40 protein-coding genes and 4 pseudogenes (2 of these 44 only partly in view) are annotated in these 57671 nt (G+C 68.1%); 34 read left to right on the forward strand and 10 right to left on the reverse strand.

Features of this window, described 5'->3' with window-relative positions; genetic code table 11:
• The 25 genes and pseudogenes from ABZ865_RS09530 to ABZ865_RS09650 all read left to right on the forward strand — a co-directional run.
• Nucleotides 1–471, forward strand: the final stretch of a protein-coding gene (locus ABZ865_RS09530; protein ID WP_361226393.1) for a hypothetical protein. It extends 636 nt beyond the left edge of the window; only the last 471 of its 1107 coding nucleotides appear in the window; its start codon lies beyond the left edge, outside the window; the stop codon is at nucleotides 469–471.
• A 38-nt stretch (nucleotides 472–509) separates the two neighbouring features.
• Nucleotides 510–968: a hypothetical protein gene (locus ABZ865_RS09535; RefSeq protein WP_361226396.1), complete on the forward strand. Its 459-nt coding sequence runs from the start codon at nucleotides 510–512 to the stop codon at nucleotides 966–968.
• Nucleotides 965–2154: pseudogene (locus ABZ865_RS09540) on the forward strand (hypothetical protein). The gene ABZ865_RS09535 and the pseudogene ABZ865_RS09540 overlap by 4 nt, the downstream one beginning before the upstream one ends.
• Nucleotides 2155–3115: 961 nt before the next feature.
• A complete protein-coding gene (locus tag ABZ865_RS09545) occupies nucleotides 3116–3613 on the forward strand; it encodes a hypothetical protein (protein WP_208611265.1) in 498 nt (165 codons plus the stop codon).
• A 99-nt stretch (nucleotides 3614–3712) separates the two neighbouring features.
• The gene (locus tag ABZ865_RS09550; protein WP_361226399.1) at nucleotides 3713–4138 is read left to right on the forward strand and encodes a hypothetical protein; all 426 of its coding nucleotides are present in this window, start codon (nucleotides 3713–3715) and stop codon (nucleotides 4136–4138) included.
• The gene (locus tag ABZ865_RS09555; protein WP_361226402.1) at nucleotides 4135–4923 is read left to right on the forward strand and encodes a hypothetical protein; all 789 of its coding nucleotides are present in this window, start codon (nucleotides 4135–4137) and stop codon (nucleotides 4921–4923) included. The genes ABZ865_RS09550 and ABZ865_RS09555 overlap by 4 nt, the downstream gene beginning before the upstream one ends.
• Nucleotides 4920–5771, forward strand: coding sequence for a relaxase/mobilization nuclease (locus ABZ865_RS09560; RefSeq protein ID WP_361226405.1), 852 nt, complete (start codon nucleotides 4920–4922; stop codon nucleotides 5769–5771). The genes ABZ865_RS09555 and ABZ865_RS09560 overlap by 4 nt, the downstream gene beginning before the upstream one ends.
• A gap of 742 nt (nucleotides 5772–6513) precedes the next feature.
• On the forward strand, nucleotides 6514–7269 hold the full coding sequence (locus ABZ865_RS09565) for a hypothetical protein (RefSeq protein WP_361226408.1): 756 nt from the start codon (nucleotides 6514–6516) through the stop codon (nucleotides 7267–7269).
• Nucleotides 7266–7469, forward strand: coding sequence for a hypothetical protein (locus tag ABZ865_RS09570; protein WP_360965078.1), 204 nt, complete (start codon nucleotides 7266–7268; stop codon nucleotides 7467–7469). The genes ABZ865_RS09565 and ABZ865_RS09570 overlap by 4 nt, the downstream gene beginning before the upstream one ends.
• Before the next feature lie 275 nt (nucleotides 7470–7744).
• Nucleotides 7745–8128: a hypothetical protein gene (locus ABZ865_RS09575; RefSeq protein ID WP_361226411.1), complete on the forward strand. Its 384-nt coding sequence runs from the start codon at nucleotides 7745–7747 to the stop codon at nucleotides 8126–8128.
• Nucleotides 8125–8928 (forward strand): DUF317 domain-containing protein, encoded by an 804-nt coding sequence (locus ABZ865_RS09580; protein ID WP_361226414.1) that lies wholly within the window; start codon nucleotides 8125–8127, stop codon nucleotides 8926–8928. Before ABZ865_RS09575 ends, ABZ865_RS09580 begins: the two co-directional genes overlap by 4 nt.
• A 29-nt stretch (nucleotides 8929–8957) precedes the next feature.
• Nucleotides 8958–9314 carry a hypothetical protein gene (locus ABZ865_RS09585; RefSeq protein WP_361226416.1) on the forward strand — a complete coding sequence of 119 codons (357 nt, stop codon included), beginning with the start codon at nucleotides 8958–8960 and terminating at the stop codon, nucleotides 9312–9314.
• Complete coding sequence (locus ABZ865_RS09590; RefSeq protein WP_361226419.1) at nucleotides 9305–10126, forward strand: DUF317 domain-containing protein; 822 nt, start codon at nucleotides 9305–9307, stop codon at nucleotides 10124–10126. Before ABZ865_RS09585 ends, ABZ865_RS09590 begins: the two co-directional genes overlap by 10 nt.
• Nucleotides 10127–10200: 74 nt before the next feature.
• On the forward strand, nucleotides 10201–10740 hold the full coding sequence (locus tag ABZ865_RS09595; RefSeq protein ID WP_361226421.1) for a hypothetical protein: 540 nt from the start codon (nucleotides 10201–10203) through the stop codon (nucleotides 10738–10740).
• Nucleotides 10737–10886 (forward strand): annotated as a pseudogene (locus ABZ865_RS09600) (DUF317 domain-containing protein); the annotation flags it as partial. The gene ABZ865_RS09595 and the pseudogene ABZ865_RS09600, both read left to right, overlap by 4 nt.
• A gap of 133 nt (nucleotides 10887–11019) precedes the next feature.
• The gene (locus ABZ865_RS09605; RefSeq protein WP_361226424.1) at nucleotides 11020–12813 is read left to right on the forward strand and encodes a TraM recognition domain-containing protein; all 1794 of its coding nucleotides are present in this window, start codon (nucleotides 11020–11022) and stop codon (nucleotides 12811–12813) included.
• Nucleotides 12810–13267 (forward strand): annotated as a pseudogene (locus ABZ865_RS09610) (XF1762 family protein). The gene ABZ865_RS09605 and the pseudogene ABZ865_RS09610 overlap by 4 nt, the downstream one beginning before the upstream one ends.
• Before the next feature lie 179 nt (nucleotides 13268–13446).
• Nucleotides 13447–14043: a hypothetical protein gene (locus ABZ865_RS09615; RefSeq protein WP_361226427.1), complete on the forward strand. Its 597-nt coding sequence runs from the start codon at nucleotides 13447–13449 to the stop codon at nucleotides 14041–14043.
• Nucleotides 14044–14308: 265 nt separating this feature from the next.
• The gene (locus ABZ865_RS09620) at nucleotides 14309–14710 is read left to right on the forward strand and encodes a hypothetical protein (protein ID WP_361226430.1); all 402 of its coding nucleotides are present in this window, start codon (nucleotides 14309–14311) and stop codon (nucleotides 14708–14710) included.
• A gap of 95 nt (nucleotides 14711–14805) precedes the next feature.
• Nucleotides 14806–15546, forward strand: a complete 741-nt coding sequence (locus tag ABZ865_RS09625; protein ID WP_361226433.1) for a tryptophan synthase subunit alpha — start codon at nucleotides 14806–14808, stop codon at nucleotides 15544–15546.
• Nucleotides 15539–16006 (forward strand): hypothetical protein, encoded by a 468-nt coding sequence (locus tag ABZ865_RS09630; protein ID WP_361226436.1) that lies wholly within the window; start codon nucleotides 15539–15541, stop codon nucleotides 16004–16006. The genes ABZ865_RS09625 and ABZ865_RS09630 overlap by 8 nt, the downstream gene beginning before the upstream one ends.
• Nucleotides 16007–16103: 97 nt before the next feature.
• Nucleotides 16104–16967 (forward strand): hypothetical protein, encoded by an 864-nt coding sequence (locus ABZ865_RS09635; RefSeq protein WP_203349165.1) that lies wholly within the window; start codon nucleotides 16104–16106, stop codon nucleotides 16965–16967.
• Nucleotides 16964–18240, forward strand: a pseudogene (locus ABZ865_RS09640) (DNA cytosine methyltransferase). The gene ABZ865_RS09635 and the pseudogene ABZ865_RS09640 overlap by 4 nt, the downstream one beginning before the upstream one ends.
• Complete coding sequence (locus ABZ865_RS09645; RefSeq protein ID WP_361226439.1) at nucleotides 18240–19358, forward strand: DnaB-like helicase N-terminal domain-containing protein; 1119 nt, start codon at nucleotides 18240–18242, stop codon at nucleotides 19356–19358. Before ABZ865_RS09640 ends, ABZ865_RS09645 begins: the two are co-directional and overlap by 1 nt.
• A 65-nt stretch (nucleotides 19359–19423) precedes the next feature.
• Complete coding sequence (locus tag ABZ865_RS09650; protein WP_361226442.1) at nucleotides 19424–20791, forward strand: DUF317 domain-containing protein; 1368 nt, start codon at nucleotides 19424–19426, stop codon at nucleotides 20789–20791.
• Nucleotides 20792–21152: 361 nt separating this feature from the next.
• Here the strand turns inward: ABZ865_RS09650 and ABZ865_RS09655 are convergent, their stop codons facing one another.
• Genes ABZ865_RS09655 through ABZ865_RS09665 form a run of 3 tightly spaced genes read right to left on the reverse strand, consistent with a single transcriptional unit; the run spans nucleotide 21153 to nucleotide 27060 of the window.
• Nucleotides 21153–24230, reverse strand: coding sequence for an HsdR family type I site-specific deoxyribonuclease (locus ABZ865_RS09655; protein WP_361226444.1), 3078 nt, complete (start codon nucleotides 24228–24230; stop codon nucleotides 21153–21155).
• Between the two features lie 3 nt (nucleotides 24231–24233).
• Entirely contained in the window at nucleotides 24234–25517 is a 1284-nt protein-coding gene (locus ABZ865_RS09660; protein WP_361226447.1) for a restriction endonuclease subunit S, read from the reverse strand.
• Nucleotides 25510–27060: an N-6 DNA methylase gene (locus tag ABZ865_RS09665; protein ID WP_361226451.1), complete on the reverse strand. Its 1551-nt coding sequence runs from the start codon at nucleotides 27058–27060 to the stop codon at nucleotides 25510–25512. The genes ABZ865_RS09660 and ABZ865_RS09665 overlap by 8 nt, the downstream gene beginning before the upstream one ends.
• 554 nt (nucleotides 27061–27614) lie before the next feature.
• Here ABZ865_RS09665 and ABZ865_RS09670 point away from each other — a divergent pair.
• The 4 genes from ABZ865_RS09670 to ABZ865_RS09685 all read left to right on the forward strand — a co-directional run bounded on the left by ABZ865_RS09670 (nucleotide 27615) and on the right by ABZ865_RS09685 (nucleotide 36509).
• Entirely contained in the window at nucleotides 27615–28850 is a 1236-nt protein-coding gene (locus tag ABZ865_RS09670) for a helix-turn-helix transcriptional regulator (protein WP_361226454.1), read from the forward strand.
• 92 nt (nucleotides 28851–28942) lie between these two features.
• Nucleotides 28943–30187 (forward strand): hypothetical protein, encoded by a 1245-nt coding sequence (locus ABZ865_RS09675; protein ID WP_361226457.1) that lies wholly within the window; start codon nucleotides 28943–28945, stop codon nucleotides 30185–30187.
• The gene (locus ABZ865_RS09680) at nucleotides 30184–33507 is read left to right on the forward strand and encodes a hypothetical protein (protein ID WP_361226459.1); all 3324 of its coding nucleotides are present in this window, start codon (nucleotides 30184–30186) and stop codon (nucleotides 33505–33507) included. The genes ABZ865_RS09675 and ABZ865_RS09680 overlap by 4 nt, the downstream gene beginning before the upstream one ends.
• 503 nt (nucleotides 33508–34010) lie before the next feature.
• Entirely contained in the window at nucleotides 34011–36509 is a 2499-nt protein-coding gene (locus ABZ865_RS09685) for an RNaseH domain-containing protein (protein ID WP_361227289.1), read from the forward strand.
• 343 nt (nucleotides 36510–36852) lie between these two features.
• On the opposite strand, the gene ABZ865_RS09690 is transcribed toward ABZ865_RS09685, so the two are convergent.
• A complete protein-coding gene (locus ABZ865_RS09690; protein WP_361226461.1) occupies nucleotides 36853–37743 on the reverse strand; it encodes a DUF5655 domain-containing protein in 891 nt (296 codons plus the stop codon).
• Nucleotides 37744–37945: 202 nt separating this feature from the next.
• On the opposite strand from ABZ865_RS09690, the gene ABZ865_RS09695 reads away from it, so the two are divergent.
• Nucleotides 37946–38200 (forward strand): helix-turn-helix domain-containing protein, encoded by a 255-nt coding sequence (locus ABZ865_RS09695; protein WP_037664724.1) that lies wholly within the window; start codon nucleotides 37946–37948, stop codon nucleotides 38198–38200.
• A 122-nt stretch (nucleotides 38201–38322) separates the two neighbouring features.
• On the opposite strand, the gene ABZ865_RS09700 is transcribed toward ABZ865_RS09695, so the two are convergent.
• Both ABZ865_RS09700 and ABZ865_RS09705 read right to left on the reverse strand, forming a co-directional pair.
• Nucleotides 38323–40083: an ATP-dependent helicase gene (locus ABZ865_RS09700; RefSeq protein WP_361226463.1), complete on the reverse strand. Its 1761-nt coding sequence runs from the start codon at nucleotides 40081–40083 to the stop codon at nucleotides 38323–38325.
• 5 nt (nucleotides 40084–40088) lie between these two features.
• Entirely contained in the window at nucleotides 40089–42068 is a 1980-nt protein-coding gene (locus tag ABZ865_RS09705) for an AAA family ATPase (RefSeq protein ID WP_361226465.1), read from the reverse strand.
• 309 nt (nucleotides 42069–42377) lie between these two features.
• Here ABZ865_RS09705 and ABZ865_RS09710 point away from each other — a divergent pair, with 309 nt between their 5' ends.
• Nucleotides 42378–47783 (forward strand): DUF3883 domain-containing protein, encoded by a 5406-nt coding sequence (locus ABZ865_RS09710; protein WP_361226468.1) that lies wholly within the window; start codon nucleotides 42378–42380, stop codon nucleotides 47781–47783.
• 403 nt (nucleotides 47784–48186) lie between these two features.
• On the opposite strand, the gene ABZ865_RS09715 is transcribed toward ABZ865_RS09710, so the two are convergent.
• Nucleotides 48187–49656: a hypothetical protein gene (locus ABZ865_RS09715; protein WP_361226471.1), complete on the reverse strand. Its 1470-nt coding sequence runs from the start codon at nucleotides 49654–49656 to the stop codon at nucleotides 48187–48189.
• The gene (locus ABZ865_RS09720) at nucleotides 49653–49970 is read right to left on the reverse strand and encodes a hypothetical protein (protein ID WP_361226473.1); all 318 of its coding nucleotides are present in this window, start codon (nucleotides 49968–49970) and stop codon (nucleotides 49653–49655) included. The genes ABZ865_RS09715 and ABZ865_RS09720 overlap by 4 nt, the downstream gene beginning before the upstream one ends.
• A 333-nt stretch (nucleotides 49971–50303) precedes the next feature.
• On the opposite strand from ABZ865_RS09720, the gene ABZ865_RS09725 reads away from it, so the two are divergent.
• Nucleotides 50304–50699, forward strand: a complete 396-nt coding sequence (locus ABZ865_RS09725; protein ID WP_361226475.1) for a hypothetical protein — start codon at nucleotides 50304–50306, stop codon at nucleotides 50697–50699.
• A gap of 964 nt (nucleotides 50700–51663) precedes the next feature.
• On the opposite strand, the gene ABZ865_RS09730 is transcribed toward ABZ865_RS09725, so the two are convergent.
• Nucleotides 51664–52698: an IS110 family transposase gene (locus tag ABZ865_RS09730; protein WP_361226477.1), complete on the reverse strand. Its 1035-nt coding sequence runs from the start codon at nucleotides 52696–52698 to the stop codon at nucleotides 51664–51666.
• Between the two features lie 824 nt (nucleotides 52699–53522).
• On the opposite strand from ABZ865_RS09730, the gene ABZ865_RS09735 reads away from it, so the two are divergent.
• Nucleotides 53523–54533, forward strand: coding sequence for a hypothetical protein (locus ABZ865_RS09735; RefSeq protein WP_361226480.1), 1011 nt, complete (start codon nucleotides 53523–53525; stop codon nucleotides 54531–54533).
• Between the two features lie 358 nt (nucleotides 54534–54891).
• Here ABZ865_RS09735 and ABZ865_RS09740 read toward each other — a convergent pair whose 3' ends face one another.
• Nucleotides 54892–56313: an MFS transporter gene (locus ABZ865_RS09740; protein WP_361226483.1), complete on the reverse strand. Its 1422-nt coding sequence runs from the start codon at nucleotides 56311–56313 to the stop codon at nucleotides 54892–54894.
• A 228-nt stretch (nucleotides 56314–56541) separates the two neighbouring features.
• Here ABZ865_RS09740 and ABZ865_RS09745 point away from each other — a divergent pair, with 228 nt between their 5' ends.
• A protein-coding gene (locus ABZ865_RS09745; RefSeq protein WP_361226486.1) for an aminotransferase class I/II-fold pyridoxal phosphate-dependent enzyme crosses the window boundary here: on the forward strand, nucleotides 56542–57671 show its 5' portion. 16 nt of this gene lie beyond the right edge of the window; 1130 of the gene's 1146 nt are visible here — the first part of the coding sequence; the start codon lies at nucleotides 56542–56544; the stop codon falls past the right edge of the window.

Here is a 57671-nt window from a genome sequence, read left to right on the forward strand (position 1 = left end):
GCCGTGCTCGGGGACATTCGCTGCGAGCACGACACCTGGCAGGCCATGAACGCCTCCGGCCGCTACAGCGACGCCACCCCGCTGAGCGCCGCCGCTCTCGGCGCCGCGACGGAGTTGTTCCTCGACCACGCCTGGCGCCGTTTCCTGACCGTCGTCGACCACCCCCCGGCGCTGCTCGACCGGTGCCGACCCGCGAGCAGCCCGTGGCCCGACGACGCCGCGGCCCTCTCCCGTCTGGCCGACGCCGTGATCGATGCCGAGACCCTGGTCGACGAGATCGTCCACGGCGGTTTCGTGCCGGAGCAGGAGTGCCGAGCACGCGCGTGGCCGGCCATCGAGACCTGGCTCACTGACGGCGAAACGTTCTTGCGGCAGGCCCGCATCAGCGCACCCCACCGCCGCCCGGCCCTGCCCGTCGCCGCGCCGGCCCGCCCCTTCACCACGGCCCGGCCCGCGCACCGCGGCCCCTGACCCCTTCCGCCCCACGCCCCGAGGAGAACACTGCCCCCTTGCACCCCGGCACCCACTTCGCCTTCGGCGACCACGAGGAACACGGCTTCGTCGCCTCCTTCACCGCGTCTATGCCCGCGCACCTCGCCCACTGGTACCTGGAGCGCGAGCAGTTCGAGCCCGTTCCCGGAGAACCCGGCCTGTACCGGCTCAGCGAGCCCGAGCGCGACGGAGTCCGCCGCACCCGCCAAGCCGTCCACGACCTGCGCCGCCAGGGCTACACCGTGCAGGCCGACATCCGGCTTGACCCGTCCCTCTCGGCCGGACCGGCACACCCCGCCCGGCCCCACGGACTCGAGGAGCGCCGCAGCCGTCTCGCCCAGGCCGCTGCCGGCCGGACGACGCAGCGCACTACACCGCCCACCACCTCCCCGCCAGCGGCCCGGTCGATCCCGCCGAAGCCCACCTACGCTCCGACCGTCCACCTGACGGCCGCGACCGGCGGGCGGTCCCGATGACTCCCGCGAGCAGTCCGGCCCCCGACGGCCCCTTGCCGACCGCTCCCGAACTGGCCAACGCGGCACGCGACTTCCGTTTGCGGCTGGCGGTCATCGACCGCAAGACCGAGGCCGCGCTCGATAGGACACGCGACCGCTACGGTCGTACCGTTAACGCGGGCGCCGCGGCTGCCGCACGAGCCCACCGCGACAAGGCCGCGGTGGAGGCGTACGCCGCCCACCTTGCCCCGCACGCCGAGGCTCTCCTCGATGCCGCCCGCCTGGTGCTCGATGAGCTTCCACCCGCTCGGCACCTGGCCGGGTGGCGGGCCGTCCTGGACGGCCTGGCCGTTTCGGCCGCCGAGATCCCCCGGGCGCTCGACCGGCCAGCCGCCCCCGGTCCCCCGGCCGCGCGCGCTCAGCACGCGGCCCTGTGGCCGCACCTGGCCGCCTGGGCGGACCACGGCTCCATCGCCAGCAACCTCGCCGACCAGCAGGGCGGCCAGCACCACAAAGCTCCGCTGACCGACGAGGAACAGCAAATGTGGACCAAGAAGGCCCAGGCCGCGCAAAGGCGCGGCGAGCTGGAGCTGACCGAGTCGTGGTACGCCGCCGACGGGCAGCCGATCACCCTCGCCTATTTGGTCGAGGATGACGACTCGACGGTGGTCGCGCTGCGCGGCGACCCGGACGCACCGGGCTGGCAGGTTGTCGGGCACTACACCCACGAGTACGGGGCGGGCAAGGTGCTGCCCGCTCCGGTTCCGCCCGGCGTGCTGCGCGCGGACGTCTCCCGGTTCAACCGCTCGACACCGGTCCCGGAGGTGTCCCTGCAGGACCTCATCCGCGATGTCGTCGAAGGCCACAGTGCCGGTGACGCCTCCAATGCGCTTCTCAGCGCTGTCCAGCGCGGCTATGACGCGGCCCGATGGTCCGCCTGCAGGAACTCCTGGAGACCAGCGGCCAGTTCGCCAGCGCCCTGGAGACCGTGCAGTGCCGCCAGATCGCCGCCCGCCTGGCAGCGCTGAGCCGGCAGATCGAGTTCCTCACCCGCGAAGTCGGAGAGGCGGCCGAGGACCTCGGCGCGACCGTCGCCGTCCTACCCCCGCACCGCATCCCCGTGCTGCGCACCCGTCCGCGCCCCGCCGTGGACACCACACCGCCCACGCCGCCACCCCGCGCCAGCACCACCGCCCGACACCGCTAAGCCCCATGTCCCCCTGGTCTTGACGAACACGAGCCCATGGAGCAGTACGCGATCAACCTTGCCCTCGCAAAATACGAGCACGATCGTGAGCTGTCTTGAGCGCCCACGGCCTAGGGGCGGCCATGCCAGCCGCCCCGGAGCAGCGGCTACTGCTGACGCTTACTCACGTGTGACACGGCGGTCATGCCGGCGCCGTAGGTGAAGGCAAGGACGGCCCCGCCAGAAGCGACGGCGGTGAGGGCAGGCTGCCCCAGAACAGCGGAGCCGATCCCCGCAACCAGCCCAGCGATGACGGATACCAAAGCAACGACGACAACGTGATACACGCGGTGGTCACAGGTAGAAGTGGTGGCAGACAAGTAGGGCCCTCCCAAACTCCGTCGGAGCGCCGTCACCTGAATCAGGGCAGGGTGCATCCTGCGCTGGATTCACGTCACAGCGTCGCCGCCCAGCGGGCGTCGCGATAGGGAAGCGCCGGCCAGGCGCGCCTATCGCTCCTCGGATGGAGCGCCGTAGCGGTTGGCCATCATCACCGATGCACCATGCCTTTCAAGGATCTCGTCGACCACGTCCATAGTAGCCAACCCCACTGACACACAGACAAGTTGGTGACCGCTTCGGGGGAGCCCAAGCGCCGATCTGCAGCGACTCCCACTTACCTGGTCTTCACGCGCGAAGCCTCGTTGCAGGCACACCTCTCCTGGTGGCCGTGCTCCTGGCCAAGCGTCCCGCCCGCCGCACCGCCCTCGCCGGACACCTCGCAAAGCAGCCGCTCGCCGCCCCGGCGCTCCCTGGCACCGGCGCGGCCTTCGCTCTCACCGTCCTTCTCGCCGCGCGCCGACGTCTGGGCCCCGCGGGCAGTCGCGGTGCGGCTGGCGCCGGTGCCTGCTCCGTGGCCGGCATAAGACGCCCTGATCAGGGCGCAACCCCCACCTTGCAACCCCTTTGAGGAGATCGAATTATGGCTGTTCGTACGCACTGGACCGTGGAGCACGCCTGCTCCCACCGCGTGGATCATGACCTGTCCAATCGCCCTGCCGACAAGCGGGCAGGCTTCGCCCGCTGGCTCGCGTCGAAGGACTGCACCGACTGCTGGAAGGCGGCGCGCGACGCCGACACCGGGTCCAAGGAGGAGTGGCTCGCGGCCAAGCGGGCCGAGGAGCAGGAGGCAGCCCTCGCGTGGGCGAAGCAGTTCGACATGCCGCAGTTGGAGGGCCCGGCCAAGGCCCTGGACTGGGGCGAACGCTCCCGCCACCAGCTGATGACATCCGCGCACACCGCGCTCGTCATCGAGGGCACGTGGGACGAGGCGGACTGGGCGGAGCTGGAGGAGAAGGCCCGCGCCATCACCCGTGCCGGATGGTGGATCGACCAGCGCGACGCCGAAGGCACTGACCTGCTCGAACTCCTCGACGCAGCCAGTGAGGCGGACCGCGGGACGGAGAACCCGTTCCACTGACGGCTGGGCAACATAGCCGGATAACGCCGGTTAGCCAAACCGGCGTTCCTCCGGACTATTGATGCTCCCACCCCGCCAGCATCTGCGTGGAAGGAACTCATGTCCCAGCTTCCGCCCACCTCGGCGTTCGCACCGACGCCCGACCCGCTCACCCCCGATCGAGACATCACCCACGCCCACTTCCAGGCCGGTGACACTGTCGTCGTCCTGAAGGGGATGGCCGGCGGAGAACTGTGGGGCGATGCGATGCGCGTCGTGGCCACGTCCTGGCACACCCCGACCGACGAGGACGGCTGGCGGCTGCGTGATGCGACCGGCGGCGCCCAGTCCTACGTCACCGCCCACCCCCGCTACCTCGTGCACCTCTCGCGCCGCTGCCCGGACTGCCTGATCTACCTGCGCGCCATGGAGGATGCCCTCTTTACGCGGTTCGCCGACCGCGACGAGCTGATCGACTGCGGCTGGTACACCACCACCGCCCTGGGCCAGCTCGTGCACATCGCGGACATCCGGAGTGGCCGATGACTTCCCCCACGCACCGTCCCGGCCGTTCCGCCGCGCTCGACAGAGCCAGGGCCCGAGCCACCGCATCTCCGGTCGATTCTTCTTGGCCGCTTCACCTGGCCGAAGACCTCCGCGACATCGAGGCCGACTGGAGAACTTCGGCCGAGGTGTGCGCGGATGCTGCCTGGGCGGCACGGTCGGCCGGCCACAGCGTCCTGGCCCTGCTGTCCCCGCAGGACGTCACCGCAATGGGCCTTGACCCGATCACCGCCCGCACCTTGGCTCATCTGTACCTGAGCGCCCTGCGGTTCGACTTCCACTGCCCCACCCTCCAACGCCTCGTCGAACAACTCGCGGAAACCGCGCGTCAGCGGCTGGACTGCTACACCCGGGCCTTGTACGCCTTCGCGCTGCTGGGCCAGTCCCGCCCGGAGGGCCTGGCGGTCATGGACGAGGTCCTCGCGGAGGCCGGGCAGCACACCAAGACCCTGCACGTCCTGCTGCACGGGCTGTGGCTCGGCCAGGACCTGGACCAGGGCGCGGAGCGTCTCCTGGCCCTCAGCTCCCGACCGGCCCTCGCCACCGGCAGCGACCCGATCGTCCTCTTCCGCGTGGCGAGTGCCCTGCGCCGGCTGGGCCGGTACGACGAAGGGCTGGGTGCCATCGACCGGGCGATCGACTGTCTCCCGCCGGGCGACACCTCGGTCCACGCCGACCTGGTCCGCGAGCGCTCCCTGCTCTGCGCAGCCCGCGACCTTCATCAGCACCGGCCGACCGCCCGCACGTCGAGCGGGGTGCCGTCATGATCCCCCGCCTGCACGCGCGGACCCACTCGCCGCGCGACCCGCTCGCCGAGGCACTCGGGCGGCCCCTTTCCCCGAACGAGGGCCTGACGGAGTACACCATCGTCGCCCACTGGCCGGGCCTGGACTACTACACCCCCAACGACGAGCAGAGAACCTGGACATCCGTTCAGTGGGCCGAGCACCTCGAAGATCCCTACCTGGAGCATCCGTTCACTGCCACTGCGGACGACGACCGGCGGGCGATCCTCCATCTCGACATCCGCCTCCACCCGGACGACCGGGAGCTGACCGGTCCCGAGTGGGCCGAAACCGCTCACCGGTTCGCGCGAGCCGCCGGTATCGAGATACCCGGCGCCGCGGAGCACGGCTGGCGGTGGATCGCCGTCCAGGCACAGCCCGGACGCCTGGACCTGATCGCCAACCTGATCCACCTCGACGGTACGTGGCGCACCCCGCCCGCAGACATCCTGCGGCGCCTTGCGGACGAGGCACGCCGCATCGAACAGGATCTCAACTTGATCCCCGCCCGCAACGGACCCGCGGCACGCCCCGCTGTCCGTACGGCGCCCACCGCATCCGCGCAGCTCGCGAGCGTCCTTACGCAGCTCGCCGACGAGCAGGCCGGCCCGCTGGCCACGGTCCGCGGACTGATCGAGCACACCGCTCACCGCATCGCCCGCCAGCCCGGAGCCGCCGGCACCGAAGCGGCTCACGGTCTGGAGCTGATCGCCCGCCGGCTCCACGCGATCCAGCAGGACCTGGACACCACCGCGGACCACCTGGTCCGCCGGTCCCGGATCGCCGCTGCACCGCCCGTAGCCCGGCACACCGCTCACAGATCTCCGTAGGAGCAACGCCTTCTTGCCCCATACCGACCGCTTCCTGGACATCCGCCGTGACTCGCACTCCAGCGAACTCCTCGCACGCGGCGGTGACTTGGAGGGGCACACAGCATTCTCCAGCGCACGGGATTCATCGCGGTCGTCCGCCTCCACGAGACCTACCACCGCGCACCCGCCGGCCTCACCGAGGACGACGAGTCCCGTCTCGCCACCGATGCCGTAGCGCGCCTGCGGGCTGCCGGGTACCACGTCGACTGCGACGAACCGTTCGACGCCGACGCCCGCCCCGCGCGCTATCCCACGCTCGGTACCTCGGTCTCCCACCTCGCCGAACGCCTGCGCGAAGCCACCGACACCGCCGAGGCAGCCGACATCCTCACCGAACTCACCGCGCCCCACGACGGCATCCTCGCCGGGTTCGAGGAAACCCTCGGCGCCCTGGCGGAGTTCTTCGACGGACTCGGCAACGCGACCGATCCGCACACCGCCCGGCGCCTGCGCTACCTCGTCGATGAATACGTCCGCGTCATCCACTCCGACCTCGCGTACACCCGCGAACGGCTCGCCGACCGGCACGCCCCTCACCCCGGCCGCCGCGCCTGCGCCGAGCAAGTTCCCGACCACGAGCCCGAACGCTCCGCCGTGTGCGCCTGCCCACCCCCGCCGCGTGCACTGCCGGCCCCGGCACCGCCGCCCGTCGGTGCCACCCGCCTGCGCCGCTGAGCCCCTGCAACTGCCCAAGGACACCATGCACGACCACGACACCTCCGAGCACCTCGCCTCGTACGCCGACGTCCTCGCCGGTGAACTCCCCGATACCTGGACCAGCACGCACCTGACAGCCGACGCCAAAGACGACCTCGCCGAAATCGCCGACCGGATCTGGGACCTGGACCTGGTCGCCGCCTCCCTCGCCGAGCACCCGCTGACGCAGGCAGCCGTCCTGAGCCGCCCCGACGGCGCCCAGCTCGTCCTCCTGGACCGGCCCGACGGACGCGACGGCTTCCTTCTCGCCGCCGTCGCCCCGCGCGCCCTGCCCGACGAGGCGTACCGGGCTGTCCCTGAGCCCAACGGCGTCGCCCTGGCAGACGACCCGTTCCTGAGTGCCGAGCAGGTCGCTGGCGATCTGCTCGCCCGCTACGACCGTGCGCTCGCACAGGTCCGGCACAACGCCCTGGGTGGCATCCAGCCCTCCCAGCCGGACCGGATCGTCCTGACCTGGCAGCCGGACGGCAGCGTCGCCACCGCCCCCGCCGACGACCGGGCCGGCACGATCCTCGTCGCCCACGGCTTTATCCAGAACCCGCAGAGCGGCATCTACCGCCTGGGTGGTGACGACACCCAGGTCCAGGCCCGCGCCCTGCGCGAGATCGGCCCGCGCCTCGACGCGCTCGGCATCGGTACCGCCCTCCAGCACCCCCCTGGACGGACCGCGCCTACCTCGGCCCCGGCATCCATGCCGCCGACCCCGTCCGGCACCCGTACGTCCGCCAGGACTCGATGAACCAGGCGGAGGCCGACCTGGGCATCCCCTCCCTGCTCCTGACCGGTCATGACGTCAAGTGCACGCCCGGCGTCTTCGACGAAGCCACCTACCGGCGGGCCATGCACGGCCTCCGCACCAGAGCGGCCCGTCCCGCAGCGCAGCAACCGGCACCGGACGGCTCCCCGTCGCACTCCGCACCGGCCCGCCGTACCCCGTAAGACGCCCGAGCGGCCCCGGCACCACGCCGGGGCCGCCCAGCACACCGCCCGACTCCCGGAGAAACCCGTAGCACCCCGCACACCCCCACCGATCAGCAACCGGCTCAAGCCCCGGCTCGCCACAGCCCTGTTCCGCCGCTATCTGCGCGCTTGCATACCGACCGGTCCCGACCACACCTCCCCGCTGACCGGCGCCCGCCCAGAGGGCGTCCTCACCGAGTCACAGCGCGTCGGGCAGCGCCACCACCACTGACCGTTCACCGCCCCGGAGGAGCATGTCCCACCCCGCCCCCTATCCGGTGAGACTGGCCGACGAGATCACCCGCCAGCTCGGCCAGCTCGCCGACCACCTCTCGCAGCTTCCCCCGCCCCAGGCCGCGCAGGTCATCGCCCGCGTTCTCGACCCGGACGCCGGAGTCCTCGGCGGCGTCACTCACCTCGTCGCCACCGGAAGCGTGTTCGCCAAGGACCAGGCAGAGCGCGGCGCGCTCCCCGCGGAGGTGTGGCTCGCTCTGGGCCGTGCCTCGAACGAAATGCACGACATCACCCTCGACCTGGACGAACACAAGGACGCCCTGGCGCACGTCAGCACCCAGCCCGCCACCACCGAGGCGAAGCGCCCAGTGCCCGCACCGCTCGTGGTCCGGCGGCGCCGGTGAAGAAGAAGCAGTGGCAGGGCTGGGGGCCCGGCGAGCAGGCCGAGCAGCACTACCTCGTCCAGCCCCGTGCTCTGGCAGGCGGCGGCGACGTCCGGCACGTCTCGGAGTTCCTGCGTGCCTCGGGCTGGCGGGACAAGTCCAAGACCGGCGGCCCCTTGTTCATGGAGAGCCCGGACCGGACCGTCCGCGTCGCCTACGACCCTTACGTCCTTCCCGGCGGCTGGACCATCCACGGCCGGGCAGACGGGGCCAGCGGCGAGTGGTCGGCGCATCTGGGCCGTCAGGCCCCGGTGGAGATCGTCGCCGGCCTGACCGACGCCCTCACCCGTCCCCGCTCCGCACACGCCCCCAACGTCTGGGCTCCGCTGCAGGAGCAGAACTGGCACACGCGTTTCGAGGGCGAGCACTACGTGGCGACCAGCCCCGATGGCACCGCCTGGATGCAGTACCGCCAGAACCCCGACGGCACGGCGATGTGGTGGACCGGAGCGCAGGACAAACAGGGCAACGGCTGGACGGCCCACTTCACGCCGAACACCCCGATGTACCTCGTGCAAGCCTTCTCCACCGAACTCGCCAGCCCCGACCCCGTGATGCGCCCGCGCGGACGCGTCCCGCACAGCGCGCAGATCCGCACCTGGTCGGTATCCGTCAAGCCCTCCCAACTCAGCGCCTGGCAACAGGCCCGCATCACGGCCGCCCGAGCCGCCACCTGGGCCCGCAACAGCGCCCGAAGCACCAGACCGCGCACCACCGCCCGCGCCCACGCTGCCGGCGACAGCACACGAACCCGCCGCTGACCACGACACCCACCACCCCGAGGAGACCGATGCCCGCACTCACCCCGGACACCATCCGCGCCGCGACCGACACCCTGTGCCGCCTCACCGAATACCTGCGCGAGAACCCCGACCCCAAGGAGGCGCTCGCTCTCGTCGAGCCCCTCCTCGACGAATACACCGGCCTGCCCATCCAGCTCGGCGACACCCTGCGCGCCCTCGCCCGCGCCGTACAGAGCCACCCGAACACACCGCGCAGCGAGAAGATCAGTGATCTGGTCACCGAGCTGCGTGCCGCGGCGTGGGTGCAGACCGACCAGTACATGCTCCACTACGTCCTGGACGAGCTGCGCAAGGAGATCGGCAGCGCCGCCGCGAGTGAGCCGGGGTGCGGTCGGTGCCGCTGAGCGAACGGCAGCTCGCCGGGTTCGCCGACAAGCACGCCTGGCGGATCCCCTTCGACACCAGCCCCCGCCATCTCGCCGGCCCCGGGGATGCCCGCCACGTCACCCACGGCTTGGCCACCGCCGGATGGAGCGCCGTCTCCGACCCTTTGAGTGCCGAGATCGTCCTGCGCAGTCCCGACCTTCGCCACAGCCTCCAGTTCGACCCGCAGTCCGCCACCTCTGCATGGTGGCGGCTGCGGGCCGAGCCCATCGACACCGAGCCCGGCTGGTACGCCGAGTTCGGTGAACTCGTGCCCGCCGAGGTCCTCGCCGGCTTCACCGATGCCCTCATCGCCCCGTCGCCACAACAGCCAGACCCGTGGCAGCCGGTGACCTCGGCGGGCTGGCACCGCGACTCGGACGGTACGGCGCGCTCGCCGGACTCCATGTGCCACATCGAACTGCGCCCGTTGAGCGAATTCAGTGGCCGGTCGTCCTGGCACGTTGAGACCTGCGAGCCCGGCGACGGGCAGTTCCCCGGCCCGCGCATCTGGCACGCCTACTTCGACGAGGACGTCCCCGCCCACCAGGTCGGATCGTTCCTCACCGCGCTGGCCGACCGCAGCCCGCTCCAGCGCGGCATGTACGACCGCACCGGCCACTACAGCGCCGTGCAGGAGCCCAGCCCGCTGCGCCCGCAGCAGGTGGTCGACGCCCACACCGCCCGTATCGAGTCGCTCCGTGCCCGGGCACGCTCCGCCCGCAGGCAGCAGACGAAACCCGCACCGACCCCGGCAAAGGCCCACACCGCCCAGCCGGCCGCCCGCCGCTGAACCGACAGGACCCCTTTCCCATTTCCGCCGATCACCGCGCCCACCGCGCCCTCCTCCGTCACCTCGACCATTACGTGAGCGACAGCAAGAAGATCCTCGACGCCTGGGACGCCTACTCCGACGAACACACCGACCTCGACGGCTGGCCCTACGACGACCACGCCTACGGAAGGCGCGCGAGCCAGCGCGACGCCGACACCGCCGAGGCGTTCGAGCCGCTCCGGTACGGCGCCCGTCACCTGCTGGCCACGGCCGAAACGCAACTGGCCCACCTGCCTGAGACCAATGTGCAGAGCCGCTGGGTCTACCAGCTGGGCGTCCTGCGCGACGCACTCGACCGACTCGACGAACTGCACAAGCAATGGCTGGTCACCCGCGACGCCCTCCCCGCCACCGCCAAGCCCGGCACCCCGGACTTCGACGACGCACTCGCCGCACATTACGCCGAATCGTGGAGCTACCTCGACGACTGGGCCACCCACGGCAAGGCGCTCCGCGAGATCAACACGGCCGCCCGTAAAGCCCCTTCACCCCTGGCCCCCCACACCGACACCGGCCCCGGCCACCGCGCCAGACCGGCGAGCTACGGCACGGAAGTGAGCACGCCCGCCTGATACCCCGCGTCCTGCTCTCCAGCCCGGACCAGGAGACCCTCCTGCGCCTGGAACCCGATCCCGACGGACAGTGGTGGACCCTCAACCATGCAGCGGAGCCGGACCGGCCCGCCTGGTACGCGAGTTTCGGCGCCCGCACCCCGGTCGACGAACGCGTCCACGCCCCCACGACGCGCCGCACCGTCCCGTCGAGCACTCCAGGCCCGCCGCGCCAGCCGCCGGCCAGGAACAGCCGCAGCCGCTGAATGCCCCGCCCCCGCCCGGAAGGCACGTAACTCTTTGCCACCCACCTCCTCCAACGGTTCCACCGACGGGTACGACCTCATCCTGCGCCTCCTGATCGGCGTCGCAGCCGTCGTCGTCCCCCTGTCCCACCTCGCCTGGCTGTCCGGCAACATCACCGCCTACCTCACCGGTGGCGGCTGGGCGCCGTACCAGCCGACCACCGCCCTGCTCCACCCCGAGCGTCTCTGGCCCTACATGGGAGAGACGTCCCTGCTGATCGGGGCACGCGTCGTGCCCGTTCTCCTGCTCCTGGCCCTCGGGGCAGCGGCGGGTGTTTTGTGGGCGCGGCACAAGAACCGCAGCGGCGGCCGGAAGAAGAAGATCACCGGCATGGCCAAGGCCCGGGACATCGAACCGCTGATGGCCAAGGCGATCACCGACAAGGCCCGCTCCCTGCGCCCGAGCCTGAAGGACGCCAAGCACATCGAGGCCCGGGACACCGGCATCCTCCTCGGCAACCTGCAGGGCACCAAGCACGACGTCCGCATGGGCTACGAGGACGTGGCCGTCGCCATCATGGCGCCCCGCTCGGGCAAGACCACCTCGCTCGCGATCCCCTCCATCCTCGCCGCGCCCGGCCCGGTCCTGCTGACCTCGAACAAGGCCGCCGGCGATGCGTTCACCGCCACCTACGACGCCCGCGCCGCGGTGGGACGGGTGTGGTCGATGGACCCGCAGCAGATCGCGCACGCCGCCCGCGAGATGTGGTGGAACCCCTTGGCGGACGCCAAAACCCTCGACGGCGCCGGGCGGCTGGCCGGCCACTTCCTCGCCGCCTCCGTGGACGCCAGCCAGCAGGGCGACTTCTGGTCCAAGGCCGGATCCAACATCCTCGCCCAGCTCTTCCTCGCCACGGCCCTGGACGAGCGGCCGATCACCGACGTCATGCAGTGGCTCGCCTTCCCCGCCGACCGCACCCCGCTCGACATCCTCCGCGACCACGGATTCACCGCCGTCGCCGCCCAGCTCAAGGGCACCGTGGAAGGACCGCCGGAAACCCGGGACGGCATCTACGAGACCGCCCGCCAGTACGCCGCCGCGCTGCTCAACAGCGAGATCGCCGCCTGGGTCACCCCGCAGAAGAACGTCCCCGAGTTCAGGCCGTCCGAGTTCGTCACCTCCACCGACACCCTCTTCCTGCTCAGCAAGGACGGCGGAGGCGGAGCATCGGCGCTGATCGCCGCGTGCGCCGACTCGGTGATGCGGGCCGCTACCGCCCAGGCCGAACGCGCCGGCGGACGCCTCGACCCGCCCATGCTCGCCATCCTCGACGAGGCCGCCAACGTGTGCAAGATCTCCGATCTCCCGGATCTGTACTCGCACCTCGGGTCGCGCGGCATCATCCCGATCACGATCTTGCAGTCCTACCGCCAGGGCCAGAAGGTCTGGGGGGACGCCGGCATGGACGCCATGTGGTCCGCCTCTACCGTCAAGGTCATCGGCTCCGGTATCGACGACCCAGACTTCGCGGACAAGCTGTCCCGCCTGATCGGCGACCACGACGTCGAGACCACCTCGACCTCGCACTCCGAGTCCGGCAAGTCGACCTCGGTGTCGATGCGACAGCAGCGGATCCTTCCCGCCGACGAGATCCGCGCCCTGCCCAAGGGCACGGCCCTCTGCTTCGCCACCGGTCTGCGCGCCGCCATGCTCGACCTGCGCCCGTGGTACCAGGAGCCCGGCGCGGCAGAACTGTCCGCGGCGTCCGACCGCGCGTCAAAGGCAATCACCGCCCGGGCCATCGCCAAGCACGCACCGATCCAGTCCGACTTCGGGCCCGCCGCGTGAGCGAATCGCGCCTGCACCTGGTGCCCGTCCGCTCCCGCGACGCCAAGGAGTTCGTCCGCCTCTGGCACCGGCACACCCGCCGCCCGCCGGACAGATTTTCTCCCTCGGTGCCGCCGACGAGGCCGGCATCCTGCGCGCCGTGGCCGTGGTCGGCCGTCCCGTCGCCCGCCACCTGGACGACGGCACCACACTCGAAGTCACCCGAACCGCCAGTGACGGCACACGCAACGCCAACTCCCTGCTCTACGGCGCCGCCTGGAGAGCGGCCAAAGCGCTCGGATACCGGCGACTGATCACCTACACGCAGGCAGGGGAGAGCGGAGCCTCGCTGCGCGGCGCCGGGTGGCGCATCCTGGCCCACCGTCCTCCAAGGCAGGGCTGGCACACGCAGTCCCGGCCACGGACGGACCGCGGAACCTCGCAGATCGCTCGCACACTGTGGCAAGCGCCCTGACAGCACACGCTCATCGACATCTAGGGATCCCACGATCCCGACGACATGACGTCCGCCAGCAGCGCTGGACGCGGTCATCGCCGCGGCCGTCCCGCTCAGCAGGCGCGGTACCACGTGCAGGCTCGCCAGGCCCGCCTCAGCAACCGCCAGATCCTCTTTCCCCAATCCCCTGGACCACCGTGTCTCTTTTGGACATCCCCGATGTGTTCATCGGGTCCACCGACGACGGGCACACCTTCGTCGTCATCAACCGCCGCATCCGCGATGCCGACCGGCTGCTGACCGAGGCCGGGTTCCTCGCCCGCGAGCACCTCGGCCGCACGCTCTACCTGCTCCCCCCGGGCACTGCCCAGGACGTGCACGAGCGCGCCGGGATCGCGATGTACGGGCTCCTGGCCCACACCCACGACCTGATCGATCTCTGCTGGACGACCCGCTGGAGCCCCGGCAGTCCCGTCGCCGATCCGGAGATTCGTTTCCACTTCTGTGACGGCACCGTGGCGGTGACGGCCAGGACCGCCGCCGCCCGTTCCCTCTTGGAACGGCACGGCTTCACCCCGAACGGCTCTTCCTATCGGCCGCCGGACGGGCTAGACGAGCGCCGCCTGCTCGGCGCCGTGACAGCTGCCGAAACCCACGCCTACACCCACGGTCTCAGAGTCCGCGTCGACCTCGGCATCCCCACGCCGGCCGACATCCCTCCCGCTCCCCGCCGCCCGTCAGCTGCCGCCCCCGGCTCACCGACCACGCCTTCGACCCGCCCTCACACCCGTTGACCCCCACGCGGGTGGGGTCGGGGTGTGAACGATCGTCGAGCCGCGGTCAAGGGCGCGCGGCGGTGCACACCTTCGCACTCCAGCCGTTGACCGCTTTCCCTCTTGGAGTCTTGCCACGTCATCCGACACCCCGAGCGCGCATGACCTCGCCTGCGCGCTTGCCGACCAGATACGTCCCGGCGCCGCTCCCCGAGATGTGACCGTCAGTTTCAGCGTCCGCCGACAGGCGGGAGCCAAGTACGATCACGGCTCCTGCGGCGGCCCCGTGACGGTCTTCGCCCAAGCACTGCACGCCCAGCTCTACGGCCTTCCCACGGACGACGATCCGCTGCCCACCGCCCTGGACGCGCTGCTGCAGGCCACTCACACCGCGACCGCCCCCGAGCAGCAGACCGCCATCCTGCAACAGCTCGCCGAGCAGCTGCGCAACGCCACCGAGATCATCCAGCGCTACCAGTACCAGGCCCAATGGGACCGGCTTCCCGACAGCGTCGCCGAGCAGCTCCGGGACGCCCGCGACCAGGCCGAGCAGGTCACCAAGACCCTCGACGCCGTCGCCCCCGCCTTCAGCAGCCATCCCGCCGCGCCCGTGCCGCCTGCCGCGCAACCGCGCCACACCGCCAGACCACCCGCGCCCACGACTCCACCGGCCGGGCGCCGCCGCTGACCTCCGGCGACAGCCCACCCGCCGGGAAAGGCACCAACCTGGCCACCGCCGATCCCCTCCACACCCGCCTCATCCAAGGACCCTGTGCGCTGGGCGTGTTCGTCCCCGCCGGCCTGTACCCGGCAACCGCACAGCGCCAGCACCTCGACCAGCTCGCGCAGGCAGGTGCCGACCTGTTCGAGGTCGGCCTGGCCACCGAGGACGCAGCCCTCGACGGCCCCGTCATTCAGGCCGCCTACCACCGCGCCCTGCGCAGCGGAAACGCCCTCGACCACGCGGTGCGCGCCGTCGATCACGCCGCCAGCCTCCGGCCGACCGTTGTCATGACCTACTGGGAGCCCGTGAGCCGCCACGGCCCCGCGGACGTGGCCCGCGTGTTCGCCGACGCCGGCGCCGCCGGCGTGATGATCGTCGACCTGCCCGCCCACCAAACGGCCCGCTGGCACGAAACCGCACGAGCGACGGGCCTTCGCACCCCACGCCTCATCCCGCGCACCACCCCTGACCCCCTCCTCCCGGCCGCGGTCGCCGGCGCGTCCGGATGGCTGTACGCACCCGCCAGCACGGCCCCCACCGGCTACCGAGGGCCACTGGACATCCCTGCGCTCGCCGGCTTCACCCAGCGCCTGCGTGCCGCGAGCCCGCTGCCCGTGGTCTCGGGAGTGGGGATCTCCACTCCGGCCCTCGCCGCACGCGTCGCTCCGCTGGTGGACGCCGTCGTCATCGGCACCCCCGTCGTCCGCGCCCTGGCCACCGACCCTGCCCAAGCCCCGGACCTGACGGCCGCGTTCGCCCGAGCCCTGCACCCGACCACCCTCACGGAGACCCGTGCCTGATCGCTCCGCCCCGACCGAGGCCCTCGACCGGATCACGGCCGACGCCCTCACCCTGCACCAGGCCCTGTGCACCAACAGCATCGGCCACGCGCACGCGCTGGCCGCGCGGATCAACGACGCCCAAGGCATCGCCAGCTCCGCCCTGCGGCTGTTCCTCGACCTCGCCCAGCACACGCCGCACACCACGGCCGGGAAGCTGCTGCTCCTCGACCACATCGCGCAGATCGCCAAGGCCGCCCAGGACGCAAGCGCCGAACTGACCGCAGCCCTCGCCCGCGCCGTGGAGAACCAACGCCGCCGAGCCGACGCCACGAAGGGGCCGGCCATCCTCATCCGCCCCTCACCACAGCAGTTCATCGAGTCGGCCACCGACCTCCTCGACCGCATCCCCACCCTCCACCACGCCATACGCCGCGACCGGCTGATCCCGCCCAGCCGGCTGACGCACCAGCCTCATTGAGGGCGCGCCCCCCATTTCCCCATCTCCAGGACATACGATTTCAGATCAGCCTCAATTCCGTGCCCTTTCCCTGGGCGCGGGAGTTCAGTCCAGCACCCTGCTCGCCCTTTCCGCCGAAGGGATCCTCCCGAAGGTCGACTACGCGATATTCGCCGACACCGGATGGGAACCCAAAGCCGTTTACGCTCACCTGGACCGACTGGAACAGGAGATAGCCAAGCCCGCCGGCATACCGGTCCTCCGCGTCTCAGCCGGAAACATTCGCAGCGACGCCCTGAATCCGGACCACCGCTTCGCCTCCATGCCCCTGCACATCCTGAACAAGGACGGGCGGCCCGGCATGACCCGCAGGCAGTGCACCGGCGAATACAAGGTGAAACCAATAAAGCAGAAGGTACGCGAACTCCTCGGACACCCCTACCCCTCGCGCATCCCCAAGGGCGTGTTCGTTGAGCAGTGGGTGGGGATCTCCACCGACGAGTTCCACCGCGCCAAAGACGCCGACGTGAAATACATGCGCAACCGGCATCCACTCCTGGACCTTGGCTGGAGCAGAGCGGACTGCGTTCGTTACCTGACCTCACTCGGGCTGGCGAAGACACCGAAATCGAGCTGCCTGGGATGCCCGTTCCACGGAAATGCGCAGTGGAGGCACATCAGGGACACATCCCCTTCCGAGTGGGCGGACGTCGTCGAATTCGATGCGGCCATCCGGCAAGGCAATGCCCGCGCCAACGCCTCGGGCAGCCGACTGCTCGGCGAGGCGTTCCTGCACCGCTCCCGCGTCCCGCTGAGCCAGGCGCCGATCGACCACGTCACCGCCGCCGAACGGGCAGCCCTGCGCATAGACGCGGACGAAGCCGACGCGCTGGAGAACGGCGTCGTGGACGGCTGCTCCCCCTGGGCGTGCCGCGGGGACACGGACGTTCTCACCCGCGACGACTTCGGGCTGGCCACGTGATACTCGACCTCTTCGCGGGGCCGGGCGGCTGGAGCAGGGCACTGGGCGTCTTCGGTGTGCGCGACGTCGGCCTGGAATGGGACGAATGGGCCTGCAAGACGCGCGTGGCCGCCGGGCAGTTGACGATCCGGACCGACGTGGCCATGTATCCGACGTGGCCCTTCCTCGGCCGCACGCGCGGGCTGATCGCCTCCCCGCCGTGCCAGGCATGGAGCATGGCCGGCAAACGCCTCGGCCTGCTCGACCAGCCGCTGGTGCACACGGCAGTGGAGGACCTCGCCGCCGGACGCGACACCCGCGAGCGCCTCCTCGCCGCCTGCCGCGACGAGCGCTCCCTACTCGCGGCCGAGCCGATGCGCTACCTGCATGCCCTGAACACGGTCGGCGAGCCCAAGTGGGTCGCGATGGAGGAAGTGCCGGACGTCCTGCCGCTGTGGAAGCAGTACGCGGCCGTTCTGCGGTCCTGGGGGTTCTCGGTCTGGTACGGGATCCTCAACGCCGCCGACTTCGGCGTTCCACAGACGCGCAGGCGAGCGATCCTGCTCGCCTCCCGGGTCCGTACGGCACAGCCTCCCACGCCCACCCACGCCCAAGTCGCCGAGCCTGACTCGCTGTTCGGTCCGGGCCGCGCCCGCTGGGTCAGCATGGCCGAGGCCCTCGGATGGGGCGCGACTGACCGGCCCGTTCCCACCGTCTGCGCCGGCGGCGGACCCGGCGGCGGACCCGAACCGTTCCCTTCGGGCTCCCGCAAGTCCCTCTCCGACGCCCGGGAGCGCGGCACCTGGATGCCCAGGCCGGACGGTGTGCTCCTGCAGTCCCGCCGCGAAGGAACTGGCTGGAAGGCACGGCACGGCACGGCACACGACAGAACCGTGCCGCCGACGCTCCGGCGCCGACGTTCACCGCCGACGCACACCGCTGGTCCTGGTCCCTGCGCAGCAACAACCAAGCGAACGCCACCGTCCGCCCGCTGTCCGAGCCGGCGGGCACACTGTTCTTCGGGCACCGCGCGAACGAGTGCACCTGGGTCGCCGGACCAGCCTCGCCTCCGACCGAGGACACGGACACACCAGCGGTACCCGAGCCCATCCGGATCACCGCCCGCGAGGCCGGCCTCCTGCAGACCTTCCCCGCCGACTACCCCTGGGCCGGCAACAAGGGCCAGCAGTTCTCCCAGATCGGCAACGCCGTACCGCCGTTGCTCGCCGGCCACCTCCTCGCCCCGCACCTCGGCGTCACCCTCAACCCCGACGACTTCACCCTCGCAGCCTGATGCCCCACGTCCCCGAACCCGAAGAAGACCACCTCGACGGCATCGCACCGCCGCAGCCGGTGTTCCACGTCGAGCAGGCCCTCCTCGGCGCCCTCCTCCTTCATCCACACCGCCTCGGCGACGTGACCGGCATCGCCGCCGACTCGTTCTCCACCGCCGCGCACGCCGCCCTGTTCACCGCCATCAGCACCCTGCCTCCGCCCGACCCCGCCGAGCACGCGAAGAACACCAAATGGCTCGACCAAGTGCTCGCCACGGGGCGCGAACAGGCGCGCGGGCTGACCGCCTCCTACCTGCACACCCTCGTCAAGGTCTGCCCCTGGCCCCGCCACGCACCGGCCTACGCACGGATGGTCGAGGCCGAACACGCCCGCCGGCGCCTGCAGACGGCCGCCGAACGCCTCATCCAGAGCGTCGACGACGCCACCCACCCGCACCCAGTCGAGACAGTGCTCGCCGAGGCCGACGCGCTCACCGCGGTCGTGGACGACATCGCGAGCCGGTTCCCGCCGCGCGCCGGAGTGCTGCCCCGCACCGCGGCACCGCCGCCGGCCATCACCACCGACCGCACCGAGGCGGTCGAGGAGGAGCAACTGCTGCTCGCGACCGCCACCGCCCACCCCGCCGACATCGAGTCCGTCCGGTGGCTGCTCCCCGACGACCTCACCCGGCCCCTGCACGCCGGCCTGTGGCAATGCCTGACCGCCCTGGCCCGCCGCCGCGAGCCCGTCGACCCCGTCACCGTCCTATGGGAGGCCCAACAGCGCGGCCTGCTCGACAACGCGAGTGAACCCGGCGAGGTGCTCCGCCTGCTGGCCGAACCGGCCGGTTCCGTGGAGCACTGGGGCGAACGTGCCCTGCAGCGCTCCCTCCTGGCCACCGCCGATCACGCTGGCCGGCGCATCTCGGCGTACGCCGGAGACCCGGCGAACACCCCGTTCCAGCTTGTGGTGGGCGCCCGCCGCTCCCTCGCCGACATCAGCGCCGTTCGCACCCGCTGGCAGCATGCCACCGGAACTGTCCCGCCACCACGGCCGCGCCCGGCACCCGCCACTCGCGCCGGCCCGCCGACCACGACGGCCGCTCACGCCGCCCGCGCCGCGCGAGCAACCCGATAGCACCACGCATACGCCGGTGGCCGGACCCGAAGGCCCGGCCACCGGCAGAAGAGACGACACCCAACGTGACTACCCCCATCGACGCTCACGTCCGCCTCGACACCCACCCAACCCATCCCAGCGCCGTGACCGCTGTCCTGACCGGCAGCCAGGCCCGCATCGCTCTCACGGCTCTCGAGACAGCCGACTGGGCCGTCCTCGCCGACAACGTCCTGGTCCTGGCTCGCATCGACCACGAGGAGCCCTACTGGGCTGAAGATGCAGCCAATCACCTGTCCGCCGGCGGCATCACCGTCGATATCACCCCTCGACTCCGGGAGGCCATGGACGAGGAATGGACCTGGGCGGACTATCCGATGCCGTGGTGCACCCGCAGCGAGATCCGCGAGGTCTCCAACCAGGCGCAGAAGATCCACGACGACATCCGCCACGGCCATCTCCTCATCCACGCACACGCCCACGACGGCCACACCACCGTCGCGGTCGGCACGTACCTCGGCCGTGACGGGAAGTCCGTCTACCTCCACGGCGAGGACCACCTGCGCCAAGTCGCCGACACATTCGACTCACCCGCTCAGGCCCTGCTCGCCTTCGAGAAGGTCCACGGCACCGACATGCGCCCCGGTCCGGCACCCCTGACCGACGCCGAGCGCGCCGCCGTCGAGGCCCGCACCGCCTTGGACCTCGGCGCAGCGAAACCCGGGCCTCACCGCCCGAAGCCGGAGACCGTCCCCGTCTACCTGGCCGATGCAGGCGACCACGACGCCCTCCTCGACTCCTTCCTCGACAGGCACGGCGAGTTCGAGAAGTGGCGGACCTGGTCCAACGAGACAACCCACGCCATCCACGAGTCGCAGACCCTGCGCATCGAGCGCGTCCACGAGACCCCGGCCCACGAGACCGCGTGGACCGTCGCCGCCTACGAGACGCCCGTCTCCGACCGCATGTGGGTCCTCACCGCGACCGGCGCCACCCCCGCCCCGGTGATAGCGGAACTTCTGAATCACCTCGCCGACGGCGACGGCTGGGACACGACCACCGGCGTCCCGGTGGACGAGAAGACGGTCACCGCGGCCACCCAGCCACTCTCCGACGCCGGATGGAAGCACACCGTGGACCGGCAATGGATCCGCTGGACATCCCCCGACGGGAACGTGGGCGTCCAGTTCGACGCCTTCACAGCACAACACCCGAATCAGAACCTGGCCACCTGGACCGTCTGGGCCGGCCCCGGACCGGACCGGCCGACCTGGGCCATCACGGCGTCGCCACATACCCCGACTTCGCTGCTGGCGGATCTCTCAGAGAACCTCGCCCACGAAACCGGCACCCGCAGCCATCAGGCCACGGGTCGCGCACCAACAAAGGGACTCGCCGTCACATCGCCGACTGCTCTGGCGGTCACGAGCTTTGCAGCCAGCCATAGGCGCTGATCACGGATACGCCTGAAGAGACCACCCGACGACCAAATCTCGCCAACAGACACCCAAGGCCAGCCGATGCTGTCGGCCGTCACTCCGCCCCATAAGCTCGCGGAACGGCTTGTGCGCCCGGTCCACGTGCCTCGGCTGCGGAGCTCCACCCGCACGTCGTCCGCCCAGTAATGGCAGAACGCCCTCCTGAGCGCGAAGCCCGAGGCAGGCTCCGGACCCCCAAGAACGGCGAGGGGAGTCTGGCTGCCCTACGGACCCCTGGAGCTGCACTCTGCTTGCGACCAGCGGCAAGCAGAACTGAACACAAGCAGCCCAGAGGATCCGGCAACCACCACAGGTTGCCGGATCCCCTGGGCGTACATCAGTCGACGAGGTAGTGGGCTTCGATGTAGGCGACGGTGGAGCCATACGGTTCCCCCACCGGCTTCAACGCGTACCGGCGGAAGACCGCGGCGGTGGCACGGCGGACACCTCGGTTGCGGGCCTCGGCGTTGTCCCACGACTGCGCGAGGGTGCGCTTGACCACTTGATCGATCTCCTCGGCCAGGTTCCGCTCCGTGACGGTGAGGCCGGACGGTGCGTGATCGTGAATGATCCGCGACAGGACACCCACGTGGTCATCATCCAGCACGACGGCTTCGTCGGGGTGCTTCTCGGCGTTCACGATGGCACGGGCGACTCGGAGTGCTTCGGCCAGGAACTCCAGGGCGTCCTGGGCGTTCTGGATGATCCGGTCCCGCAGCTGCCTGATCCGCTCTGCCAGGGCGGTGTACTTCGCGGACCCCGGTTCGACCCCCCTTTCGAGGGCGGCCTTGATCTGGTCCAGGATCTCCGCCGCAGACGGCGGCCTCTTGTCCTCGCTGTCGTCCTTGTCGGACTTGGGGCGGACGAGGGCCAGCAGTTCCTTGAGGATGGCGATGCCCTGGGCGTCGAGGACGAGGGGTTCCTCCTGGGAAGCGACCACAGAGAAGGAGTGGACGTGGGCATTGATTATCTCCAGGACCATTGGTCCCAGCTCGCCCAGGCGTTCCTTCCTCTCCTCGTCGGAGGATTTCTTGAACAGGGTCGTGTACGCGGACCCGAACAGCCCGAACCCGTCCTGGTACTTGGCGATCCGCTTGTCGGTGTTGATGAGCGGGTACAGGCGGGCCAAGAGCCGGTAGTCCTTGGAGAACGCCTCGGCGGCGACCGGATCGGCGTCCAGGAAGACGTTAATGGCTCGTACCGACTCGTACCCGTGGACCGTGAGGTCCAGTCCGTCCACGTTCGCAAACAGGTCTTCGATACGGGCGAAAGTGGTGCGGAACTCGGCGACCAGGTCGGTCACGTCGGTGACGAAACCCCCACCCTTGCCAGTGGTCCCCTCCGCGGTGGGGTCGACGACGGCCCGCTGGACCTCCTCGGCCAGGCTGATGTAGTCCACGACCACACCGGAGGTCTTCACGAACCCGGTAGGGGACACCCAGGTGCGGTTCGGCCGGGTGATTGTCTGGAACAGGTTGTGGGCCTTCAACGGCTTGTCCAGGTAGAGGACGCCCTCGTTGGGGGCGTCGAACCCCGTCATCAGCTTCGCGGTCACTACCAGGAAGCACAACGGATCGTCCGGGGCGAGGAAGCGCCGCTTCTGCTCCTCCTCCTCGACCTCCGAGAGCCGGTAGGGCCGCATGGCGGCGTCCTCGTCCTTGGAGTCCTTGACGTGGATGTTGACCTCGGCGGTGATCCGGTCATGTTTCCCGACCTCGGCGAGCACCTGTGACGCCTCGAAGCCGGCCAACAGCTCGTTGATTTTCTCGGTGTAGGCCACGGCCAGCTCACGGTTGTAGGCGACGACCTGGGCCTTGAGGCCGTTGCGGTAGGCGCCGGCCAGGTAGTGGTCCACGATGTCCTGGCAGACCGTGTGTATCCGTTCGGGGTTGGCGAACACCGAGGTGAGGCGCCCGAACTTGCGGGACAGGGTTTCACGGTCGGGGTCGTCGAGGTCGAATTCGTCGGCGAACTGGTCGAACTCAGCTTGCAGCGCCTGGTCGTTCATCTCGAAGGTGACCGGGTGCGGGTCCAGCATGACCGGGACGGTGGCCTCGTCATGCAGAGATCGGGACACCGAGTATCGGTGCAGCACCCTGCCCGGGTCGGTCTCCTCGCCGAAGAGGGCGAAGGTGTCGGTGGCGAGGTTCCTGATCGGGGTGCCGGTCATGCCGAAGAACTTCGCATGCGGCAACGCTGCACGCATCTGCCCGGCCAGAGACTCCTCCTTGGAGGACTGGGTGCGATGGGCCTCATCCACCAGCACGATGATGTTGCGGCGGGTCGACAGGTTCTTGCCGGCGTCGGCGAACTTGTGGACGGTGGTGGAAATAACGCCGCGTACGCCGTCGGCCAGCAGGGAACGCAGCTTCTTGCTGGTGGCGGGCTGGTGGAAGTAGGCGTCCCCCATCGCGGAGGTGAATACCCCCGAGGTCTGCCGGACGAGGTCGGTGCGGTCCGAGAGCAAGATGATTGTTGGCGAATCGGTGCGAATGTCGGCCAACAGCAGGGAGGCGGCGAACACCATCAGCAGTGTCTTCCCACTGCCTTGGTGGTGCCAGATCAGGCCCTTCTGGCCGTCGGCCAGGACCCGCTTGTGAATCAGATGGGCGGCTTCCATCTGCGGATAGCGGGGCAGGTACTTCTTGTCCGCGCCGCCCCCGGAGGTGCTGAAGAGGGTGAAGTTGGCGAGCATGTCCAGGACCGTCGCCGGGGTGAGCAGCAGCTCCACAGAGCGTTGCACGTCGGCCTGCCCGGAAAGGGCCTCATCGTCGGCAGTGGACCGGAACGGCTGCCACAAATTCAGGGGCGCACCGGCGGCACCGAATCGCAGCTTCAGCCCGTCGGAGGCGATGGCGAAGAGGTTAGGGGTGAAGAACCATGGGTACTCGGTGGCGTACACCTCGTTGATCTCGCGGGCGGCGCCGGCCCACCCGGACTTCGCGGTCGGTGACTTCACCTCTACGACAACGAGGGGCAGGCCGTTGACCCAGTAGACGAGGTCGAACCGTCGGGGTGTCTTGCCAGGGATGGTTATGGTCACCTCGTCCGACACGACCAGCGTGTTGGCGATTGGATGCGCGAAGTCGACGAGCTTCAGAGAGTGCCACACCCCGTCGGCGTGCCGGAACTCCTTTTGCCCGCGCAGCAGTTTCAGCACCTGTTCGTTGGCCCGCACCAGCCCGCCCTCGACGGCGTTGACCGTGGCGACGATCTCCTCGACCACGGCGTCCACGTCGAACCCGTCGATCACCTCAGGGTTAAGTCGGACGATGGCGTCCCGCAGGTGGCTGACGATCACCGTCTGCGTCGTCTCACGCGGCAGCGACCTGCCGGCTGCGAAGTTCCAGCCCATTGGCAAGGACCATTGGATCACCAAGTTCTGGAACTCGCGCTCCCGAATGCCCTTTGCCACGTCTCAGACCCCCAGTTCGGCAGACTCAATCTCGATAGTGCGGTCCAGCAACCCCAACAGCAGCCCCGCCCGGACTCGACGGAGACGGGCCTCCTCGGCACGGGTTGCCATGATCCCGCGGGCCACGGCGTCGCACCGCTGGACGTACTCACCCTGCTCTGGAAGCGACGGAATGGGCACCCGAACAGTACCGAAACCGCGCTTATTGATCTTGACCATCGACTTACTCGTTCCGCCGGCAGTACCGGAGATGCTGGTCCGCAGTTCGCGCGATGACAAAGCGTGCTCCAGGTAGTCCGCGCGAACGCGAGACTCGTCCACACGAAGGCGCCAGATGAGGTCTGGCATGAATGTCCCCGCGGGCACGTTCCTTGCGACGGCAACGAAGCCAACGCGCTCCGGCGTGTTGGCCCGCGTGATGAGTAGGTCACCGTTCTTCACCACATGACTAGGCGAGAACGCGGCGACCTCCGTAACGGTCTTGGCCTCAGAGGTCTTGAACCAACCACGCTGCACTGCGCTGAGCTTCAGGATTCGGTACTCGTCCTCAGCAGAGGCTTCCCCTCCAGCCTGGACGCTCTTACCGCTGTCGATCCCCAGCAGTACGTCGCTGATGGGCTGATGATCCGTGTCTGGCAAGTTAGAGCGCAGCGACTCCAGAAGCCCCTCCAACGCCTCGGATTCAGCATCCAGTGCGGCAATCTGGTCATCAACTGCGTCGAGAATCTCGACAATCCGAGCTTGTACCTCGCGGGGCGGGATCGGGAGTTGGATCTGCAGGAGTTGCTCTGGGTTGAGACGCTTGCGCCGTTGAACTGTCCCGCTTACCCGGTTTTTCATCTCTGCCCACAGCCGCGGTGAGCCACAGACGTGCCTCATCCAGTCGGGCATCAGGTCTGGCCCGAGCGTGAACGTCGGGAATTCGTTGCTGACAACGAATCCGTCGAACTCATCAGGTACTACAGTGATTGGCCCTTCCCACGCAGTCAGTTTTCGCATTACGACCTGGTCGGCGCGCAGGACGTTCATCGCTGCGTACTCTGTTTCTCCACCGTCGAGTTCACCCTTAGCGATAACCCCCTTCCCTGCATTCAGGACCCCGGCTAGGTGGTAGGTAGTTCCAGGCTTCATCGGTGTGCGCTGGATGTCGAGGCGCATCACTTCCCCGAGCGGACGAAGCGGATAGCCGCTACTCGCCGAAGCCTTCGAGCCCTGCGGTGGAATGGCTACCTTGCGACGTGCGGGAGCCTCCAGGTCGCCGAGGCTGATTTGCTGCCAGTCACTCATCGAAGCCCTCGATCCCGGCGGCAGAGAGGACCTCGAGCATGCGCTGCTCGGTCTTCTGGCGCTCGGCGCGGGCGATGTTGTAGGCATCGATGAGGGTGCCGAGATCCTCCTGCTCGGCGGCGGCCTGCTTGATATAGCGGCCGATGTTGAGGTCGTGCCCGTTCGCTGCGATTTCCGTGGCGGGGACAAACCGCGCGGACAGGCCAGCCTCTCCGTTGCCGTCGGAGCCCGAGTGGTAGGCCGCCACCACGTCGGCGATGTCTGTGCGAGTGAGGACGTGGCGGTTCTTGGCTTTGGTGAACCGTGTGGAGGCGTCGATGAACAGCACGCCGTCCTGCCGCCCCAGGGCCTTGGTGCCGGGGGCACGGAATACGAGAATGCAGGTCGGAATCGTCGTGTTGTAAAAGAGGTTCGACGGCAGCCCGATCACGGCTTCCAGTAGGTCGTCGCCCAGGACGCGCCGGCGGATAGCTGCCTCCTGGCCACCTCGGAAGAGGACGCCGTGTGGCAGGACGACGCCGGCACGGCCCTTCTTCGGATCCATGCTGGCGATCATGTGCTGCACAAATGCCCAGTCCGCCGACGACTGTGGGGCGACCCCCCCGATGGCGCGCGGGTCGTTGGTCCAGGGCTTCCACTTCAGGCTGTAGGGCGGATTGGCGACAATCACGTCGAATTGCTTCACGGACCCGTCCGGCTTCTTGAAGCGAGGGTCCCTCAAGGTGTCGCCGACCTCGACCTTGAAATCGGTCAGGTTGTGCATGAACAGGTTCATGCGGGCCACACCTGCAGTGTCCGTTACCGCCTCCTGCCCGTTCAGGCTGAGTGTGTACCCCCGGCCGCCGCGGGCCTTCAGAAGGCTCGCGGCGGCAATGAGCATGCCACCAGACCCGCAGGTCGGGTCGTACACCGACTCGTGGTTCTTGGGGTCCAGCAGCTCGATGATCAGCTCGACGACCTCACGTGGGGTGAAGAACTGGCCGGCGCGGGTGCCTGACCCGTCGGAGAAGCGCTTGAGCAGGTATTCGTACGCTCCACCGAGCACGTCGTGGGACATGTTGCCCTCGTGCATCTTGGGGGTGCGGTCCATCGCCCGCATGACCGACGCCAGCACCTCCCCTGGCAGCACCGCTTCGGAGGTCCAGGTCATGGACCCGAACAGACGGGAGAACTTGTCAGGGTTGGCCGACTCGATGGCCTGGAGGGAAGCGCGAACCCGCTGGCCGAGGCCGTGCTGGGCGACGGTGGCGAGGATGGATGACCAAGAGGCGCGGCGCTCGGCGACGGTACCAGGGAAGATCAAGGGGATCTTGAACGTCTGGTAGTTGCTGTACTCGACCTCGTCGGCTTCCTCAGCTGAGAGGTCGAGGTCCTCGTTCTCCTTGAGGAAGATCTGGTGGGTGTGCTCCCAGGTATCCGACAGGTACTTCCAGAACATCAGAGGGAAGACGACCGAGGAGTACTGCGCTTCGGGCATCGCCACGCGCAGCTCGTCAGCGGCGTCCCACAACCGGTTCTCGATCTCCTGCTGGGTCACTACCATCAGTCGGGGGTGTCCTTGCTCGTCTAAAGGTGGCGACCCGAAGGTCGTGGTGTTCCTATCAGTCAGCCCAGCCCGGGGATGCCCGGCGCGCATCCACCGGACACGCCGCCGAGTGGACATGCGCGGGGCGTCGCATCCCTGTGCGGACGACCCGCCAACGATATCCCTCCCCAGGACCACGAAGGACGGCAATCGCGCCCAGCAGGAGACGCTCCGAGACTGACGGAGACGGCGCCACAGCGACGCCGTGGGCTGGCCGCCCGATGGCGCGTGCTCGTCGGCGACCGCCCCTTATGCGACGTCTGGCGCGCCCGCCCTCGTGATCGACAGGTCACGCCTTCGATCGCGCGCCCGGCAGGTGCATGACTCGGCCCCGATGTGCTCCTGAGGACATCGCTATCTACGCCCTCACCACCGACGACTCGATCCCGGGACACGATCACGACGGGCTCTGGGCTTCAGGCACGCCTCCCGCACTCGCTTGAAATCCCCGCTGACAGGCACCCGGCGCCTCATCAGTTGCCATGAAGTCTTCACTGAGGTTCCCTACGAGTATGCCGAGGCATCTGCTAGCCGTTGAGCACACCAAGATCAGGGCGCTGCGCGAGCAGGCTGGACTCACTCCGCAGGAGCTTGCTGATCGCGTGGGGGTCACGTACCGCGTGGTCGTGTACTGGGAGGAGGGCAGGTATGTGCCTGAAGCCAGGAACGTACGGCGGCTCGCCGATGCTCTGGGCTGCGCCACCGCCGACCTCACGGGTACGCCCAGCGGGTCCGAGACGCTGGTTGACCTCCGCTATGCCGCTGGTCTCACCGCAGAAGAGGTCGCCACTCGTCTTCGCGCGACTGCCGTCGGCCGTGATCTGTTCGTGGACGCGCACAAAGTCCGCAGCCTGGAGCGGGGCCGTCAGGTGTCCGGATGGAACTGGAGGAAGCCGGGGCACACGGGCCGGCTCGTGCAGCAGCTGGCGACCGTGTACGAGGTGCCAGTCCGGATGGTGATGGACGCCTGGATGCGTACGCGGCCGGCCGATGAGCCCCCGCGTCTGCCCGAGCGGGAGCGGCACGGTCCGCCGGCGTCAGCGGTCGAGGGCTGGGAGGGGCTGAATGAACGGCAGCGGGTCTATCTGGGGGAAATCCTGCGCGATGACCAGATGACTGAAACGGAGATGTGGATGCGCCGGCAGAACCAGGTCAGGGTGCCGCCGGCCAAGCAGTGGCGGAAGTTGCCGTTCGCTCTCGACGCACCCTCCGAAGTAGTCGGCCACACGCGCCTTCAGCAGCGCCTGCGGAGCGCTGGCGTCCACGATCAAGGGGCCGGGGCCACCCTCCACTCCCTGGAGCGGCTGGGACTGATCAAAGTGACCAAGGACCGCGTAGAGGTTCCAGGGGTCGGCGAGGTGGACCGGACCCTCGTGGAGATCACGCGCCGCGGCCGTGCCTGCGCCCGCGCTGGGCTTGGAGAGCCCGCGGAGTCGGCGCCTCCCGCGCACCTGCTGTCCGAATGGTTGTGGGGCGTTTTGCTGCGTGTCGCCGCGGCCGGCCCGGAAGGTCTCCACGAGAGCGAGCTGACGGGCAAGTCCCTGTTCTACTTGGCTGTCGGCTATCGGCCGAAGCGCCAGGCGCATCCCAGCAGAGGCTTCATCGAACTACGTCCCCGGATGGCACCGGGCGATACGCACGTCCTCGAATACCGGTGGCACACCACCGCTCTCGGGCAGCAGCACATTGCCTCCTACCTGCACGTATACACGGAGATGTACCCAGCTGCGGCGTCTCCAGCACAATGATCATTTAGGGCGGTCCGAGACCGTTCCGGGGGCATTGTCAGACCCGTGCTCTACCGTCGTCTCCCGTGACGACCCATGTCGATGATGACGGCTTGACGTTCTCGCATTTCGAGGCGTTCCGCCTGATCAACTTCACCTTCATCAAAGCCTGTCAGACGATCACCGCACCGGACCTGACCCCGAGGGACCGGGCCGAAAAGCTGATGCGGTACCACGGGGACCTGCTCGCCGCGTACGGCCCCGGAGTGCCGCTGTCGTTCGGCGAGTTCCGCCGAAGGCTGCGCGGTCCCGTCGACGGCCTGCTCCCACCGTGGCTGGACCGGTCCGGCTTCGGCGATCTCGACTTTCCAGTTGTCGATGCCGAGGGCTGCGTCACCGGGAACGCCTTCGATCTGCAGTGGGAGACCTCCCAGCTGCACCGGATTTTGAAGCGGCTTCGGCGGATCGGCCGGATGCGGTTCACCGAGGAGCAGCTTCAGGACGAGATCGACCAGGACCAGATGTACGAGATCCTCAAAGGCCGCGGTGACGCCCAGTACGTCAAGGACCGCACCACGCTGGTGGAATGCCCGACCGGCACGGCCGCGGAGCTGAACAAGCGCGGCCTGCCCCTCAACGCAATCGGCTTCTACGAGCCGATCCCCTACCACGCCGTCTACCGCACCTGGTGGTTCCCCTGCACGGTGTGCAAGTGGCCCATGAAGATCAGCAAGCGGATGAGTGCGGGCCGCGAGTACTACCGCGTCGCCTGCCTCTACGGCCGTCACGCCGATACCGGCGCCAGCTTCATGTTCCGGCCCACGTCCGGAGACGCGCCGCAGCTGCATCCGGACAGCCCCGACACCCCAGCTCCGCACGAGGCAGCGCTCGCGCTGGGCACCACCGGTGCCGTGCCGGAGGCGAAGCCGGTTGAGGGGCACCTGGCCCTCAAGCGTGGCGTGTGGCGCTACACCTGCGTGCCCGGCCTGCACGAGCTGCGTCTGCACACCGTTCTGCGGGAGCGGCTGGCCGCCGCACTGGCCGATGTGGACGAAGCCGTCAGGCTCTGGCCGATGAGCGATGCCTACGACCATCACATCGAGGTCAAGGGCCCTGACGGGAGCACGCACGTCTTCACCGTGGATGTGAAGGACTACACCCACGGCCGTGTCCTGGCCGAGAGCCTGCACCGCAACGACGGCGACAAGGGCGGCGCCGAATGGCTCGTCGTTCCCGACCACCGAGCCGACCAGATCCCCCTGCTGACCGTGACCTGCCTCAAGTACGGAATGAAGGCCGCGACCATGACCGACTTCGCCAAGATGGTCTGCCAGAGCGCCGGGGTGGTGTGGGCATGAGCCAGATGACTGTCAAAGACGCCTTCGTCCGCGCCGCGCTGGCCCTGGCCGCCCACTACTTCCCGCAGCAGGACGACGACGGCAAGCCGCTGGCCTCCTTCCGCCACGCGGCGTTCTTCGCCAGCTGCAAACCCCAGGCATGGGAGAGATGGAATGAGCTGGGCAGTGAGGAACGCCTGCTCGTGGCCGAGGTGATGAAGCTCAGCCACCCCGACCTCGCCGACGAAAAACGGTTCGCCTCCGCCGCGCGGATCCTCCTGGGCGCCATGGACACCGCCGACGAGGAGGACGAGCAGACGACCCTCCAGCTGTTCACCCTGGCCGGTGATCCTCTCACCGCCACCGCGGCCTACCCCCTGCTGGGAGGGGACTACCTCGGCTACGCCAAGAGCCTTCTCGCGCCCTACCGGCGGCCGAGCAGCCGGCGCAAGCCCCACGAGTTCGCAGCTCCCGGCCAAACGTACGAGACGAGTGAGCGCACCGAGGGCAACGAGATCGTCCACGGGCGCGTGACCATCCCCCGCTTTCCCGCTTTCGCCCAGCCTCTCGGCCACGACACGCTTCCCGCCCTCACCACCCGGCCCAACGTTGGCAGGGTCCCGGTCTACGTCCAAGATCTCAAGGACATCGCACAGCTCCTGGACACCCAGTACGAGGACACAGAGGCTGGCCCCTGGTTGCATAAGGTGCTGACGGGCCTGCTCGACCGGGTCAAGGCCCGTGACACCGACACCGTCGATGTGCTGGAGCTCCTGGCCGGCTGCACCCAGATCTTCCACGCGCCCACCGGAACCGGTAAGTCCGTGCTGGTCCGTCTCCTGGGCTCGTGGGCCGCGCTCAACGACTACCGCATCACCCTCCTCGTCCCCGATGTGAAGGCCACGCTCGCCTCCGTCTGGGACATGAGCCGCGACCTTGAGATCCTGCACGAGGCGGGCAGGACCCAGCACCTGGCGACGTGCGCTCCGCTGATGTCGCCGTCTTCACGGCACGAGCGGGCCCTCAAGCACGCCGCCCTCGTCAAGGAGGACCCCGACGCCCCCGGGGAATGGGGCAAGCGAGGCCGCCGTGACGTCGACCACCTCGCCTATGGATGCGCACAGCAGCACTGGCTCGACTCCGCCGGCATCTACCGCCCCGGCAAGGAGAACTGTCTGAGCCTGCGTGGCGGCGGAGAGATGCTGGCCTGCCCCTGGATCCCAACCTGCGGCAAGTTCACCCCCGCTTACCAGGCCGCTGACGCCACGGTGATCGTCACCAACCATCACAACTTCATCCAGGGCAACATGAAGGTGGGCATCCAGATCGACGGCCGCCCGGTCCGGTCCGTCACCGTCCGCGAGTTCGTGCTCCGCGCCAGCGATTTCGTCATCATCGACGAGATCGACGCCTTCCAGGCCGTCGCCGTCGACCGCTGCGCCACCACCGTCGATCTGCACTCGCGGCGCCCGTGGACCGCAGAACCGCAGGTCCTGGACACCGCGGCCAAGCACCTTCCTCTGCGCTTCGAGGACCAGCTCATCGAACCGGTCAGCCACGTCCGGCTCATGGCCGAGTCCCTGCTGACCGGCCTGTGCACCAAGGCATTCCGCCTCAACCACCACGACGACGCCCGAGTCCCGCGGCTGAGGCACGAATACGACTACGAGGGCTGGCGCCTGCCACGCTCCAAGGACCGCGAGCTCATCAGCCTCCTGTTCCCCGAATACCAGGTCAGCGACGGCCAGCCGCTTCCCGCCGAGGCCATCCACCGGCTCAACGCCCTGGTACCGGCACCCGACCTCGGCGAAGACGACGAGACGGCTCCTACACCCATGCTCTTGGACCCCGAGTGGGAACGAGTGAGCAGCGTCCTCGGGGCCGTCGTGTCGCCGCGCGGCATCAACCAGCGCGATGCGCTCAAACTCAGGCTCCACGAGGCCCTCGCCCCGATGATCAGCGACGGCCGCGCACGCAACCGGGCCATCGATCACCTTCTCATCCGCACGCTGATGAGCGAACTGGACGTCTCGCTCGCCGTTCTGCGCGACACCGCCCAGTCCCTGCGTCACTCCGGGCTGCTCAGCGCCAACCGCATCATCGACTCGATGCGCTCCGGCGGCATCGCCGACGTACTTCCGCACGGAACAATCGGCAGGCCGATCAACGGCTACCGGGTCACCGGCATGAAGAACCCGGAGAAGGACGCCAAGCTCTCCACGCAGCACATGGCCGGCGACCCGCACACCTACGTGTCGGAACTCGGCGGGCTCGTCTCACTGGTCACTGCCGGCGTGGAGCGGCCCATCTTCGGGCTCTCCGCCACGGCCTACTTCCCCCAGGCGGTCAAGGAGCACGTCCACGCCCCTGTGATGTGGTGGATGACCGACGCCCAGGAAGAATCCATCCTGGTCGAGTCCTCGGCCGTCACCTACGGCAACGGCCATCGAAAGGCCGGGGAACGCATCCCGATCGCCGGCCAGTTTCCCTCCGACAAGCCCGAAGCCCTGCGCGAAATCGGTGAACGCCTGTACGAGACAAAGCTGTCGAGGAAACTCACGCGGCTGGCCAAATCGGAATCGACCCGCACCCGCGCCCGCGTGATCCTCACCGCCAACAGCTACGAACAGTGCGGCCACATCGCCACCGGCATCGCCAAGGCGAAAGGGCTCTCCCACCGCGTGTGCGTCCTCGTCCGGGAAGAAGACCGCCTCAGCAACGTCCGCTACCTCCCCGACCCGTCGCTGGTCCGCCGCATCACCGTCGAAGAGGTCGAGGAATTCCCCCAATTTGGCGACATCCTGATCGCCCCCCTGGCTAACATCGCCAGAGGACTTAACATCGTCGTCAATCTCCGCTCAGCCATCCACTCCATCTACCTGTGCGTGAGGCCCCCGCTGATCATCGACGATCCCACCTGGATGTACGGCAGTGTCAACGCCGCAGGCATCAACTCGTTGCCCGCATCCGGTGCGTCGGATCCCGTCCAGGCTCTGCAGACGGCTCGCACCGCAGCACGCGACCACTTGGCCACCATTCTGCGTTCCTCCCCGCAGCTGTCGACCATGGACCTCGTCCTCCAGGAACAGATGGTCGCCGGAATGCTGGTGTCCCTCATCCAGCTCGCCGGCCGAGCACGACGCGGCGGTACCAACATGGAACTGCACTTTGTGGACTACGCCTTCCACGACGAGACGTGGAGCTCCGACCTGGCCAGCATCATCGAACGCATGGCCGGCCGTTGGCTGCCGGAGGAACGCCGGCAGATGGCCGAACTGTACGGCGAAGCGGTCAACGCCTTCCTGACCTACGCAGGCGTCGACCTCGCCCTCTCCGCATAGCCCAGCGCTTCTTCCCGAAAGAGATCACAGCATTGAGCGACACCACCGCGACTCTCCCGAGCACCCTCACCCTGCGCTGCACCCCCGAACTCGTCCAGGGCCAGAAGGTGTACGTACGGATCTTCCCGCGAAGCGTGCGGGATGAATGGGAGAAGCTGAAAGGCGCCGGAGACGACGAGCAGAAAAGCCAGCAGCATCCGGACGAGAAGAAGAACCTGCCGTACTCAACCGCCTTGACCTACCTGAAGTTCAAGACCGGCGGATACGTCCACCTCGACCGGTACCTCAACTTCCTGGTCTCACTGGAGAAGATTGACGACGAGACCCTGCGCCACGTCTTCCGGTGCGTCGTCGGCTACAGCAAGGGGCTCAACACCGACCAGGCCGTCCTCCTCGACGTACCACCGGTGGCCGAAGCCATCGCGAATACGCCCGAGCAGGAGTTCGAGATGACGCGCTTCCTCAAGCCGGTGTCCGGCAGGCAGCCGAAGTGTCCCGACTGGATGTACGTGGCCGTGCCCTGGGTGATCTCCAAGAAGCTCGCCCAAGAAAAGTTCACCATCTACGACCTCGTCCCGATCACCAAGAAGGTCGCCGACAAGGAGAAGGACGGCTCCCCGAAGCTCGACGCCAACGGCGAACAGGTCTACAAGAACCGCACGATCGGCTGGAAGGCCAACCCGAACAAGAGGGAAGTCACCTACCTCCCCGACAGTCGGGGCGGCCTCATCGCCTGGGATCACCCCTTCGGACGCAAGTACAACCTCCGTGACGACGCAACCGAGGTCAACGAGGCCACCAAGGCCCAGTACGCGATGTCCCGGCTCTCAGTGGTCATGAAGACCGAGCCCAACGTCGTCCACCCCGTCATCTTCCTGGACGCCCACGTCACCCGCGTCCACAGCAACATGATCTATGCCAAGTCCACGCACATCTACCAGGGCAGCGACGGCCTTCCCATCCTGCACACCGAGCTGGTACGCAACGGCAACGTCCGCGCAGTCAACCAGCGCGCCCTGGAACTGCTCGCACGCGACGAGATGGACATCAGCGTCCTGCAAGCGCTGCAGACACGCGTCACCGAAGAGCGGGGCCTGCTGGAAAAGGCCGCCGAGAGGGGGGAATTCCCCTCGTTCATCACCCCTGACGCCGGCGTCATCCGCCCGCTCATGCCGCAGAACGACAACTTCGCTGTCGGCACGGGACCTGGCACCCTCCACCTGCGGCTCCTGGCCGAACACGTCTCCAAGGTGCTGGGCGAGAAGGCCACCTGGGTCGACTTCACGGTGGAACCGATGACCTTCGAGCCGCGCCCCACGGACAAGCAGAAGATGGCCCCGCAGGAGCGTGCAAGCCGCATCGAGGCCGGCGAACTCCTCCACACCATCGGCTTTCCCCCGCCCGAAGAGATCACCGCCTCGGTGAAGGCCCAGGGCTTCGAGCACCTGCGGATCGTATGCCTGTGGTACCGCTGGAACACCCGCCTTCGCATGATCAACGCGCTGTCCCTGGCCTTCCCGGACGGCTCGCCCATCGGCGATCCTGAGCCAGGCGAGGAGGTCTTCCTCGCTCCCGACATCAGCGTGGTGTTCCGCCAGGCCGAGCGCTTCCTGTCACACGGCGACGACATCAACCGGACCGTGGAGTTCAAATCCCTCGAAGACGACTTCGCCGACAGCGAGTCGCAGGTAATGGTCGGCGCCTGGTGCGAGACCGAGATCCCGGCCCTGAAGAAGAAGGACGGAGAGAAGCGAAACGCCTTCCTTCTACGCAAGGAGCGCTATGACGGAAAGTTCCAAGTGCGCCGCTTCCTGGCCAAGAAGGGCTTCGTCTGTCAGTTCACCACGGGAATGAAACCGGGATCCTTCGGAAACCCCGCAACAGAAATCAGTCCTCCGAAGCCCGGGAAAGACCACGCCGCTTACATGGCGCTCCTCGACCTGTACCGCTCACTCGGGATCATCGACCAGCGCCTCGCACGGGCCATCGCGAAGGACAGGAAGGGCCACGAAGCGGGGAAACTCGTCTACTGCGGGATCCACGCCCGCCGACAGGCCAAGACCGCCGACGGCAAGCACACCAAACGCATCATCGTTGCCACCGCCCTGTTTCCGCCGGAGGAGGAGGGCGACGCCTGGACGATGCGAGCGTGGACACCCCAAATCGGGGCCTGGGTGCCCTACTGGGAGGCAATCGCCGCCTTCCACGCCAGTGACTACGCACTCCACGTCGACGGCAAGGGCGAGACGGACAAGGAACGCTGGGCGGAAGCAGCAGCACACGTCGAAGACGCCCTCTCCAGCCTCGTCCGCGACGAGCTGGAACCCGGCATGGGCTATGTCGTCATGGTCGACGGGCACGCCTGCCGACGGATGTGGACGGGCCTGCACAACGAGAATCAGAGCTACCAGGAAGAGGACATCACCGATCCGCGCACCTGGCTGCCGGGATACGGCAAAGGCAGGAACGCACCTCGCAAGAAGCCGAGCGCGGTCATCCGGATGAACGTCGCCGCAGACGAGGTGCCCCAGTACGTTCCCGTCCCTCGCGAGAGCGATCCGGACACCGAGAAGGAATCCATCCTGTTTGCATCGGCCAAACTACACCGCGCCGACGTGGACTTCGGAAATCCCTTCTGGATCCTGTTCAACATCCCGCGCAACTATCAAGCCAAGGGCGGCGACCTGGGCAAGACCATCACTCGCTGGGACGCCGACCCGGGCAAGGGCGGAGAGGAGGGGGAGCGGGAGACGAATGAGCTCAAGGCTCCTTGGTGGGCCGTCACGGCGACCGAGATCTACCCAGTCGGCGTGGCCGATGGGGTCGACCGGACGATGCTCGCACGGGCGACCGCGCGCTTGTGTCACCAGACCATCGCCTGGTCCGACCGCTCCCGCTACCCCGTCCCGTTGCACGCAGCCAAACAGCTCGACCTCGACCATCCCCAGTACCGGCGGTCGGCGCCGCCCGAGGAACAGGGAGATGAAGCCACCGACGAGTAGCCGAAGATGCGTTTTCGGGAGTGATGCAGAGGAGGGGCGGCGGATCGCCTCCTGGGCCGGCTGATGGTGATAAGCGATGGCGCACTTATTCACTCGCCCAGGTCGTGTGACTGGGCGGAGGCGCTGCGAGCCGCCGCTGCTCGCGGCTGATGCCAGGGCCAGACAGGCTGATCACCAGCACCGCAAAGCGGGGGAACATAGCGCGGGATCGCCGGTTGGCCAAACCGGCAATCCCGCGCACCATTGATAGTCCACCGCCACGCCCTGTCCCTACGTCGAAAGGCGCCTCCCGACGACCACAGACCAGCCACGAAGCGCGCACGGCCGAGGGACCGTCCAGCGATCACGCCGCCGCGTAGCTCGCCCGGAACAGATCCTGCGCCCGCTCCACGTCCCTCGGCGTACGAAGCTGCACCTCCAGATCACCCGTCCCGTGGTGACCAAGACCGGACACATCCCGGGTAAAGCCCGGAACGAGGTCGGTGTCACTCGGGTCGACCTTCAGGTAGACGAGGAGCTTGCTCCGCTGAGGCGGACAGACGCAGGCGAAGTTCCGCAGACGCTGATACGCCCAGTACTGCTTGCGTTCAACGCGGTTCACCCCGTCCCCGAGCCCAAGCAGTGCCTCGTCGACCGCGCTCGCCAGCTCCATCATCGACGCGCCCTGGACGTCGGCTGCCGCCCGGGCAACCGCCTGTCGGCGCATTCGGCGGGTGACCCGCATACCGCCGCTGACGGATGCCACAGTCTCAAGCCCGAGCAGAGCGCTGCCGAAGAGTCGGTAGCGGACCAGGTCGATCGAGCGCCGGTACTCACGCACGGCGTGAACGTCGTAACGGGTGAAGTCGCCGGCGATACAGATCAGACGCGGGCCGCTCCACAGGACCTGGCCCGCGGCTGTCACCCCGAGACAGTCGTGGACCAGGCGCTCAAACTCGGCGCGATGGTCCATCAACCACGCCAGATAGAAAAGGCCCTGGTTGATGACGCCGGCGTCGACGCCGCGCTTGTACTCGACGATGACCGGCGAGCCATTCTCGTCCAGCCCGAGCGAGTCGATCCGGCCCCCGTGGACCGGCCCGGTGCCGTACTCGCTCGCCAGGAACCGGACGCCCAGCAGCGTCTCCATGTGTGCTTCGATGAGGCCCTGCACGTCTGCCTCAACCTCAGCAAGACGCGGCGCGACCTCGCTCATACCTTCATTCGTCGTGTGAAACAGCTTCAGGCTCGACACCTTCCCCTCCTCGGCTCGAAGATCGAGAACACCGGGCGGGTCAGGATTGTTTCCGTCAGGGGCTTCGGCGCCGTGAAGAAGATGTGAGATCCCGGATTAGTAGCCCACCCCTGGCCACCATGTCCACACACATCTACTACTGCCGCAAGCAACACAGAATCGAAAGGCACCGCCGACAAGAATGCCCAGCCAGAACAGCGCAATGCAGCACGGGCAGTTCAGCCCCGCACATATACGAGCCACCTGGAGCGGAACCGCGAGCGTCGAAGAGGCTGCCCAAGCGTTTGGGCTGTCCAGGTCGAAGAGCTACGACCTCGTCCGCCGCGGCGAGTTTCCCTGCCGCGTGCTCCGGATCGGCCGCGCCACCCGGATTGTCACCGCATCACTGCTCCGAGTCCTGGAAAGCGGCGAACCGGAATACAACACCGTCGACACCAGGCACCTCACGGGCTCCTGACCCAACGTGTCCATGCCCTCGATGGCCTATTGCCCCTCGCCCCGTGACCAGTGCGTGTTCCCAAGGCGAGCCGGTGCCGTCGCCTCAGTGAGGTCAGAAACCGAACGATGGTCTGGGCCGCTCTACGTCGTGCTGTAGGGAACGCCCTTGACATCGAGTATCGCAGCAACTCGACTCGTGTGCTTACGATGCAGGGCGCAGACGAGCAGTTCCTGCGCTCGGGAGCCAGCCACGTAGAGGACACGCCGGGCCTCGGTGTTGTGGGCACCTTCCCAGTCGTCCAAGACCGTCCGCCCAGTCACCGGGTCTACCCGCAACCTGTCTGGCAGGACAAGTACGACTCCGGGGAATTCCATGGCCTTGACGCCGTGGACAGTGGAGTGGCGGATGGACGGGCTGTTACCGAAGCTGGAGACGCTGGCCCAAGCGGCCTCCGGTGGTGCTTTGAACAGCTTGCCCAGATCGCTGGAGGCCGGGGCTGGCCCGTCTCCCCAGCTGGCTTGTTTCAAGAACTCACGCACCTCGGCTGCGAATTCGAGCCTGGTCTTGCCTTGAGCGTCGAGCCCCAGAGCCATCCGTACCGCGAAGCTCTCCAGCCACCGAGGGTCGACGCTGATCTCTTCGCAGGCCGCTGCAAAGCTGTGATGCTGTGTGTCCCGCCCAGCGGTGAGCGTCGCCAGGATGGCTCGCTGCACCTGTTCGACGGACTTCCGACGGGCCTTCGGGTCCGTCTCCCGCGACCGGAGCGTAGATCCGGCGTTGGCGATGGCCATCACGCGGTAGCTCCCAGCGGCTTCTTGGCTAGCAACGCCGGCCGCCTTCATCCCGTGAGCCTCGGCGTGGGACAGGACGACGAGATCGTCTGCTGCGAGCTTGTATCGCTCAGCGACTTCCAGCGCCGCAGGCACGATCTGGTCGAGAGCCGAGAACTCGATCAGGTGGACCGGGGTCTGGACGACGGAGTTCTCGCCGCGAGCCGTCTCTACCAGTTGCCCGGACCTCAGGGCACTGTTGAAGGCACAAATGGCCGGCGAGCTGCGCCAGTTGTCGTCGAGTTCGAGTTGGACAGGGAGGTCGGCGGCAAACTCCTGGACCGCGGCGGGAGTCGCGTTGCGGAACTCGTAGATCGATTGGTCGAGGTCTCCCACCATGACCACGCGGACGCCGCTGTCTCGAAGGAAGCGGAGGATGTCGAGCTCTTCTCGGCCACAGTCTTGCGCTTCGTCCACGATGACCTCGGCGAAACGAGCCCGCAGCAGCCCTGCAAGGATCGCCCGCTCATTGGAGCTGTTGAGCCAGAACGCGGCCAGCAGACGGGCAGCCTCGCAGGTGATGGTCCCGACCTTGAGCAGTTGGCCAAAGATGTGCGACGCCTTGGCTTCCGCCTCGTGTTTGCGTCGCGCCAACTGATGGTGCACCGCGGCATCGCCGAACGCCTTCGGCACTCGGCTCAGGTCCAGATGAGCGCGCCCGTCCGGGTCGAAGTCGAACCAGCGGAACTCCAGGTCTTTGGCCCTTCCTAGATCAGGGACGAGGCGAAAGCTCGTACTGGTCACGTCCTGCCAGGACTGTACGTAGTGGGGCCTCCGGTTGTACGCCTTCACGTACAGAGGGGTGACGATGAAGCGGTGGATGAACGTGTCGAACGTGCCGACGAAGTGGGGTGCCCGCAGGGCCTCCGTCTGGCTGCCACACCTGTGTCGGACCTCGTCCACCGCGGCGTTGGTGAAGGAGATCAGGGCGATCCCGCGTCGGGGTTCCTCGGCGGTCCGCTGGAGGAAGCGGGCGACCATGGCCCGGGTCTTGCCGGCCCCAGGGCAGGCCGCCGCGAACAGGCTGTCTGTGGCGTCGACGAGGGCCTGCTGGCCGTCGGTGAGCTTCACCTCGTTCAACGTGCCTCACCCGAGGTGTCCGCCAGGACGCCGCGGATGGCGTCGGCGAGGTACTGCGGGGCTTCGAAGGTCTCCCCGTTCTCGATCGCCAAGGCCACGTCGTGCGCGAACTCGCCCTTGCCGATGAACTTCTTATGCTTGCGGAGTTTGAGGTAGAAACCCCAAGCACGCCCCCGTTCATTGTCGAGGATCTCCTGCCACTTCTTCTTGGAGCGCGTCTTCTGCTTAAGGAAGGCCGCTTTGAGTACGGGCTCGTTGGCCTCGGGCGTCAGGAGGTCGGCTTCCAGGGTGTGGGGAGCCTCGGCCACGTGCAGGTGGCCCTTGGCCCCGATCAACTCGGCGTGGGCTGTCAGCCGGTCCTTGCGGTTGTTCACCGCGCTGTCGTCATCGTCGTCGTCCGGCTCGTCCTCATCGGTTTCAGCGTCCGCTTCAGGATCGTTTCCGGTCGGGGCAGCGGCTGCCGGTTCCTGGACCTCGCCCTGGCCGTCCTCGCTCTCCCCTTCCTCTGTCTTCTTCTCCTTGGGGATGTCCGGGTCGCCGTCGGTGATGACGGTCAGCTTGTCCAGGAGCCGGCACCCGTTGACCTCCGACAGCAGCAGCGTGATGTAGGGGGCGAAGTCGACGCTGCCGACGTTGATGATCGTGACGCCGTGGAAGTCCCGGCGCTGCTTGGCCTGGGCCTCGCCGCCGAAGACGCAGTGACGGGCGATCACCGGCAGCAGGACGGCCTCGGCGATCCCTTCGACGAGGATGACCCGACGGGCAAAGAGCAAGCCGGCCCGGGTGGCATCCAGGTACTGGTTGATCTTCCGCCGCTCGGCCTCAGAAAGCTCGATCTTGGCCAGCGGGAGTGCCTGGCTCTTCCGGCGCAGCACGTCCTTGTCCTGGCCCTGGCCGTCCTGGACAGTCTCCTGGTCCACTCGTGTGCGCAGCGCGACAACGTTCTCGATTCCGACGCTGCTGGCCAGGTTGGGCGAGTGTGTGCTGGCGATGACCTGGATCCGGCCGGCCGGGCCCTGCGTGTCGTCCTTGAGAGAAGCCTCGGCCTGTTCCTGCAGGTAATCCAATAGGACTGCCTGAAGCTGCGGGTGGAGGTGTGCCTCGGGCTCCTCGACGAGGAAAAGCGTCAGCTCCATGTGCTGGGCCTTGCGTAGTTCCAAGATGACGGTCGCGATGAACAACAAGTTGGCGTAGCCCAGACCCGACTCGGTGAGGTCGGCCGGCGGGATGCCGGCCTCGGCCATCTTCACTCGCAAGCTGCGCGCCAGGCGGTGCAGTTCGTACTCGGCGAAGGTGACCTCGACCGTCTGTCCGCGGACGGAGTCGGTCAGCTCGCGCAGGTGGCCCTGGATCTCCTTGGTCGTGGAGGTCAGGACGGGATGTTCCTTGAGCTGCGTGAACGAGTCGTTGGCCTGCGCGCGAAAGGCTTCCTGTTCGTCTTCCTCGGTGAGGTAGCGGATGATCCTCAGCAGCCGGTTCCCATCCGAGGAGTCCAGCTCGCGCTGCGCATCTCTCAGCGGTGCCAGGTAGACGTGCGCGATCTGGTCGCGCTTGTCGGGTTCAGCGTCTGGACCGTCCACCGGACCCACAGTCACGGTCGGACGCATTTGCTGCCGGGCTTCGTCCCGCTTGTACGTCGTCGTGTAGGTAGCCTGGTTTGATCCCACGTCGAGGGCAGCTATGTAGTGGGCCCGCTGGGCTGCCGTCAGTCCGTCGTACGTCGCACGGAACTGAACCTCCTGGCCTTCGCGTCCGTGGGACAGGTCGACCTCATCGAACCAGCGCGTCGAACGACGGTTCAAGGGCGTCGTGGCCAGCCTCAGCGCTTCGATCACGTTGGACTTGCCGGAATTGTTCTCGCCAACGAGGAGCGTGATGCCGGGTTGAAAATCGAGTTCGAGGTCATAACACGACCGGAAGTTCTTGATACCGAGCTGCCGCAGATACATTCCGGCCTTCGGTCCGTCCTGGCTCACTAACGCGCCCCCGCTAATCCATGAAGCCATTCTGCAAAATCGGCCACCTGCACCATGCGTCACATAGAGCAGCCATTGCGTACTTTGGCAGATGATCCACAAGGCGATCATGCGAACCGGCCGGTAACACAGAGTGGCTTCGGTCACGTTGCGTTGCCGCCGGGCTGGTCGCGACCGGCCATCCTGCGCATCCTTGCCAGGGGCCCTGCGCCGCCCCGCACTCGGGCGGCGCAATGGTCGTTTCCGGCAGGCCCATAAATGTCAGTGGCACGAGATAGCGTCCCCCCACGGTGAGTTGGGAGGGGACCCATGGCAGGTGTCGACCGTGCGGAGCAGCTACGCAGGTTCGGGCGATCCGTGTTGGAGGGGGCGCGGTCGGAGCAGGTGCGGCGGCTGGCACGGCAGGTGAATGCCGTGTCTTACACGAGTGCGCGGGAGTACGCCGGGCGTTCGCTCTTCGAGCTGCTGCAGAACGGTTATGACGCACACCCAAGGGGCCGGTGTGACGGCCAGGTGCATGTGCTGCTGGATGAGGAAGAGGGCGAGTGGGGGACGTTGTACGTCGCCAATGGCGGCACGCCCTTCACGTGGAGGAACGTCGAGAGGGTCTGCGAGCTGGCGCAGAGCTCCAAGGCGGTTGGGGAGGGGATCGGGAACAAGGGCGTCGGGTTCCGAAGCGTCCTGTTGATCAGCGACGCGCCCGAGATCTTTAGCGCCGATCCTGACGGCCCCAACGGTCCTGAACTGGACGGCTATTGCTTCCGGTTCGCGCACAGGGGCGATGTTGAGGCGTTCCTGGGCGATGAACCAAACGCCCACGAGGTGGCCGCTGAGTTTCCGCCGCTTCAGGTGCCCTTGCCGCTGGACGAGGTGCCGGCGATCTGTCGGGAGCTCGCCGCCGAGGGGCATGTGACCGTTGTGCGACTGCCTCTTCTGAATGAGGCGGCCCGGGCCGAGGTCCGGCTGCGGCTTCGCGAGCTCGCGGAGGCGAAGGCGCCCGTGATGCTGTTCCTCGACCGACTCGCGAGCCTGACGCTGGAGCGACGGGCCACCGGCGGCGAGGCCGCTGAGCGGTGGGAACTGACCCGGTCCGAGGAGCGATTCGCCACGACGGGCACGGCGGGAGAGCAGCTTGCCGTCTCCTTCGCGACCGTGGATCTGGGGCTCTCTGGAACGTTTCTCGTGGCCCGGGGCAGCGTGGAGAAGGAGCGTCTGAACAGCGCGCTCGACGAGGCCGTGGGCCTAGGGCTCCTCGACGACACCTGGCAGCGGTGGACTTCGTCCGCAGCAGTGGAGATTGCCGTTCCGCTGCCCGCCGTGCGACGGCCGCGACGGGGGCAGATCTATACCTTCTTGCCGATGGGCGAGGATCTGACGGCGCCGTTCCCCGGTCATGTGAACGCCCCGTTCTTCACCAAGATCGACCGCACCGGCCTGCCCTCTGAACACCCGCTCAATACGCTGCTGTTCGACGCCGTCGCCGAGACCTGCCTTGCGGCTGCAGCGATGTTGCGCGCGGTGCCGCAGGCCGAATTGGGGCGGCTGGCCGTGGATCTCGTGAGCTGGGAGAGCGGCAAAGGCTCAGCCGGGCTGCTGCGCGCGGCAGCCCGGCGAGTACACGGCAGCGATCTCGCCGACGTGCCACTCGTACCTGTTCTCGCCGCCGATGACGCCAAGCGGGATGCGGCCTGGGCATCCCCCCGGGTCGCGATCCTGTGGCCTGACCTTGAGTTGACCGTCCTCACAACACACCGCGCCCACGCATCGGGAGTCGTGGTGGCGGACCCGGCCGTGGGCGGCGAACGCCTTCATCGGCTGGCGGCCACGTGCAAGTCCCTCGCCTGCCCATTGGAGCCGGACCGGGAGACACTCGCTGGGCATGTGGAGCGGATCGTCGCAACCCTCCCCCGTCCGGCCTCCCGCCCCGCTCCTTCATCCCCTGCCGCACCCCGTCCGCGTTCCGCGCCCCGTCCCGACGCGGTCCTCGACCAGTGGAGCGAACTGTACGAGGATCTGGCCGTGCTCTTCCAAGACGACGGGCACGTCCTGCGCGGCAGGAAGCTGCTGCTTGCGGAGGACGAAACGCTGCGCCACGCCAACCACCCTGCGGCCAGGTCGAGTTTCCCGCGCAAGGTGAGTGGTCGCGGAGCCCGGCGCGAGGCATTCTTCCAACCGGTGCGCGCGGACATGAACCTCGCAGAGGCACCCTCCGTCCCTGCCCTCCTCGGCAAGCGGCTCTTCTCCCTGCATCCCGGGCTGGTCTGGAACGACCACAGCAAGCGTGGGCGGAGGCTACCCGCCCGCGCGTTCCTCGAGGACGCGGGGCTTGTCCGGCCGTTCGACATGAGGGGCCTGCTGGACCACGTCCGGCAGGCGCTCGGTGCGAGCACCGACCACCGGCTCCGGCTGCAGACCCTGCGGTTCGTCTTCCGGCTGTGGCAGCCGCGGCGTTCGTTGGGCGGCACGACGGTCTCGTCGCTGGGGCTGTACGTACCGTCCGTGGACGGCAGGCTGATCAAGGCGAGCGACGGTGTGTTCGGCAAGGGCTGGGGCCGTGGCTCCGTTGGCGAGGACCTGGCAACGGTGGTCGCTGCTGGGCAGGACGTGTCAAAGAACCTCAAGGTGATCGCTGAGCACCTCATCGCCGCGCCGGATGAGTTCGTGAAGCGGGGCGATACCTCGGACGAGTGGCGGGCATTCCTTTCGGAGTCAGGGGTGGCCGACGGACTCGTGCCAGTTTCCTCCCCCGACGCCCAAAGGTGGGCGGACGGCCAGGATCTCACCACCCGGCAGTTGGTCCGCATGGCCAAGGTGGCCTTGACGGTGCGGGAGCAGTGGGAACCGTATATCGACCGCCCTTGGTCCCATGCTTCCTACCCTCGGACGTCCTACCAAGGTTCCCCCGCCTATCAGCTTCCCGGTCAGGACGTCGTCGAACGGCTCGGCCACAGTGCCCGGCTGGCCTACGCGCGCCTGGTTCTGCATGGCCTGGCGCACTGGGAAGACATGTATTTCACCAGCACCTGGACCAGTGCGGGGAGCCGAAGCACGGACAGGGAACGGGCGCTGACCCCTCTCGCCGCCTTCGTTCGGGAGCAGCCATGGCTTCCGGTGCGGGGGCGTGACCGCGCCGTCAGATTCGTACGGCCGGCCGACGCGTGGCACTGCCCGCCCGGGCTGGAGGAGGAGCCCGCCTATGCGCCAACCGTCGACCACCGAGTGCGCCATCTGCTAGAGCTGGACAAGGCCCGTGACCGGCTGCGTGAGATGAGGATGCCGACCTGGGACGACCCCCGCGACAGCGCTCGCGCCCTTGCCGCGCTGGGTCTGCTCGCGTCGCAGGGCGCGCTGGGGGCCGAGGACCGGCCTGCCGCGCAACGCGCCAACGAACGCGCCTGGAAGCACCTGGTACAGCACCCACGCCCGGCACTGCCCAGCGACACGACTCTGCTCGTCGAGTCCCGGGAACAGCTCATCGGCATGCCGTTGTCCGGCCTGGACGACGGGCAGACCGTGCTCTACATCAGCGACCAGCGCGATGGCCTGACCGCGCTGCTGGTACGCGAAATGGCGCGCCCCTTGCTCGTCGTTCCCGGTGTCGCGGCGAAGGCTGCCGGACTGCTGGCACCTGGCCATCCCGAGACTGTCCGTCACACCGACGATGTGACGTTCACCGTGACCGTGGACGGCCAGCAGGTAGACCCCGTCACCATGGGAGAGCCCCTGGTCGATCAACTGCCCTGGCTCGCCCTGACGGTGGGTGTCCTCGCCGATCACCTGGCCCGCGGCCCCCGGGCGAGTGAGGCGGAACTGAACGAGCTGACCTCTGCAGTGAAGAGCGTGCGCCTGCACCGCTACCGCTCCTGGAAAATCGAGCTGGACGGCCAGCCCGTGACCTTGCCGACCCGTCTCGGCGGAGTGCTGCCGCTGCCGGATCCGAAGTACCCCCTTCTCCTCGCCCCGGAGTCCGAACCGAGCTGGCACGAGACGACCCGCATAGTGGAGGCAACGGCCGGGTTGTTGAAAAGGCGGGAGTTCGGCATCCGGCTCCGCCTGGCCACCCACGTCCTCGCCGCCCGCCACGCCAACCTCACCGACCCCGGCCAGGACGAGCTCGCCGATGCCCTGGAAGTCACCGTCCACCAGATCGAGGAGACGAGGCGACGCATCGACGGGGCCATCGGCGTGGTTGTGGAGCGCTGCCGCCCCTTCCTCGTCCACCTGCTCGGCGCAACGACAGCTGACACGCTGCTCGTGCCGCCACCGGCCGACACGCGGGAGCTCCAGGCCGGCCTGGAGAAGCATGCCACTCAACTCCCGCTTGATGCATCGGAGTTCATAGCCCAAGCCCGTGCGGCGCGCAGCACGGACGAGCTGCGGCACGCTCTGGGCGTCGGCTTCGCCGAGCTGAACGACACTCTGCGCTCCATGACACCGCCCATGGAACCGATCAGCCACGCGGACGAGCACCAGGAAGCGCTCCACGCCTACCTGGACCTCCACAGGAAGGATCTCGTGAACCGGCTGCGCTGGGCGGCACTGAACGATTTCGACGCCCGGCGCCCGATGCCCCACTGGCCGTTGCTGAGCGCCCTGAAGTGGATCAGCGTACCTGCGGCATGGGCCTGCACCGTGGATACGGCCGACTCCGAGCGCCTGGAGAGGCACATCGAGGAGGAGCTGACACGGAAGCTGGGCCGCCCGGCGCCCCACGCGGGTGAACGCCTGCCCGCCCTCGACCAGGTCCGCAGCGCGAACCTCCGTACGATCACCGACCTGGCCGCCGACCTCGCGGTCCTGGTCAATGCCGCCCGGCACCCATTGCCACCGGCGCTGGCCGGCTCCGAGCCCGCCACCGAGGTCACTGCACGGCTGGAAGCGGCGGGCGCACTGGACTTCCGCCCGCTGGCTGCCGCAGATGTCGTCGCCTGGCTGGCCGTGCTCGGCCAGTGGCCCGCCGGGATGCCTCCGACAACGGATCTCGACCGGCATGGGTTGACCGAGACTGACCTGGACCGCGTACGCAACGCGGCCGAACACGCCCGCCGCGAACAGGAGCGTCGACGGCGGTCGATCTCCGTCGGCGGCCGAGCCTTCGACGTGTATGACGGCGACTTCACAACCCTGACCCGCGAACTCCAGCGCGTCTTCGAAAACGGGGCCATACCGGGAGTCGCCGCCGGGCCGCTCCGCTTCACCGATCCCCAGACGCTGACCGGCGCCCGGCGGGCATCCTCCACCGGTCGTTCGCGCGGCGGGCGATACGGCGGCAGCCCGGACAGCGGACTGACCGCGGCCCAGCGGGAGGCCATCGGATACCTAGGTGAGTGGTACGCCTACCAGTGGCTGTGCGCGCACTACCCGGACAGCATGGACGAGACCAGCTGGGTGTCGACGAACCGCCGAAAGGCTTTCCCCGGCCCGCCCGGTGACAACGGTCTCGGCTACGACTTCCGGATCGGTTCCGGCCGGCGACCCTACATGTTCGAAGTCAAGGCGACCCAGGGCGACGGCGGGCGCTTCGAGCTGGGAGAGAGCGAGGTACGCGCAGCCCAGCAACACGCGGGCAACGACCGCTGGCGCCTCCTCATGGTCACCCACGCCCTTACCCCGGACCGGATGAACATCCGCATGCTCCCCAATCCCTACGCGAAACGCGGACGCGGACGCTACCGGGAGGAAGGCGGCTCGCTGCGCTTCTCGTACCGGCTTTGAGCTTTATAGCCCCGCCGGAGTACACGTCCCCCGACCGGCATCGGGCACTGGCCCGTTTGTCACACGCGACCCCTCCAAGCCTGAGTCGTTACATAGCCAGCTGGGCTAACAGACGTTGTCATTTGTACCGGTACAGCTGGTGAAGGTGGAGGACGTCGGCTTGCCACTGCGAGCGCGCGTCCTGGGCATTGCCGGACACGTACCCGCCCAGCTGGCCTCCAGTGCAAGCGCTACCGGGCACGAATCAATCATGATCGGTTCGGCCGACTTCACCGACCTCGCCGCCGCATTCGCACGCCAGCACCGCATCACCGTTCTCGGCGCCGAGATCAAGAAGTAGGCCCACGGCACCCACCTGTACCGAGCCGTCGACATCCTGATCTGACCTGTCTCCACCCGGCCGTCACGGATGTTGAGGGTTCAGACCTGTACGCCAGCCCAAGTCCAGGCCCGTCGAGTCCTTAAGGACCTTGTTCAGCGCCCCGACCTCTGCGCGGTCCTCGAAGAGGGCACGGGGAAGGTGATCCGAGGCGAGAGGGCCGGTGCCGTGCAGTACGTCGTCGTACGCGGACGCCACGGCGGCGCTGATCAGCAGGTCCGTGGCCTCGTTGAGGTTCACGTGCTCCGCCGGCCATCGGTACTCACCCTGGCTCACCCGGAACATGGGGAACACCCACCACATGTCCGGGTCGGGGTCGATGAACCTGAGTGCCCGGTCGTTGAGGAAGTTGACGCCGTAGTGGGTGAGCGCGCAGGCATCCTGCTCGCGGAGATCGAGCAGGCGTGAGGCGCACAGGAAGGAGACGGCCGGGGTGCGTCCGGCCAGGTGCATGGGGATGGTGGCGGCCTCCCGCAGCGTGGAGAGTCCGGACAGGCGGGAAACCACGCGCCCCATCCGGAGCCCGCTGCGTTGGGCCAGCATGTGCTGGAAGTGAACCGTCATCTCATGACTCGGGTACTGGAATTCCAGGTCGCTTTTCCAGTCCGCCATCGCCTTTGCCGCCGCCGCGAAGCGGTAGGGAGGGTACAGCTCCCTCCAGTCGACGGACGGGTCGGCAGAAGTCAGGCCCGGGACCACCGGGTTCAGCGCGAAGTCGATGAGCGCCAGGACAACGCTCCCACCAAGCTCCCTTCCCGCCAGGGCGCTCGCCAGGCGCCACGGAAGCCCGTACTCGCCACTCATCTCCTCAAGCAGCAACTCCCGCAGTGTCGGGTCGGCCATCCGCAAGAAGGCGCCCTCGAACTGGAAGAGCTCGTCGATCACCGCCGCGCACTCGAACAAGGTGCGTGTGCTGAGCGGGCCTTCGGAGGTGTCTATGAGCTTCAAGGCCCCTGTAATACTGACGGGCGTGTCCTCAGGGCGCTCCACCATCTCCGCGCCCGCGCTCTGGCGCCACGCGTCTTCCAGGGAGTTCTCGAACGCCGCCTGGGTGTCCCAGGACGTGGCATCGGACCCCCTCAGGCCCTCCGGGTCCAGCAGAACGTAGTAGGCATGGTAGAGATTGAGCCAGTCCAGCTCGTTGTATCTCAGCTCTCCGCTTGTGTACTGGGGATAGCGCTTGAAGGAGAGGAAGGGCAGCCCGTTGCTCCGGGCCCCATGGAGGAGCTCGGTTTGCTGCCGGCTCATCTGGGAGATCGTGTACGCGGCCAGTTGGTCTCTCGTTCGCCGTAACAGGCTCAGCAGGACGCCGACGGTGGATCCGTGATAGCGCGCCCAGTGGCTGCTCTCGTGCACGTAGGTCTTGTGCCAGGAGGCGACTGAGGTGACGAGGCCCTTGGTGCGCGTGCGGGTCGGGTCCTGGAAGAGGATCTGGCTGCGCAAGTTCAACTCGGCGCCGCTGGAGTTCTGCAGGCGGGGGGAATGGACGGTCATTGGGCTGCGCCTTCCGGGCTTTCCGGGTCCTCGTCGGCGCTTTCGGGACGAGGACTCAACTCGTCCACTGGTCCGCGGTCACGTGCGCGCTCGACCAGGGCCTTGAGAGCGTCGTGCAGCGTGTTCGTAGCCAGTCCGGTAACGACGGAGATGGCGATCTCCGCCCACTGCCCGTGACGCAAGGAATCGCGTCTGTCCTGGGGCAGGGGTGTGAGGGTGAGGGTGCATTTTCCGGCGAGGTGCGGATCTGCCTCGATCTCCCGCGCGAGCACCTTCAAGTTCGCGGTCTCGCCCCGGTATTCAAAGATCAGCATGGCGGGAGCCTACAGCGGCCCCCAACCCTTGGGACGCCCGGACATCGCGGCCCCTATGACCGGGGCGTGTGGGTGTGGTGCAGATCGCTGCCTGGCGGGTGGTGGAGGGGTGTGGAGTTCGAGACGTCCCAAGGCACGCTGGGCTCGCAGTAGCATCCGGGCAAGACACGGCGTGCCCGTCACTCACGGCTCGGTGACCTCGTCACTAGGGCCGCCGTCAGGTGCTCGGCCAGTAATCCGCCCCGGCTGATTCCGATCGCAGCACGAAGCGCCAGCCTGTTTCCTAAGGGACCATTGCGGCAAGCTGAAGCCATGGGGGAACCTACCAGTCGCGTGTCGTTCCGCATCAGCTTCACCGACTTCATATCCGACCCGGACGACGATGACTGCCGACGCCGCGCAGTGACCATCCCGGCCGACCGGATCACGTTCGATAACGACCACCTGATCCTGTGGGTCGGCGACACGGAGCGCGTGCGCTTCCCCATGGGCACCGTCAAATCCATCGAAGTCGTCCACGCCCCCAGCACCAGCCGGCGCGTGGATCCGGATCAACTCCGCGCCCGCTACCCGAACTTCGGCAAGGCGTGGAGCAGCGCCGACGAAGAGAGACTCCTCTCCCTGTACCGAGCGGGGCAGCGCGACTACGACGTACTGGCCACCGAATTCGGACGACAGCCCTCCGCAATACGCTCCCGTCTCGGCCGGCTCGGCCTGGAACAGCTATGACCGAAGCGGGACCAGAAGCCGCGATCCGCAACGTGGCAGAACTCGCCCACCACGTCCATTGGATCCACGCGTGGCCCGAGAAACCGACATGGCGCGACCGACTCCGCCGATGGGCATATCCCGAGATCTATCGCTTCGACCCAACCGCCACCCCACCGAGGCCGTGGCTGGACCGGCCTGCCGGGGCGTACGAACGGACAGGCTGGCGTATCCGAGTCGCCTACGTGGGGGACGAAGTCGCGTTCGAGGTCGAATACGTGGTGTGCCGGCCTTGCGCGATCGGCTGGGTGGAATCACCCGTCTCCTATCCTGGCTACAAGCGGTTCGGACTCGCCTCAGCCGCGCTTCGATCTCTACGCCACCAATACCCCGGACTGGAGTGGCACACGGGCGGCGGGCACTTCCGCGATTCCGAACCCTTCTGGATCTCCGTCGGCGCGGACGTCCCCGGCGGTTACACCCAGCAGGAAAGGTGTCACCACGTGGAGCCAAGGCGAGTGAAACGCACCTAAGAAGGCTGGGAGAGCTACCTCCGTCGCCCGGGAGGAGCGTGCCGATGGTTCATGCAGGGCGGAGGGTGCCTGTGGTCATCACCCACGGGCGGCCGGGACGCAGCGTGCCTTGGCATGCTCGGATGGCCCCGGCTCGTCTACCAGTCCGCCACGGGACGGAATGCTTGTGCATCCGAGGTCCGGGCAAGCAAGGAGGCACTGACAACGCACGCCAGGAATACATGAACTCCTCTCCCAACGAGTGCAATCGCAAAGTATGCGCACCCTGGAAGCGTCACAGGAACACGGACCGCATGAAGCGCCAGCCGCATCGTACGCGCCAGCGCAGCCGATCTCAGACGAAGCCGCACCGGAGCGCTCCGATGACTTCGTCGTCTCACGGCTCGACTCAAAGTCCCGTCAGGACGGACCCCGGCGGGGCCTCGCCGTATCACTCGCCTATCACACTGCCCCTATAACGAGGGTTGCGGCTGCACAGGTCTGACCAGGTGGAAGACCTCCCGGGCCGCGTAACGCTTGAGGCTTCGGACTATCTCGCGCCGGGTCTTGCCCTCCTTGCTGCGGCGTTCGTAGTAGTCCCGGGTGCGCGGGTCGACGCGCAGGCGGGTCTGCACGATCCGGTGCAGGGCCGCGTTCGCTTGCCGGTCGCCGCCGCGGTTGAGGCGCCGGTACTGCCGGCTGCCCGAAGAACGCTCGACCGGGCTGACCCCGCACAGCGCCGCGAAGGACGCCTCACTGCCCAGGCGTTCCGGATTGTCCCCCACCGTGATCAGCAAAGTGACGGCCGTGTCCGGGCCGATGCCCACCACCTCGAGCAGCTGCGGAGCGTGGCGCTCCACCAGCCGGGTCAGGCGGCCGTCCAGCTCCTGGACCTCTTCGCTGAGCTGCCTGATGCGCCCGGCCAAGAGACCCAGGGTCACGTGGGTGGCGTGCAGCACCGCCCCCTCGTCGGCCTCGTGGTTCAGGCTGTCGTCGACGAGCCCTGCACAGGTACGGAACAGCTCTGCGTTGCCCAGCCCGGCCAGTTCCTCCCTCAGCAGCGGATCGGCACGGATGAGGACGGCCTTGAGCTGGTTGATCGCCTGGGTGCGGGCTTTGACCGCCGAGTCCTTGGCCAACTTGTACATCCTGGCGATCTCCACCGGCCCATCGCCCGTCTTGGCCTGAGCACGGGCCCGCCCGCTCAGCACCGCCCGGGCCGCGTTCTCCGCATCGAGCGGGTCGGACTTGCCTCGCCGACGGCGGTCGGCCCGGTCGAACCGGTTCACATCGAAAACGTCCACGCCCTGGGCCAGCAGGTAACGGGACAGGGCCGCCCCGAAGGAACCGGTACCTTCCACTCCGGCCCGGCGCACCGCACCCGACGCCTTGGCCCACTCCAGCAAGTCTCGGTATCCAGCCGCGGTGGCCGGGAACTCCTCGGTGCCGATCACTTCCCCCACCAGGGAGAGCACGGCGGCCACATGGGCATCCCGGTGCGTGTCCACTCCCAGGATCACCTCCCTCGCCGGCCGGCGCCGACGAGGACGCGAAGCGGAGGGTGTGCTGATCACGCTCGTTCCCCTTCAGGCCGATGGCTTATCGCTAGTCGGCAGCGGGCCGTGCGGACGGTCGGAATCGTGATGACGCCTTTCCGGCAAGCCCCTATCGAGACACGTCCATCAGCCCGAGACCAACAGTGCACTGTCCCCTGGCCGGCGGTCGACACAGTGTGATCAGGACACCTCGGTCAGAGATCTCAGGAGTCAGATCCGCCGTAGGACAGCGCCCACCTACTGTTCTCGGCCCAACCGGCTTCCAGCCACGTCAGCCCGCTCGTTCGAGCGAATTGAGTGGAAGCACCGGTCGCCAACCAACAGCACTGGCAACATGCCGCCGTCGTAGGACACTTCGAGTCGAAGGCGGCCCATTGGAACGGCGGGTCAATGAGCGGCAGCTCTCGGTGCTGCAGTGGGTGGGAGCCGGGTGCCCTGCCGGCGTATGGGAGACCAGCTCCTACAAGACCACCTGCCAGGCACTCCACAACCGTGGCCTGGTCACGGTCTCCCGGAAGGCCGGGCAGTGGAGCGTCGCCCTGACAAGCGCAGGCCAGCACTACCTGGCACACGGCACATACCCTCCCCGCGGATCACGCCCGCGGCGGACCCAGGCCGCCGGTCCACGACGTAAGTCCACCCGAGCGCAGGAAAATCCGGCCACCGAGCGCAAGCCAAGCCGTCCCTCACATCCTCGTACGACGCTCACGGAGCAGCTGTTACAGGAGCTCGCGGAGGCCGGCGGCAGGATCGTCAAGAGCGGCAGCGGTCCCGGCTTGGAGAAGTGGCCGTCCCGCGTCGCCGCCGCACGCAGAACCGGAAGGGTTCCGGAGACGAAGGAGCTGTACGGAAGCTGGTGCCGCGACGGGTACGAGATCAAGCTCGTCGACATCCCCGCCTGGCGCCTTGCCGTCCTCGACCCCGTCCCCGTGCCCGCGCGGCTCACTCGGCCGCACCCCGTTATCCGGGCCATGCAGAACGAACGCCAGCCGCTCGGCCTGACCAAGCCCATCCAAGGACGCGCTCTCAGACTCATCCAGGCACTGATCACCGCAGCCGAGGCCGAAGGACACACCTGCTCGGCCGGGCAGACCGGCTCCGCACCCCCGTCTCACCGCCGCCGCACAGCGAATCCTCACTTCACCATCACCGCACAGGGCCAGCCCGTGGGGTTTCTCATCCTCCAGGAACAGGACCGGGCCGAACACGTCGCCACCGAGAAGGAACTCGCCGAGGCCAAGAAGCACTCCTGGGTCAGAATCCCCCGCTTCGACTACACCCCGTCCGAACGACTCCGCTTCATCGTCAGCGGCGGCCAGCCACACCGGGCGAGCGAATGGGCCGACGCTCCCGGCCGCCCCCTTGAAGAGCAGCTCGCCGAGATCGCACAGGAGGTCACGCTTCGCGGCCAAGCCGCCGAACGCAGACGCCAGGACGAAGCCGAAACGGCACGGCAGAAGCGCATCCGCTGGGAAGCCGCCATGGAACAAGCCCGCGTCCGGTACGCGGAGGCGTACCGCGTCAGACACCTCGAGTCCCAGGAGGCGGCATGGCGCCACGCCACCCGACTGACCGAGTACGTGAGCGCCGTACGCACACGAGTCGAGGCCATGCCACCGGGGAAGACCAGAACCGAAGCCGAAGCGTGGATCAGCTGGGCAGCAGCCACCGTGGAGCGCCTCGACCCATTGAACACACCGCCCCGGCTGCCCGACATTCCCAACCCACGCCCCGACGACCTGAAACCCTTTCTCGGGCACTGGAGCCCCTACGGCTCCACCTACTGAACGCCCGCTTCGTCAAACGTCCGGCCCGCCGAAAGACGGCGGCAGCGCGACAGCCGCCGCTATCAGCGGCGCCGGGAGCCGGCTGCTTATCCTCCAGCTTCCGCAAGGACAGCCTGCGGGGCGCGCCCCTGCCCTGGCACACATGACCTGCGCGACTGACCAGGTGACGCCCTGTCAGAACGGGCGTCAAGTACAGGTCTGCGCCCGCGTTTCCCTGCGCAGCGCGTCGGAACAAGAAAGTCGGCGACAGACACGGCGCATCGGGTCACTCGTGGTCAGTGCAAGCAGGGCGGCGCCGCTGGGGTCGTGGGTCACCCACGGACCCGGCCCCGCGCGGCCTTGCGGCCACTGACCGAGATCAGGGGTACTCGTTGCTGGCTGCTTCCTGGCTCGATGGGTCTGTGCCGTCGTTGGGTGCGGGGACGGTGTTGGCAGGTGTCGTGCCCGGGGTGGTGGGCCTTCGGTCGGTTTGTCGTCGTACGTGTGCCAGCAGAGCGATGGTGGCCAGGAGGCAGAGCGTCATGACGGCGAACGGGAGGGCGCCCGTGGGGTCGGCGCTCTTGAACCAGCCGAAGGAGTAGGGACCTGCGAAGCCGGCGATGTTCCCGGTGGCGTTGATCAGGGCGATGCCGCTGGCGGCTCCCGCGCCGGCCAGGTAGCCGGTGGGAATGGTCCAGAACTGCGCCTGGGTGGTGAGGCTGGCGGCGATGGCCACGCAGAGGAGGACGAGAGTGACGGCCGGTTTCCCGATGAGGAGGGTGACCAGGGCGAAGCCGGCCGCGGCCACGGCCAGCGGACCGAAGACGTTCCAGGTCCGTGCGCCGGTGCGGGAGGCGATGCGGCCGGTCACGTAGATCGCGGCCAGCGCGCAGGCGAAGGGCAGTGCGGAGATCAGGCCGACACGCGTGGAGGACATGCCTGGCGTCGCGTCCTGGATGACGGAGGGGAGCCAGAAGGTCAGCGCGTTGCTGCCGTAGCAGATGAGCAAGACGGCCAGGGACAGGACGAGCACGCGGCGGTCGGTCAGTCCCTGCCGGAAGGAGTGCGGTGCGGCTTCGCTCTTTTCGGCCTCCTCCGCGGCGAGTGTGGATTCGAGCCAGTCTCGTTCCTCCGCATTCAGCCAGCGGGCCTGGGCGGGGCTCTTGGTGAGCCGGAGGATGGCGAGCGGCGCGAGCACGAGTGCTGCGCCGCCCTCGATGACGAACACCCAGCGCCAGCCGTCGATGCCGCCGAGCCGGTGCGTGACGTCCAGGAGCCAGCCGGTGAGCGGGTTTCCGACGACCATGGCCAGCGGGATGCCGAGGTAGAAGGCGCTCAGCGCGCGTCCGCGGTGGCGGGAGGGGAACCACTGGGCGATGCACAGGAACACAGCCGGGGCCATGCCGGCTTCCGCGATGCCGAGGAGGATGCGGGCGGCATACAGCTGGGCTGGCGAGTGGACGAAGGAGGTCGCCACCGCGACCATCCCCCAGGTGATCATGATGCGGGGGATCCAGATGCGCGGGCCGAGGCGGTGGGCGAGCCGGTTGCTGGGCACCTCGCACAGCACGTAGCTGAGGAAGAAGATGCCGCTGGCCAGCCCGAAGGCGACGTCGGACAGGCCGAGCCCGTTGGACAGCTCGCTCTTCATCACGCCGAGGTTGGTGCGGTCGAGGTAAGCGGTGAAGTACGCCGCGACCAGGATCGGCATAAGCCGCCAGGTGATCTTGCGGACGGTGTGCTTCTCCAGGTCGGAGGCATCGGGTGCGGTGTTTCTGGGGGGCGGGGTCGTGACGGACACGCTCACCACTCCTTGCGGCAGCCGGGAACCGAAGGCGGTTTCCGCGCCGGTACGGGCGGACCACCTTCGCTGAATTGAGAGTGAAGTCTCACGTGAGATGGCGCAACCTTGGCGCCATCCGCTTGCCACGTCAAGGCCCTGCGGACTTGACTTGATAAGAAGTGAGAATGCAGTCTCAGTTTCATCAAGTGTTCCGGGTACTCGACCCGCTGCTGAGGAGACGCTGCCATGTCCCGTTCGTTGCATTCCGACGCCGTGCTCCGCCTGACGGCGGGCAGCCTGCGCCCGGCGGGCTCGCCGCCGGATGGCTCACCGGCACTACTGGGCGTGGGTGAGCCCGATTTCGACACTCCCGAGCCGATCGTGCGAGCGGGCATGGAGGCACTGGCCGCAGGCTGGACCCATTACGGCGATCTCAACGGTGATCCCGAGCTGCGGGCGGTCGCCGCGCGACTGGCCGGCGACGCGGCCGGCGTGTCGTACGGCCTGGAGCAGGTCCTGGTGACCAACGGTGCCACGTCCGCCGTCTCCGCCGCGGTGGCCTCCGTCGTGTCGCCGGGCGACCGGGTGGTCCTGCTCGACCCGAGCTACTCGCTGTTCTCCTCCGCGGTCCTCATGGCCGGCGGCGAACCGGTGTACGTACCGCTCGACGAGAACGGACACCTGGATCTGGACCGGATCGCCGTGGCCCTGGCCAGCGCCAGGGCGTTGATCCTGGTCAACCCGGCCAACCCGGTCGGCACGGTGTTCACCCGCGCCGAACTGGAGGCGCTGGCGGACCTCACATCGCGCCACGGCACCGTCGTCATCGCCGACGAGGTCTGCGACCACTTCGTCTTCGACGACCGCACCTTCACCTCCGCCCTGTCCGTCGACGGCTGGCGCGACCGGCTCGTCTACTGCCAGTCACTGTCCAAGACCTACGCCATGACGGGCTGGCGGGTGGGCTACCTCGTCGCGCCCGCCCCACTGATCGACGGGGTGCGGATGCTGCATCGCACCTTCCTCGGCGCGGTCAACGCGGCGGCCCAGCGCGCTGCCGTCGTCGCCCTGGAGGGCGGGGACGCCTTCGTCAAGCCGATGCGGGACTCCTACCAGGAACGGCGTGACTACATCGTCGGCCGCGTCAACGCGATGCCCGGCCTCAGCGCCCGCAGCCCCGAGGGCGGCTTCTTCGTCCTGGCCCGCTACGACCGCTCCACCCCCTCGCTGGAACTCACCCAGCGGCTCAGGGCGCACGGCGTCGTCGTCCGTCCGGGACGCGAGTTCGGCCCGGCGGGCGAGCATCACCTGCGCATCTCGATCGCCGCGCCGCAGGACATGCTGGCCACGGGGCTCGATCGCATCGAGGACTACTT

Source organism: Streptomyces sp. NPDC047085 (assembly GCF_040643735.1).
Taxonomy (GTDB): Bacteria; Actinomycetota; Actinomycetes; order Streptomycetales; family Streptomycetaceae; genus Streptomyces.

Coding starts and splice junctions, on each gene's coding strand:
- ABZ865_RS09545 (WP_208611265.1), top strand. CDS start 3,116: ATGGCTGTTCGTACGCACTGGACCGTGGAGCACGCCTGCTCCCACCGC.
- ABZ865_RS09550 (WP_361226399.1), top strand. CDS start 3,713: ATGTCCCAGCTTCCGCCCACCTCGGCGTTCGCACCGACGCCCGACCCG.
- ABZ865_RS09555 (WP_361226402.1), top strand. CDS start 4,135: ATGACTTCCCCCACGCACCGTCCCGGCCGTTCCGCCGCGCTCGACAGA.
- ABZ865_RS09560 (WP_361226405.1), top strand. CDS start 4,920: ATGATCCCCCGCCTGCACGCGCGGACCCACTCGCCGCGCGACCCGCTC.
- ABZ865_RS09565 (WP_361226408.1), top strand. CDS start 6,514: ATGCACGACCACGACACCTCCGAGCACCTCGCCTCGTACGCCGACGTC.
- ABZ865_RS09570 (WP_360965078.1), top strand. CDS start 7,266: ATGAACCAGGCGGAGGCCGACCTGGGCATCCCCTCCCTGCTCCTGACC.
- ABZ865_RS09575 (WP_361226411.1), top strand. CDS start 7,745: ATGTCCCACCCCGCCCCCTATCCGGTGAGACTGGCCGACGAGATCACC.
- ABZ865_RS09585 (WP_361226416.1), top strand. CDS start 8,958: ATGCCCGCACTCACCCCGGACACCATCCGCGCCGCGACCGACACCCTG.
- ABZ865_RS09645 (WP_361226439.1), top strand. CDS start 18,240: ATGCCCCACGTCCCCGAACCCGAAGAAGACCACCTCGACGGCATCGCA.
- ABZ865_RS09660 (WP_361226447.1), bottom strand. CDS start 25,517: ATGAGTGACTGGCAGCAAATCAGCCTCGGCGACCTGGAGGCTCCCGCA.
- ABZ865_RS09665 (WP_361226451.1), bottom strand. CDS start 27,060: ATGGTAGTGACCCAGCAGGAGATCGAGAACCGGTTGTGGGACGCCGCT.
- ABZ865_RS09670 (WP_361226454.1), top strand. CDS start 27,615: ATGCCGAGGCATCTGCTAGCCGTTGAGCACACCAAGATCAGGGCGCTG.
- ABZ865_RS09680 (WP_361226459.1), top strand. CDS start 30,184: ATGAGCCAGATGACTGTCAAAGACGCCTTCGTCCGCGCCGCGCTGGCC.
- ABZ865_RS09685 (WP_361227289.1), top strand. CDS start 34,011: ATGTACGTGGCCGTGCCCTGGGTGATCTCCAAGAAGCTCGCCCAAGAA.
- ABZ865_RS09695 (WP_037664724.1), top strand. CDS start 37,946: ATGCAGCACGGGCAGTTCAGCCCCGCACATATACGAGCCACCTGGAGC.
- ABZ865_RS09710 (WP_361226468.1), top strand. CDS start 42,378: ATGGCAGGTGTCGACCGTGCGGAGCAGCTACGCAGGTTCGGGCGATCC.
- ABZ865_RS09715 (WP_361226471.1), bottom strand. CDS start 49,656: ATGACCGTCCATTCCCCCCGCCTGCAGAACTCCAGCGGCGCCGAGTTG.
- ABZ865_RS09720 (WP_361226473.1), bottom strand. CDS start 49,970: ATGCTGATCTTTGAATACCGGGGCGAGACCGCGAACTTGAAGGTGCTC.